This window comes from Cohnella sp. OV330, from assembly GCF_900112065.1.
Lineage (GTDB): Bacteria > Bacillota > Bacilli > Paenibacillales > Paenibacillaceae > Cohnella.
Genome location: NZ_FOKE01000004.1, coordinates 513,926 through 571,596 on the forward strand (window position 1 = coordinate 513,926; position 57,671 = coordinate 571,596).

Below are 57,671 nucleotides of genomic sequence, written 5' to 3' on the forward strand. Positions count from 1 at the left end.
GTGAACGCCTTTCGCGATCATGTTGGCATCCGCGCTTCCGCCCGAAGACACTTCCGAGTAAGCCTCGTCGTAGAGCTTGGTCGCCGCGTTCGTGAATTGGACTTCGAGCTCGGGCGCGTCGCCGGATATGGAAATCTCCGCAGCGCTTGCCGCGATGGTGGCCGGAACGTTCGATTGGAGCAGGACGACGCCGTCTTTCTCCAATCGGACGCCATCCAGCAGCAGGACATTACTCCCGCGAACGACGGCGGCCGTGCCGTCGAATTTGAAATTCGCGTTCACCTCGATGAGCCCGCTGCCCGCCAATCGTACGTACACCATGGTTCCGTCGGAGAACGCAAGACTCTGATAAGTCGTATGGTTCTGCGAAGTTATGGCCACTGGCGGCGAGCCGGTCCGATACGGCTGGTAGGTGGAGATGATCGTCTGCGCCGCAGCCGAAGGAAACGTAAACTTGGCGTGCCGCTGCGAAGGCTTCTGCGGGTTCAGGGCAGGAAAGATCGTCGTGCCGGACGCCGTCTTAAAATCGGAAGTGACCGATGCGCTCGAGACGGTCGGATAAATCATGCGGACGTTCATGGCCGCTTGATTTTTCTCGATCGTCGCCCCTTGCGAATTGCCGTCTACCGTTAAAGTGCCGTCGGCATGGAGCAAGTACTCGAACGGGACGCTGGATGTCCCCTTCGCATCTAGCTTATCGATGACGACGAAGGCGTTCGGCTTGACGTAGATGATCCCTCTTCTGGCCAGGTCCAGGCCGGTCAACGCGGGATCCTGATTGTAGGCGACAGTCGCGTCCCCTACGGTTCCGTCGAACGCTTCGATGGACGCGAATCCCGCGATTCTGCCCGCTGCGCGGATGTCGTTGGTTTTCTGTCCCTTGTTGCCGTCGTACGTAATAGCGTTATGGGCCAAGGTCGTGCGGTAATAATTGTTGTGAAAATCGCTCCCGTAGGCGTCGTAATATCCGGCATCGATCGCCAGCTTTTCGCCGAAGCCATCGATCGTGAAGCTGTTCTGATCGGCGTGGCTGTGATTGTAGCTGCCGTAAACGCTGGACTTGAAGTACAACGAAATTCGGTCCGGGTCGTACAGGCTGGAGTGCATGGCGACCCAGCCGACATCCTTCTGCCAGCGGGCCGAAGGAAGCTCGAACGGCGGCCGCTTCGCGACACTATCGTCGCCGTAAGGGTAGGTGAACAACTTGTAAGGATCCAGCGCGACCGGCGCGGCCGCGGCTGCCCACTGGGCGCTCTCGTTTCCGTATATTTGCGCTTGCCGCCTCAGGAGGTTGACAGTTTCGCCGTTCATCGGCTTTTCGGCGCTGTCGCCGAAATGATTGCTCGGCGACCCGACCGGCAAGAAGTAGGGAACGAGATACTGTTCGTTTAGGGAAAAGGCCTTGTTATACAAATTCACGCCGGTAGCCGCCTGCAAGACGTCCGCCACTCTCTTGTCCGCCAGGTGCGACACTTCCCAATAGCCGGTGCCAGACGCCCAGCCCCCCTGCTCTCCGCCCACCGGCGGATACCAATTGATTCGGACCGGAACCGATTTTCTGAACCACTCCTTGGCATAGTCGTGCATGGAAATGCCGTTCACGGTCCCCGTCTCGTGCATCATCGCCGTCGCGATGATCGCCACGTAGCCGGCGGCCGTTCCGCCATGCGAATCATACGGTTTCTTGTAGAGCGAATGGGCATCGAGAATGTCGTTGTAAAGCGTTTGCGTCCGCGTATGAATGGCGGTCAGCAATTGCTGTCTGTCGGCAAGGGTAAAAGCGCTGTTGTTCGTTACGTTCAGCCAGTCGTAGGCGACGGCGGAGGCCAATACGATCTCGCGGAACGATCGGTCGTCGTTTGCATAGCTCGTCGTCCCGTTCGGGTTCCAGCCGACGATGTTCATCAAGCGCGTTTTCGTGAACGAAAGGTACTTGGATTCCGCCGTAATCAAATACATTAACGCCCCGGACAAGATGGTCGTCGTTTCTCCGGAGGTGATCCCGAACACGTCCGACGTCGACGAGGGCTCGCTCGGCGCGCCGGTTTGAGCCGCGATCATGCCGTCTACTCTCGTTTTAGCAAAATTATAAATAGGCGCGCCTACGTTATCCTTAAGCTGCCTGAACGCGTTTAACCTACTCGCGGTCGTTAAAATTCGGGGCCTGCCTGTCGGTACGCTGTTCAACAAAGCGTTGATATCGGGCACCGTAAAAGAAACGGCGTTCGCTTTAATGCCGAATTGCCGGGTATCGCTCCATGCCGACCAGCCTTGCGGGAGATGATAGCGTACGCGCCAATAATAGCTTTCACCCGCCGTCAGCGTATTCGGAAGGTTAAACACGTTGACGGGGATTCCCGCTTTGGCAAATACGGTCGTATCAAAGGTATCGTTAGAAGCGATCTGAAGCTCATATTGATCCGCTCCCTCGACGTAGCGCCAGGAGAAATCCGGGGGATTCTGCTCGACGGACGACCGGTCGGCGGGTCTGAACGGCATGGGCGGCTCGGTTGGCGCATCGAAGGGCCAGCCGTACCTCAGCTCGGCCGAGTCGAACACGGCAGTATCGGCAGAAGACGAATCGGTGGACAGCGCCACTCTTACCGACGAGGCATAGCCGGGCGGCGACACCGATACTTTTAACGTTTGCCACCCGGATACGCCGGCGGTCGATTGAACGGCGGCTGTTGCCTCGCTTAGCACCGCCCCGCCCCAATTCAGGGATTGGAGCGTCAGCTTCACTTTCCCCGAGGTCACGTTGGCTTTGACCGAAGCGGTATAGGTAGAGCCTGGCTTATGCTTGACGAGCGCGCTCTGCAGCTGCAAAATCGAAGCATCCGAATCCGCGAGCTTGACGGCCTTGCTGCCGTGATCGACCGGGTTAGGGGCGGTTACCCAGCTCGCGCCGCTCACAGGCGAACCCGAAGCGGTCCAGCCCTCGGGCAAGGCGCCCGTCCCGGACTCGAAGCTTGGGTTGTAGAGCAGCTCGCCGCTCGTGACGGACACCTCGTCGATATAAGCGGTCGTGGCGGCGTTCTCGTCGCGCCCGTAAATCATCAGGACGAGGGTGGACGTATAGGGCGCCTGCGGCGTATACGAAAAGGAAACCGTCTGCCATCCTGCGGCCGCGGACCGCGTAACGCCCGGAATCTGGCCGTATTGCGTGCCGCCGCCGTCAAAAGAACGGGCAAGTACCGCAACGGTGCCTGCGTCGACTTTGACTTTGGCCTGAATGTCGTACGTTTCGCCCGGCCGGATCGGAATTGGCGGCGTCTTTAATCCGATCGTGCCGACCGTCCCGCTGTTGTCGACGATTTTGACGCTTCGGGCACCCGCGCTGACGTTAGCCGTCCCCGTCTCCGTCGTCACGGATGAAGGCGCCGCGTTGGCGGCAAAAGGAACCCAACCGACCGGAAAGCCGGTCTGCGTCCCGGGATCGAGCTCGAAACCCCCGTTCGCCGCCAAATTTCCCGTTTGCCGCAGCGTGACTTCATCGATCGTGGCCAAGGCGGACGCCGGCGAGGCAGACTCGTACACGGACACGACCGCCGTTGCGCTGAAAGCCTGGGGCGGCGTGAACGTGACCGACAGCGTTTGCCAGCCGGTTACCGAAGTCGAAGCGGTCATATACGACTCGGGACCCAGGTTGCCGCTTGCATCTTTGGTTTGAACCTTGAGATGAACCGTCCCCGTCGACACGTTCGCCTTTACTTCAGCCGCGTACGTAGCGCCGTAGACGATCGGGACCGGATTCGACACGACGCCGACCTCTCTGCTTCCGCCAGCGGCATCCGTTAATTTTAATCCTTGCAATCCGCTGGATTTGAGCGCAGTGTCCATCGAGATATAGGATGCCGTGTTCGGCGTCTTGAGGGTCCAATCGGTGGGAAAGCCGCTAGCGGTCGTTTCGAAGTTTCCATTGGCGACCCGTTCCTCGCCATAGGGCCAATTCGCGGCTTGCACCGCTCTCCCTTTTAAGCCTTGGGGCAGCAAGCCGACGGCAAGCGCAAGCGTCAAAAACAAAACGGGAAATTTGTGCCTTAATACCGTTTTATCCATCGTAAACCTCTTCCCGGGAACGTTCTCCCTGTTGGTTGATGTGTTGCAAAACGGTCTGGCTGAAGACGAATCCGGCGCCTTGCGACGCCGGACTCGTTTGTTTAAGGTTTTACGGTTACCGTCATTTCTTGGCTAGTCGTGACGCCAGCCGCGTTGATTAATTCCGCCTTGTACACGTAGGTGCCGGCCGCCCTGCCCGAGATGGCCGTGCTCGCCGATTGCGCCTGCGGCGTGCCCGCCGTCAGCGTCTTCGTATCGATCAAGCTGCCGTTTTCGTAAAGCTTGTAGATCGTTCCGTTCGTGCCCCACCACATATTCATCGCGACGGCGTACTTCCCGTCCTGATCCCAGTTGTCGTTGGACAGCATCGGTTTGCCGGGATTCGCGTCTTTGACGACGACAGTCACGGGCTCGCAGGCAGTGACGCCGCGCGCGTTTTTCAGTTCGCAGGTGTACACGTACGTGCCGTTCGGCTTGCCGGTCACGGCCGTCTCCGCATGCTGCGCGCCGGGCGTGCCGTCCGCAAGCCGCTTATCGTCGATCTGCACGCCGTTCTCGTACAGCGTATAGCGCGTGCCGTTCTGTCCCCACCACAGATTCATCGTCACATTGTAATTGCCGTCGTGAAGACCGTTTGCGTAGCCGCTGTCGCTGACGAGCACGGCTTTTCCGGGAACCGCCGCCGCCAGCGGCACCAATGCCTCCTGCGCCGCCTGCAGCTCCGCCGCCGCCGCATCCGCCTGCGCTTGCGTCGACGCCGCGTCCCCGTTCACTTCGTTTGCCAGCGTCAGCGCGGTTTGCAGATTCACCCACGAAGCCGGCGTATACTCTTCCTCGTAGACCGACTGCGCGGCCGAGATCTGGGCGGCCAGCGCCGATTTGTCCGCGCTCTCCGCATCCGCCGATGGAATCAGTCCGAGCCAATCCAGGTTCATCGGGCCCAGCACGTTCCACATCGTGAGCGTCGTCTTGCCCTGCGCCAGCTCAGTGCCGGTCTTGATGCGCAGCGCCTTCCAATATTGCGGCTGCGTGCCCCAGTCGACCGTGCGCGGCGCTTCGGCCGTATACATAGCTTCGCCAAGCTGGACGAGGCGCGACGACTGGACATCGCCGGTCAGGCCCCAGCCGGCCACGTACTTCACGACGACGTCGTATTTTCCGGACTGCGGCACGTCCAGCTGCCACGAGATCGATTGACCTTTCTGATCCCATGCCGCCACGCCGGTGCCGTTGGACAGGAACGGCCGCGACGTATAGACGTCGAACTTCCCGCCGGCCGTGGATTGGAAGTGCTCCGCCTCCTTGAAGGAAGCCAGACTGTCTTTCACCGCGTCATAGTCGTCAGCGGCTTCCGTTTCCGTCAGTTCTCCAGAGCCTGCGGTTCGCAGCCGGAGCGTGCCGCCCGTCCCTTCCATGATGACCATGGGCGAAGCGCTCAGGAACATCGAGGTTTTGGGAGAACCGAACTTTTGGAAGACGAGTCCTTCCGGCGCCTCCAGAACCTCGTACAATCCGTCGGGCACATTCGCCAGTTGACCCCACGCGGCCGTGCCGCCGTCATACGATCCATATGCCTTGAGCGCGATCGGCGTCGCCACGCCGTCGAGTTCGACGTTCAGCGTGACGGGAGCCTGTGGCGACGGCGCGCTCCCTTCCCGGAGATGGAAGCGGTGATCGCCGCGTCCCGCCCGAACGGTCAGCAACTCACCGTTTTTCTCCATATATAGGCCGCGTTCGTTCAACGCTTCCTGCACGTCACCGCCGAGTTGGACCGGGCCATACCTGTCGTCGGTGATCGTCGCGTCGCCCGGGATGGCCACTTGCGCTTGCACTTCCGTGCCGCTCGATACCGTGAGCGTTTCGTCGTCGACGACGATCGTGGCCGGTACGTCGGCTTGGAAGCGCGCGACCCCGTCCTTGACGAGCTTCGTCCCGCCTACCAGCATGAGGCTGTCGTCCTTCGTCGTGACGGCGATGCCCTCGAATTCGATGCCGTCAGTCGTCGTCACCGTGCCGCCGTCGGTCAGGCGCACGTACACTTGGGTCCCATCGGCAAAGGCCAGATACTGATACGTGCCTTCGTTCGTCGATTCTACGATCCCGAGCGGCTGCGAGCCGACGCGGTGCGGCTCGAACGTCGAGACGATCGTCGTGCTCGGCTTCTTGGGGAAAGTGAACGTCGCATGCCGCTGCAGCGGTTTGGACGCCCAGCTGCCCGTCGGCATCACGGCTTCGCCCTGCTCGGTCAAGTACTGATCGGTCGAGTTTGCGTCCTGAACGGCGGGATAATGAAACTTCACGTCCAGCGCAGCGTTGTTCTGCGTGATCGCGGCGCCCTGCTTGTCGTCGTCGAGCTTCAGATTCGTCATGGCATGAAGCTTGAATTCGAACGAGGAACCGGCCGGATCCTTGGCCTTCAGATTGTCGACGACGACGAACGCGCCCGGCTTGACATAGATGATGCTTCGCTGCGCCTGCGCCAAGCCGGGATAATCCGGATTGTTGTACGTGTTGTACGCTTGCGTCGCGTCTCCCACGGTCGCGTCGAAGGAATCGCTCGATACGAACCCGGTGATTCGTCCGGAAGCGGTCATGTCGAGAATTTTCTGGCCTTTATTGCCATCGTAGGTTATTGCATTGTGAGCCAGCGTCGTCCTTGTGAAGCCTTTGTCGTGATTGCTCAGATAGCTGTCGTATTGCCCGGCGTCGATCGCCAGCTGTTCGCCGTAAGCGTTGATGACGAAGCTGTTCTGGTCCGCATGGCTGTGACCGTAGCTGCCGTATGGGCTGGATTTAAAATAGAGCGATACCCGCTCGGGATCGTATAGACTGGAGTGCATCGCCACCCAATCCGTATCCTTCTGCCACTTGGCCGTCGGCATGTCGACCGGCGGTCTCCCCTCGAGCGTCGGATCGCCGTAGGCGAAGCCGAAAAGGTAAGAGAGGTCCCGCGCGTAGCTGCCGGATTCGGCGTACCACTTGGTCACCGGATTCTGGTAGATCTGCGCCTCGCGCTGCGCATGCGTAGCGGTGGCCGCCGACATCGGGTCGTGCGTGCCGTCGCCGAAGACGCCGTTAGGCTGCCCGTTCGGCAGGAAATACAGGCCGAAGGTTTGCGCATTGCGGGAATAAGCCTTGTCGTATAGGCTGAGGCCCGAAGCGGCGAGCAGCACGTCGGCGAACAATTTGTCCGCCAGATGCGAGACCTGCCAATAGTTCGTTCCCGAAGCCCAACCGCCGTCGTCGCCCGCGACCGGCGGAAAAACGTTGATCCGGGCCGGAACGGACTTTTCGAACCATGCCTTGGCCATGACGGATATCGGCGATCCGTTCACGATCGTATCGTCGTGAAGCAGCGCGATGGCGATCGTGCCGACGTAGCCGGACGCCGTCCATCCGTGCGAATTCCAGGGATTTTTATACAGCGAGGCTTCGCCCAGGATATCGTTCGCGAGCGTCTGCGTACGCCTCGCGATCATCGGCAAAATGTTCGGTTTATCTCCGCCTGCGATCAGCGGATAGATCCAGTCGTACGAAATCGCGCCTTTGTAAGCGATCTCGCGGAATGCCTGATCGACTTGCCTATAATTGGTAGAGCCTTCAGGATCCCAGGTCAAGACATTAAGCAGCCGTTCCCTGGCGAAGTTCCCGTAAGCCTCTTCTCCCGATACAAGATAAACGAACGCGGCGTTCAGCATCATATCGGTTTCTTTCCGGACGTATTGCGTCACGGCTGCGGCATCCGCTACGAAGGCTGGATCCTGCAGATTGTAATAATCGCGCGGATAGTTCAATACCGGTTCGGCAGGCAACGGCGCGTTCAAGTCGACATTGTTCCTCGCTTGTTCGAAGATCGGCTTGCCTATACCGTCTTTATACGCGCGGAAGTTTTCCAGATCCTCCGCATTGGTCAGAATTCGGGGGTGGGTCGCCGATACGTTGTCGAACAGATCGTCCAGCTCCGGCACGAGGAAAGGAACGGCATCCGGCGTCAACCGGAATTTGCGGCTGTCGCTCCACTCCGACCAGCCGGCCGCGATATGGAACCGCACCCGCCAGTTGTACGAATTGCCGGGCTCGAGGGCAGTCGGCAAGTTGTGCAGATTGGTCGTCAGATCGTTCCTGGCATAGACAGGCGCGCTGAATGCGGTGTCCGCCGCCGCCGCGATCTGGAATTCGTATTTGTCCGCGCCGACGATGTAAGGCCAAGCGAAATCGGGCGCGTTCTGACTCGTGACGGCCTGATCGGCGGGCTTAAAATGCATGTACTGGCCGGCAACCAGATTCGTCGGCCACTGCAGCGAGCCCTGCGGTTCTTCCGTGGCCGGTCCGCTTGCAGAACGAAGCTCCGCGGAGTCGAACACGATCGTCGACTGATCAGCCGCAGAAGACCCGAGCAGCACGCGCACGAACGCCGTGCCCGCCGGCGTGGCGCCGCTGGCCGTCAGCTTCTGCCAGCCGGCCGCCGCGGCCGCGCTTGCCTCGTGCTGTCCAAGCAATGCTCCGTCTCCGTCGAAATACTGCATGGAAAGGATCGCCGTACCCGATCCCACGTTCGCCCGCACGGAAGCCTTGTATTCCAAATCTCCGGCATGAGGGATCAGACCGCTTCGGATTCCCGGCGCCAGCTGCGCGCTCGTATCCGTCACGCGTACGGCTCTAGAGCCGTGATAGACCGTGTCGGTGACGGAGATCACGCTTCCCCCCGTCGGCTGATACGCGCTCCAGCTCTCGGGCAGCCCGGAGGTTGCCTTCTCGAAGCTGGCGTTGGCGAGGAGTTCGTCGCTGCGCATGCTGACCGCGTCGACATAGGCCGCAGTCGGCGACGTCGCCGAATTTTCGTAAATATAAAGGACTGCATGATGGCTGTAAGCCTCGGCAGGCGTGTATTGCAAGGATAGCGTTTTCCAGCCGGTCGTCGTGCCCAGCTCCTCAAACTTCTGCACGTATTGACCTGCAGCGTCGAAAGCGCGGAACATCGCGAACAGCTTGCCTTGCTCGACCTTCGCCTTGAGATTCACGGTGTAGGTCTCGCCGAAACGAATCGGAATTTCCGGCGTTTTGACGCCGACTTCCCGGCTTCCGCCAATCCCGTCGTCGCGTATTTTCAGGCTTTTCGCCCCTTCGAACACCGTAGCCGTATCCAGGGACAGATTCACGGCTTGCGCCGCGACGGTCGGAATCCATGCGGATGGCAGCGCGCCCTGCGCATCCTCGAAGCCGCCGTTCGCGATCATGTCGGCTGCCGGTTGGGGCGTGACATCCTCATAGCCCGTAATGCGCAGCTCCGCCGAGTCGAAGGCGATGACCGATTGATTCGGCGCATCCGACCCTGCGAGCACCTTCACCGCGGCCGTGGAGGCCGGCGGCGCTCCGTTCAGGACGAGCTGCTGCCAGCCCGCCGCGGCCGCGGACGCGACACTTTCAGTGCCGATCTGCGCGCCCTGCGCATTGAGATAAAGGAGCGACAGGGCAGCGGATCCTGCAGAGACGTTCGCCCAAATGGATGCCCGATACTGAGCGCCTGCCGAGTGGGCGACCGCCGAGCTCTGAAGGCCCAGCGCGTCCTGGACGCTGGCGTCGTTCACTTTTACGGCTCGGCTGCCTTCATAGACCGGAGACGTGACGGCAGATACGCCGGAAGCCTGCGTTCCGTATACGGACCATCCAACAGGCAAGCCTCCGGCTATCGTCTCGAAGCTCGGATTGACGAGCAATTCCTCGCTCCTCATGGAGACTGCGTCCAAGTACGCCGTCGTCGGCGACTCGCCGCTCCGTTCATACACATAGACGATGAGGTGATGACTGTAGTCTGCAGGCGGCGTAACCGAGATTGACAGATTCTGCCAGCCTGCTGCAGCGCTAGCGGATAGGTTTTTCTGTTGATAGCCGCCGGTTGAATTAAAATAGCGTACCAACACATAAATGTTTCCTTGCGTGACGTTCGCTTTCAACTTCACCAGGTAGGTTTCCCCGAAGCGAATCGGAATTTCTCCTGATTTGACGCCGACTTCCCGGCTTCCGCCGATGCCGTCGTCATTCAGCTTTAAGCTCCTGCTTCCTTCGAACACAGTCGTTTCGTCGGACGTGATGTTCGCCTTCTGCGCGGGAACGGTGGGTACCCAGGCAAGCGGAAATTGCGTATTATCCAGATTTTCGAAGCTTCCGTTCGGGACCAATTCAGGTCCCTGCTGCGATTCCGCCGGGGCAGCCGCATAGGACGCCAACGGGAAAACGGCATTTGCGAGCGCTCCCGCCAGCATCGAAACGAGTAACACGAGAGCGATCCTTCGGTTAGCCCGGCGAAGCCTGTTTTTCATTCTCACTTCATTGCTCCCCTTCCTTATAAAACTCGCAAAACAATAAATGTAATCGCTTGCAAGGCGATATTCCAAAATAGGTTAGCATAGAGACTTCACGGTAACTACGCACGTATTGCACAAAAATAGAGGAATCTTCACCCCTATATTTGTGCAATACGCAATATGATCTTAAAATTGTGCCGCTTATCTTTAAAAAAGACCACCTCTTCCGTTCAGCCTGTCTGATGGCGAACCCGCTCTTTCTATCGACGAACGGAAGTCAGCTTCGCTTGCGTGAATAAAAGCATGTAGTCGTAGCCGCCCGCTTTGGAATCGGTCCCCGACATATTAAAGCCGCCGAACGGATGGACGCCGACGAATGCGCCCGTGCACTTCCGATTGATATATAAGTTCCCGCAATGCATCGTCTCAAGCGCGCGGTCGATCCTCCCTTGATCGTTAGAAAAGAAAGAACCGGTCAAGCCGTATTCGGTATCATTGTAAATCTCGATCGCTTCCTGCCAATCCTTCGCTTTCGCCACCGCAAGCACCGGACCGAAAATTTCTTCTTGCATGATTCGCGCCTTCGGAGCAACGTCGGCGAATATCGTTGGTTCGATAAAAAAGCCATTTCCCCCAGCCGGCCGACCGCCTGCCAGCAAACGCCCTTCCTGTTTACCGACTTCGATATAGTCCAAAATTTTATCGTAAGCGTTCTGATCGATCACCGGTCCGATCGCCGCGTTCTGCTCCGGCAAGCCGACGTTTAATCTTCCGGTCCATTCGACCACCTTTTCCAGCACTTGGTCGTAGACGGCGTCCACGACGATCGCCCGCGATCCCGCGGAACACTTTTGCCCCTGAAAACCGAATGCCGATGCGACGATCGCTTGCGCGGCCTTATCCAAATCCGCCGTTTCGTCGACGACGATGCCGTCCTTGCCGCCCATCTCGGCGATGACGCGCTTCATCCAGATTTGACCCTCTTGGGTCTCCGCTGCCAGCCGCTGGATGCGCAGGCCGACCTCCTTTGATCCGGTGAAATTGATAAAGCGAACCTTCGCATGCTGCGTGAGCCTGTCGCCGATGTCGGCGCCGCTGCCGGGAACGAACTGGATCACGCCGGGCGGCACGCCTGCTTCTTCCATCGCCTCGACGAATTTATAGGCAATAACCGCAGTCGCGCTCGCCGGCTTGAGCAGCACGGTATTCCCGCCGACGATGGCAGCCCCCGTCATGCCGGCCAATATCGCGAGCGGGAAATTCCAGGGCGGAATGATCGCTCCGACGCCGAGCGGAATATAGGAGATCCGATTCTGTTCTCCCTCCATCTTCGTCAGCGGCCTTGTTTCATTGATGTTCTCCAAGCGAATCATTTCGCGCGCGTAAAACTCAAGAAAATCGATCGCTTCCGCCGTATCCGCATCCGCTTCTCCCCAGTTTTTTCCCGACTCGAATACGAGCCAAGCAGAGAACTCATGCTTGCGTCTCCGGATCAGTTCCGCTCCTCGCAACAAGCAGTCCGCTCGCTCCGATACGGAGACATATCTCCATGTCTCAAATGCCTCGCTTGCGGATTGTACCGCTGCTTCGATCTGCTCGGCCGATGCCTTGCTCACCTTGCCGACGATCATATCCGTGTCAGCCGGATTGATCGATACGGTCTCCTGTTCGGTCCATACTTTTTCGCCGCCGATCAGCAAAGGGTAGGTTTGTCCCAATTTCCGCTTCACTTCTTGCAGCGCGGCTTCCATCTCCCGCCCATGGCTCTCCTGGCTAAAGTCCGTCAACGGTTCGTTTGTGAAAGGCTGTAGCGCCAACTTCGTTTCCATTCGTCTTTCCCCCTATCCTGTTTTCCGATCCGCTAAGCAGTTACCGTCGGCTGAATATGTTCCTGAATGACGATGCCTCGTTTTTGCAACTCGTCGATGAAAGACAGATAAGGAACGTCTTTGGCGGTGCGCAGCAAACCGCTGCCGCGAATGTCGCCCCGGGCGATCATCTGAGCGACGATGCTTGCCGTGAAACCGACGGTTCGATTCATCGCGAACAAACCTGTTTTCGTATCTCGGTAGTCGATGAGGTCATAGGTAATCCGAATATCCTCGTTATCCTTAACGCCCGTTATCGTATTCCTCATCAGGACGATATCCTTCTCATCGCGCTTGTAGTGGAGCTGCGGCTCCAGGTGCGCTCTCATGAACATGTGCGGCGTAATGGACGAAGGCAGTCCCGGCACCGGCTCGTCGCTTAAAAATTTCAATTGTTTAAGCGCGTGCCACAGCTGCGCATGACCGCTCCATCGGATGTACCGTCTGGAAGAATTGCGAAGCGTCGCGGAAATGCCCAATATATCGGCGAATACGATGGCGTCCCCGTTGACGATCATTTCCAGCTCGCCCTCGATGCCGGGAAACGCCAACGTCTCCACCCACTGCGGGGCATGCTGCTCCTCGGCGGGAATGTCGATCACGACGCCGTCTTTCATGATCTTCCCGGGACGCTTGTGCGAGAGCAAAACGCCGTCCCAAATCCAAGTGAGCTTGTATTTGAGCGGATTGTCGATGGCCGACGGTTCCGGCATTCCGCCGCAGTACGAATGCAGTTCATAGACCTTATCCAGCTGACTGACGCCATACCCGCACAAAACCAAATCGATTCCCGGATCCAGCCCGGCCTCGGGCATGATAATTATGTTTTTAGCGGCAGCCTTCTCATGAATCCCTTCGGGCAAGGCGCTTGCATAAAACGTATTGACCAGGGATACGCCCGCTTCTACCGCCGCTTCGGACACGATCCCGATGAAGGAGATCGGCAGCAAGTCGATGACGACATCCACCTGATCCCGCATCAGCTCCACTAAATCCGCTTTATTTCTCGCATCCAAATTTTTCAGCCGGATCTTGCCCATATCCAAAAACGCGGCAAATTGCAGCAGCTGGTCAGCCTGTACGTCCGCGCATACGATCTCGCGCACCTCCGGGCTGCGGCATAAATCGAAAATGACCGCTCTTCCTTGCATGCCCGCTGCTCCCAAAACCAACAATTTCAAAGCATAACCCCCTACAATTAAATTGTTCAACAATTTTGATGACCTATTTTGATGCTATACTCGATTGCAGTTTTAGTCAAGATAAAATTGATCGGAACAACAAAAAAACTCGATCGCTGGGATCGAGTTTTAAAAAATATTCTCCAGGTTGGAAAACCGCACTTTGTCGAGCTGTAAATTGTTCATCGCATTCGCAATATGCGAACGAACCTTCGTCCCCGCCGATTCGGCGTCCTTCTCCTCAAATAGCCGGATGATCTCCCGGTGTTCCGCAGCGCCAGGAGCGGTTTGGGCCGTCGTACGATAAAACACCATCTCGTATAAAACCAAATAAATATTCGTTTGATCGATCAGCTTCTCGGCGAAGTCGATTAAAAACAGATTGGCGCATTTGCGGATGAAGGTCATATGGAAGGCTTTATTTATCCGCAAATACGCTCGAATATCGGCTTGCCGGATCGTCTCGCCTTCCTCGTCGCACAGCCTTCGCATTTGCTCATAATCGGTCTCGTCCATATGAGGAACGGCCATTCGAGCGGCCAGCTGTTCCAGCTCCATGCGAAGCTCGTAGGCCTGAATGATTTCTTCTTTGGTCGGCTGGATCACGAAAGCGCCGCGATTCGGAACGATGTTGACCAGCCCTTCGTCGGCCAGCTTGCGAATCGCGCCCCGGATCGGCGTCCGGCCTACGTTCATCTTGTCGGAGATGACGCTCTCCACCAATTGATTGCCCGGCGCCAACTGCCGCTGCAAGATCGAATCCCGCAGTTTTTGGTAAATAAACATTTCGATCGTTTCCTTGGCTTTGCTCATTTCGTTGTTTCCCTTCTGCTTAACGGATTCGCCAACGATTTTAAACGTACCATTTCATTGAACAATCCGATTATACCGACATTCGAACGGATTAGAAAGACAAGAGGCGGCCTCAGGTCGCATGATGACCTTTGAGACCGCCTCTTTGTGCATTCCTAAGCTACTTAACCGTCACCGTAATCTCCTGGCTCGCGGTCGTTCCGGCCGCGTTAGTCAGCTCCGCTTTGTACACGTAGGTGCCCGCCGCTCTGCCCGAGACCGACGTGCTCGCCGATTGCGCCTGCGGCGTGCCCGCCGCCAGCGCCTTCGTATCGATCAAGCTGCCGTTTTCGTAAAGCTTGTAGGTCGTTCCGTTCGTGCCCCACCACATATTCATCGCGATGGCGTACGCCCCGTCCTGATCCCAGTTATCGTGGGACAGCACCGGCTTGCCGGGATTCGCGTCCTTGACGACGACCGTCACCGGCTCGCAGGCCGTCGTTCCCCGCGCGTTTTTCAACTCGCAGGTATAGACGTACGTGCCGTTCGGCTTGCCCGTTACGGCCGTCTCCGCATGCTGCGCGCCCGGCGTGCCGTCGGAGAGGCGCTTGTCGTCGATCGGCGCGCCGTTCTCGTACAGCGTATAACGCGTGCCGTTTTGGCCCCACCACAGGTTCATCGTCACCTTGAAGCTGCCGTCGTGCAGCCCGTTCGCGTAGCCGCTGTCGCTCGCCAATACGGCCTTCCCGGGCGCAACCGCGGCAAGCGGCACCAGCGCTTCATGTGCCGCCTGCAGACCTGCAGACGCTTCGTCTACCTGCGCTTGCGTCGCGGCGGCATCCGCGTTCACATCGTTTGCCAGCGTCAGCGCGGTTTGCAGATTCGCCCACGAAGCCGGCGTATATTCTTCCTCATAGACCGACTGCGCCGCCGAAATCTTCGCGGCCAGCGCCGATTTGTCCGCGCTCTCCGCCTCTGCCGAAGGAACCAGTCCGACCCAATCCAGGTTCATCGGACCGAGCACGTTCCACATCGTGAGCGTCGTCTTGCCTGGCTCCAGATGCGTACCGGACTTGATTCGCAGCGCCTTCCAATTTTGCGGCTGCGTGCCCCAGTCGACCGTAGGCGGCGCTTTGGCCGTATACATTTCTCCGCCCATCTGGATCAGCCGGGTCGACTGATCGTCTCCCGAGAGCCCCCAGCCTGCTACGTATTTCACGACAATGTCGTATTTGCCGGCCTGCGGCACGTCCAGCTGCCACGTGATCGACTGGCCCTTCTGGTCCCAGGCCGCGACGCCCGTGCCGTTGGACAGAAACGGCCGGCTCGTGTAAACGTCGAAGTTGCCGCCGGACGTGGACTGGAAGAACTCCGCTTCTTTGAAGGAAGCGAGGCCTTCCTTCACCGCGTCGTAATCGTCCGCGACTTCGGTCTCCGTCAGCGCGCCCATGCCGGCCGTACGCAGCCTGATCGTGCCGCCCGTCCCGTTCACGATGACCGCCGGAGCCGCGTCCAAATACATCGTCGGCTTCGGCGAGCCGAACTTTTGGAATACGATGCCGTCCGTTGCCTCCAGCACTTCGTACAAACCGGCCGTCACGCCGCCCAGTTGTCCCCATCCCGCCGTGCCGCCGGCATCGGTCCCGAACGCCTTCAACGTCACGGGCGCCTGGACGCCGTCGATCTCGACGTTCAGCGCGAACGGCGACTCCGCATGCGGGAGCGAACCCGACTGCAGATGGAAACGGTGATCGCCGCGACCGGTGCGGATCGTGAGCGCGCTTCCTTCCTTCTGCATGTACAGTCCTCTTTCGTTCAGCGCAGTCTGAACGTCCCCGCCGAGCTGCACCGGGTTGTACCGGTCGTCATGAATCGATGCGTCGGCCGGAACGTACACTTGCGCCTGCACATCCCCGACGCTCGAGACCGAGAACTCTTCGCCGTCGATGGAGATCGTGGCCGGCACGTCGGTCTCGAACCGCGTTACGCCTCCCTTGACGAGCTTCGTCCCGCCGACCAGCAGCAGGCTGTCGCCCTTCTCGGTGACGGCGATGCCGTCGAATTCGATATCGCCCGCCGTCACGACGCCGCTGTCTCCGAGACGTACATAGACGTGGGTGCCGTCGGCAAACGTGATGCTTTGGTAGGTGCCGTGATTCGTCGATTCCGTAATGCCGAGCGGCTGCGAGCCGACCCGGTAAGGCTCGAACGTAGAGACGAGCGTCGCGCTTTGCGCCGTCGGAAAAGCGAACGTCGCATGCCGCTGCATCGGCTTCGAGGCGAGCGAGCCCGTCGGATTGACTTCCGTGCCGTCCTCCGTCAAGTACTTGTCGGTGACGGTCGCGTTCGAGACCGCGGGATAGTGGAACTTCACGTCCATCGCCGCGCCCTTCTGCGTGATCGTCGCTCCTTGACTGTCGCCGTCCAGCTTTAGATCGGACATCGCGTGGAGCCGGAATTCGAATTGCGAGCCGGCCGCGACTTTGGACTTCAGGTTGTCGACGACGACGAAGGCGTTCGGCTTGACGTAAATGATGCTGCGCTGCGCCTTCGCCAGACCCGGATGCGCCGGATCGGCATACGTATTATACGATTGCGTCGCGTCCCCGACCGTCGCGTCGAACGACTTGCTCGTAACGAAGCCGGTGATCTTGCCCGAAGCGGTCATATCGAGGATCTTCTGGCCCTTGCCGCCGTCGTACGTGATCGCATTGTGCGCCAGCGTCGTGCGGGTAAACCCGCCGTCATGATCGCTTAGATAGCTGTCGTATTGTCCGGCGTCGATCGCCAGCTGTTCGCCGTAGGCGTTGATGACGAAGCTGTTCTGGTCCGCGTGATTGTGATTGTAGCTGCCATACGAGCTGGACTTGAAGTAGAGAGACACCCGCTCAGGATCGTAGAGGCTGGAATGCATCGCCACCCAATCCGTGTCCTTCTGCCACTTGGCCGTCGGCAGGTCGACCGGCGGTCTGCCCGCCAGGTCCGGATCGCCGTAGGTGAACCCGAACAAGTAGTTCAGATCCCGGTCGAAGCTGAAGGAATCCGCATACCACTGAACCACCGGGTTCTGGTACATCTGCGCCTGCCGCTGCGCGTTCGTCGCGTTGAGCGCCGGATACACGTTCAACGTGTCGTCGCCGAAGACGCCGTTCGGCTGGCCGTTCGGCATGAAGTAGATGCCGAACGTCTGCTCGTTGCGCGTGAACGCTTTATCGTACAGGCTGAGTCCCGACGCCGCGAGCAGCACGTCGGCGAACAATTTGTCCGCGAGATGCGAGTACTGCCAATACCCCGTTCCCGATGCCCATCCGCCGTCGTCGCCGGCGACCGGCGGATAGACGTTGATCCGGGCCGGGACGGATTTTTCGAACCAGTCTTTGGCCTTGACGTGCAGCGGTACGCCGTTCACGACCGCATCGTCGTGCAGCAGCGCGATCGCGATCGTCCCGACGTAGCCCGACGCCGTCCAGCCATGCGAATTCCATGGATTTTTGTACAGCGAATTGGAGCCCAGAATCGAGTCGACGAGCGTCTGCGTGCGCGTCACGATCATCGGCAAGATTTTCGGCTTATCCGTCTCTTCGATGAGCGGGTATATCCAGTCGTACGCAATCGCGCCCTTGTACGCGATCTCCCGGAACGCCTGGTCGACCTGCCGGTAATTCGTCGAGCCGAGCGGATCCCACTTCATGACGTTGATCAGCCGCTGCTTCGCGAAGTTGCCGTAGGCTTCGTCGCCCGAGACGAGATAGACGAAGGCCGCGCTCATCATCATGTCCGTCTCCGCCCTGGTGTAATGCGTGACGCGAACGATGTCCGCGACGAAGGCTTCGTCCTGCAAATTGTAATAGTCGCTCGGATAGTTGAACTCGGGCTCGGCCGGAAGCGGGGCGCTGAAGTTGACGTTCCGCCTCGCCTGCTCGTAAACGGGCTTGCCGAGTCCGTCCTTGTAGGCCCGGAAGTCGTCCAGATCCTCCGCGTTGGTCAAAATCCGGGGATGCGTCGCCGATACGTTGTCGAACAGATCGTCAATCGACGGCACGAGGAACGGAACGGCGTCAGGCGTCAGCCGGAATTTGCGGCTGCCGCTCCACTCGGACCAGCCGGCCGCGATATGGAACCGCACGCGCCAGTTGTAGGATTTGCCCGGCGCAAGAGGTGCGGGCAAGTTAAGCAAGTTCTGCTTCAGATCGTTTTTGGCATAGACGGGCGCGCTGAACGCGCTGTCCGCGGCCGCCGCGATCTGCAGCTCGTACTTGTCCGCGCCGACGATGTAGGGCCAAGCGAAGTCAGGCGCGTTCTGACTCGTGACTGCCTGATCCGCAGGCTTGAAGTGCATGTACGTGCCGGCCACGAGATTCGTCGGCCAGAACAGCGAGCCCTGCGGCTCTTCGACCTCCGGTCCCGCGGACGAACGCAGCTCCGCCGAGTCGAATACGATCGTCGACTGATCGGCTGCGGACGACCCGAGCAGCACGCGCACGAATGCAGTGCCGGCCGGCGTGGCGCCCTCCGCCGTCAGCTTCTGCCAGCCCGCGGCAGCGGCGGCGCTCGCTTCATGCGTGCCGAGCAGATCGCCGTCACCATCGTAATACTGCATAGACAAGAGCGCGCTGCCCGCGATTACGTTGGCCCGAACGGATGCTTTATACGTCACGTCTCCGGCATGCGGGATCAGGCCGCTGCGAATGCCGAAGGGCAGCTGCGCGCTCGTGTCCGTCACTTTTACGGCCTTGGCGCCATGATAGACCGTATCGGTCACCGAGACGACGCTGCCCGCGGACGGCTCATACGCGTTCCAACGATCCGGCAACGCGCCGCCCGACTGCTCGAAGCTCGCATTGGCCAGCAGCTCGTCGCTGCGCATGCTTACGGCATCGACGTAAGCCGTCGTCGGCGCGGTCGCCGTATTGTCGTAAATATAGACGACGGCATGATGGCTGTACGCTTCGGACGGCGCGAACTGTACGGACAGGTTCTGCCAGCCCGTCGTTTTGCCGATCTCGGCCGACTTCTGCTGGAACTGGTTGGCTTCGTTGTAGCTGCGGAATAAGACGGTCAGCTTGCCCTGATCCACCTTTGCCTTCAGCTTGACGGTGTACGTCTCGCCGAAGCGGATCGGGATGTTCGGCGTCTTCACCCCGACCTCACGGCCGGCTACCGTCCCGTCGTCCATAAACTTCAGGCTTTTCGTGCCCTCGAACACCGTCGCGGCGTCCAAGGATAGATTGACGGCTTGCGCGGGTATGGTCGGAATCCAGACGGCGGGCAATCCGTTCTGGCCCGCATTCTCGAAGCCGCCGTTCACGATCCATTCGTCCGGCGCCTGCGGCTCGGGATCGTCGTAGCCGGCGATGCGCAGCTCCGCCGAATCGAACGTCACCGCCGACTGCGCTTCCGCGCTCGACCAGGCGAGCAGCTTAAGCGTCGCCGCGGCGGCAGGCGGCGCGGCCGTCACGACGAGCTGCTGCCAGCCGGGCGCGGCTGCGGCCGTCGCCTCCGCGCTGCCGATCTGCGTGCCGGCGGCATCGAAGTACTGCAGCGAGAGCGCGGCTGAGCCGCTCTGCACGTTCGCCCAAATGGCGGCGCGATACATGGCGCCCGCCGAGTGAGACACGGCCGCGCTCTGAATGCCCAGCGCGTCTTGGGCGCTGCCGTCGGCTACTTTTACGCCGTGGCTGCCTTCAGAGACCGGGCTCGTGACGGAGGTCACGCCGGAGGCCGGCGCCCCGTAGACGCTCCAGGACTCCGGCATCACGCCTACCGTCGTCTCGAAGCTCGGATTGGCGAGCAGTTCGTCGCTCGTCATCGTCACGGCATCGACGTAGGCGGTCGTCGGCGCCACGCCGCTGCCTTCGTAGACGTAGACGACGATATGATGGCTATAATCGGCTGGCGGCGTGACGGTAACCGTCAGGTCTTTCCAGCCGCCGCCGGCGGTTGCCGTGGCAATTTTTTGCTGGAATCCGTTGGACGCGTTGAAATTGCGAACGAGCAGGTTCACGCTGCCCTGCGTCACGTTCGCTTTCATCGTGACTTTGTAAGTCTCGCCGAGGCGCACCGGGATATTCGGCGTCTTCACCCCGACCTCGCGGCTTCCGCCGACGCCGTCGTCGCTTAGCTTCAAGCTTCTGCTTCCTTTGGCGACGGTCGTCGTATCCGACGCGATATGGGATTTCTCCGCGGGCACCGTCGGAATCCAGGTCGCCGGAAACTGATCGCTCCCCAGGCTCTCGAAGCCGCCGTTTGCGATCAGCTCCGGCCCTCTCGGCCATTCCGCGGGCACCGCGGCGCCGGCGGACGAATAAGAGAATACGTTCGCGAACAAGCCTCCCAACATGAATACGATGAGCAAAATCGAAATCTTCTTGTTTGCCGATGGATGGAACAAACCTTGTCACCTCTCCCTTTCATGATGGCTCGCAAGTTTGATAGCGCTTGCATTTCCGGCGTTCCGAATGGCCCCGTTGCCTTGCGTCGCTCTAACCAAGCTGATGCCATCCTGCCCGGTAACGGCCTCCTCATCTCCATCATAAAAAGCGTCCTAGCCTTCCGTAAATCATCGAATCCCCGCGCGATTGCAACTCTTTTCGATTATCCGAAAAAAAGATCAATATATGCGCAAAAGCATACTCGATAGGCCCCGGTCGCGGAGATCGCCTCGAACAACGCGAAAAAGCGCCGGCCTCGGCCGACGCTTTTCCGTTCATAGTTGTTCAACCCGGGCGGTTCAAGCTTGCGAATCCGCCGGATAGACGATGCCGATCTGCCGTCTCGCCTCGTCCATGACGTCGAGCACCGCGATCATCCGCTCATGCGTGTTGATCTCCGATTCCGTCTTGCCCTCCCGCACGAGGTTCACGAATTCCTGCAGCTCGTATACCATCGTATGCTCGGATTGCGGCGCGGACAGCTCCTCTTCGCGGCCGTCCCGGTATCGGATGCGTACGCGCTCCGGCTGGCTGATCTGATCGATCAGGATGCTGCCCTCTTCCCCCTGGATCTCGCTCGGCGCATACGAATTGGCGATCTTGGAGTACATCGCCACCGCTTCCATGTCCGCGTACCGCAGCAGCAGGCTGCCCTCGCCGTCGGCGCCGGATTCGAGCATCACGCCGCTCGCCTTCACCGCCAGCGGCTTGCCGAACCAGTAGATCGCCGGATACAGGCAGTAGATGCCCAGATCCATCAAGGCTCCGTTCGAGAAGGCCGGATTAAACGCGTTCAGCACCGTTCCCGCGCGGTAGGCGTCATAGCGCGAGGAGTATTGCCCGTAGTTGCCGACATATCGCCGCACCTTGCCGATCGAAGGCAGCGCCCGCTCGATGGCCTTGAAGCTCGGCATAAACGTCGGTTTCATCGCCTCCATGAGCAGCACGCCGTTTTTGCGCGCCTCCTCCACCATGCGACGCGCCTCCGCGCCGTTCGAAGCGACCGGCTTTTCGCAGAGCACGTGGATGCCGCGCCGCATGAAGAGCATCGATTGCTCCGCATGATAGACGTTCGGCGTCGCGATGTAGACGGCATCGATCAAGCCGCTTGCCGCCATCGCTTCCATATCGTCGAACGCATGCGAGATGCCGTGCTGCGCGGCGTAGGCCTCCGCGCGCTCCAGCGAGCGCGAGCATACCGCCGAAGCCTCGAAGCCTTCCGCTTCCTTTGCCGCCGAGAGCAGCCTATCCGTGATCCAGTTCGTGCCGACCAGTCCGAATCTTACCGTCATGAGTGTATGGCTCCTTGCGCAGTTGGTATAGGATAACGGGTTACGTCCTAATTAGATCACAAGCCTTCGCGGAAAAACAAGTTCCGGTACGCGTACTTCGAGCCGGCGGGCTTGAAATCGAGCGCGAGATACCCCGGCGAACCCTCGACCGCGCGCAGCTCCAAGGCGCGCACGCGGCTGCGGACAAGCGCCGAGACGGCGCTTCGTTCGCCGCGCGCCATCGCGGCCGCCAGCGCGTAGGCATAGCCGCGATCCGCCGCCAATGCGCCGCAAAAAGGCAGAAGCGCCGCCGCGACCGCGCGGTGCGCGCCCGGCGCGAAGTAAAACTGGACGCTGCCCGGGGGAATCGTAATGCCCGTGGCGTATGCGTCCTGCGTACCCGGCGACGGAAAATCGATAAAATAGCCGATGCCGTTGGTGCCGAGGCCCTGCTCCAGGCGGCCGGCAAGCGGAGAGGCTTCCCGCAGCTGCCGCTTCATATCGTCCAGCCGCAGCTCGACGACGCTGCTCGACCAGCGATTCGCAAACCGGCCGTTCGAGGCGACCGCCCGGTAAAAGGGCAGCATGGCGCGCGCGGACAGCCTCAGCGCGCGGGCTACGCCGCGAATCGCTTCCCTTTGATCGCCGCGCCGACAGGACGCCCCGCTCCGTCCGCCGCAGATCGACCCTCGCAGCATTAACGGGCGGCTCCGTTCGTGCCTTCGCGCTCCGTTTCTCGTATCGTGCCGGCGCCTTATTTCCTTTGCTTTCCTCGTATCGATCATTGCGAAGCTCCTCTCTTCCGAATGCCTATCGCCCTTCTCCCGATAGGATATGAGGAACGCAGCGAACGCGGAAGCGGACGGTCCGAAGGTATTTCCGAAAATGTCGAAACTTCGCTTGTCAAATCGGAATGAACTGTATAGAATCGACAAAGGATTTATACATATTCGTTGAATAATGGAGGTTAGCAACAAGTGACGAGGCAAGAAATCGGCATCCACGAACGGCCTCCGCTGGGCCAGAGCCTCATGCTCAGCCTGCAGCATTTATTCGCCATGTTCGGCTCCACCGTACTCGTGCCGAACCTGCTCGGCGTCGACCCCGCCATCTGCTTATTGATGAACGGGATCGGCACGCTGCTGTACATTTTCATCTGCCAGGGCAAGATTCCCGCTTACCTCGGCTCCAGCTTTGCCTTTATCGCGCCGGCGGGCGCGGTCATCGGCACCTACGCCGATCACGGCGACGGCTATGCGGCGGCGCTCGGCGGATTCCTGGCGGCAGGCGTCGTCTTCGTCATCGTCGCCTTGATCGTCCAGTTCGCCGGCACGAGCTGGATCGACGTCGTATTCCCGCCGGCCGCCATGGGCGCGATCGTCGCGGTCATCGGCCTCGAGCTGATCCCGGTCGCGGCCGGCATGGCCGGCTGGATCCCGAAGCCGGGCAGCGCGGACTGGTCGCCGGACGGCACCGTCATCGCCGTGAGCGCGTTCACGCTGCTCGTCACCGTCTTCGGCTCCGTGCTGTTCCGCGGCTTCATGAAAATCATCCCGATCCTGTTCGGCATCGTCTCCGGCTACGTGCTATCCTGGCTGCTCGGACTGACGAACTTTGCCGGCGTGAAGAGCGCAGGCTGGCTGGCTTCGCCGACCTTTACGGCGCCTTCGTTCGAATGGTCGGCCATGCTCACGATCGTGCCGGCCGCCCTGGTCGTCGTCGTCGAGCATATCGGGCACCTGATCGTCACGGGCAATATCGTCGGCAAGGACCTGTCCAAGGACCCGGGCCTGCACCGCTCGATGCTGAGCAACGGCATCTCGACGATTCTGTCCGCCTTCGCCGGCTCGACGCCCAATACGACCTACGGGGAAAATATTGGCGTACTCGCCATCACGCGCGTCTACTCCACCTTCGTCATCGGCGGCGCGGCCGTCATCGCGATCGTGCTCTCCTTTTTCGGCAAGCTGTCCGCGCTGATCGCGGCGATACCCGAAGCGGTCATGGGCGGCGTATCGCTCCTGCTGTTCGGCGTCATCGCCGCCTCGGGCCTGCGGATGCTCGTCGAATCGAAGGTCGATTACGGCAAGCCGGTCAACCTGTTCCTCACGACGATCGTGCTCGTCACCGGACTTTCCGGCGTCAAGATCAAGGCCGGCGACTTCTCGCTCTCGGGCATGGCGCTCGCCACCGTCGTCGCGATCGCGATGAGCCTGCTGTTCAAGCTGTTCGAGAAGCTCGGCTGGTCGAACGAAAAGGAAGGCTCGCATTAAGAAAGGCATTCAGCCGCACGCCAAAAACCGCCGGAATCTTCGATTCCGGCGGTTTTTTCATTTTTATGCCATCCCGAAGCGAGCCAGCTGCTCCCACTGTCCCTCCAGCCGCAAAATCTCGGACTGCTTGTCGCCGATCAGGTCGAAGTGCGGGAAAGGCCTGCGCGCATGAATGTACGCCGGGTTCAAGCCGTGCCGTTCGCACCAGTCGGCCAGCTTGAGCAGGTCCGCGCAGCCCACCTTCGTGATCGTCTTGACGCCGGGGAACCGGGGCTCGAACCAATAATGCGTTAAATAAGCGATCTCGCCTTCGGCCACCTTCCGCTTCCAGGCTTCGAGCTCTTCGCGTTTGACCCCGAACGCCATGCCCCTTTTCCTCCTTCTTTTATCCGCGACGCGAGCGTCTCGCCCGAATGTCCTCCGACCATTTGACCAGCAGCTCTTGAATCTCCGCAGGGCGGGTCGGCTTGCTCAAGAAATCGTTCATGCCCGCGGCCAGGCAAGCCGCCCGGTCTTCCTGACGCGCGAACGCCGTCAGCGCGACGATGATCGGGCGACGGTGCTCCGGCAGCAGCTCCTTGATCTTCGCCGCCGCCTGCAATCCGTCCATCGCAGGCATCTGCACGTCCATCAGCACCAGGTCGAACGGCTGCGCGATCGCCGCGTTGACCGCGGCTTGCCCGTCCGCGGCGATCGTCGGCTCATAGCCCAGCTTGTTCAGCATGGCCCGGATGATCTGCTGGTTCACCGCGTGGTCCTCCGCCACCAGAATCCGCATCGGACCGAAGCGCGGTTCGAATGGCTCGTCCGCCCGGCTCGCCGTACGGGACGCTCCGACGTCCGCTTCGACCGCGGCCGCATGTTCGGGCTGCGCATGCGAGGACAGCGTGAACCGGAACGTAGAGCCTTGTCCTTCGATCGTATCGAACCCGATCGTGCCGCCCATGAGCTCGACCAGCTTTTTGCAGATGGACAGCCCGAGCCCGGTTCCTCCGTATTTGCGATTGGTGCCCGAGTGCAATTGGGAAAACGCTTGGAACAGCAAGCTCTGCTTGTCCTTCGGAATGCCGATCCCGGTGTCCTGCACCGCGAATTCGACCAGCATCGCTTCCTTGTTCCTCGTCGGCATCGCCCGGACGTACAGGAACACCGACCCCTTCTCCGTGAACTTGACGGCGTTGCTCATCAGGTTGACTAGCACCTGCCGCAGCCGGACGGGATCGCCGAACATCAGCTCCGGCACGTCTCCTTCGAACCGGATACCGAGCTCGATTTTTTTGTCCGCCGCCTGGGCCTTGAACAGCTCTAGCGCTTCGCCGGCCGTATTCCGCACCGAGATCGGCTCATAGTGCAGCACGAGCTTGCCGGCTTCGATCTTGCTGAAGTCCAGAATTTCGTTCAGGATATGCATCAGCGATTCGCCGCTCCGGCCGATGACCTCCGCATAGCTGCGCTGTTCGTCCGAAAGCTCGGTATCGAGCAGCAGCCCCGTCATGCCGATGACGCCGTTCATCGGCGTCCGCAGCTCGTGGCTCATGACCGACAGGAATTCGGACTTGGCCTTGTCCGCGCTCTCCGCCCTTTCCTTCGCCTCGATGATTTCCTTCTCGCCGGTCACGTCCCGGAAAACGACGACGGCGCCTTTGGCTACGCCGTCCTCGTAAGTCGGCGAGATTCGATAGTCCGCCAAGAAGCTCGTGCCGTTGCTTTTCCAGAATACCGCGTCCTTGTCATGGTAAGCGCGCCCTTCCCGAAGCGCCAGGATCAAAGGGGACTCGTCGTCCCAGTAACTTTGCCCGTCCATGCCGGTCTGAAGCAGATAGCGCAGCGCGGATACGTCGGGCAGACGATCCTCCCGCAAGCCGAGCATCAGGGCGCCCGACTGGTTGATGAAGGTAAAATTCCCTTCCTCGTCCAGGCCGAAGATTCCCTCGGTGACCGAGTTCAAGATACGGGTATGCTCCTCATTGAGTTTATGAACGCGCTCGGTATGCTGCTTCGCCGCCGTAATGTCGGTCGCGATGCCGTATATGCCGACCGTCTCGCCGTTCACGACGATCGGCACGTTCGTGATGCTCAGCGTGAGGACATCCCCGCCTTTGCGGATCAGGCGCGCCTCGTACGTCTGCGGCGTTCCTCGAAACGCAAGATTGACGTGCTCCGTCAGCTTTTCCAAATCGTCCGGATGGGTGAGCGGCGCGAACGTGAGCTCGCGAAGCTCCTCCCGGCCGTACCCGGTCAGCTGCTCCATCGCGGGATTGATCTTCGTGAATCGGCCATCCAGATCGAAGGAACAAATCGGGGAGTTGTTGAGGTCGAACAGACATTTGTACCGGCTTTCGCTTTCCATGAGTTTCTCTTCGGCCCGCTTGCGGGCGGTAATATCGATCGAGATGCCGTAAACGCCGACGACCTCGCCGTCCACGACGATCGGGATGTTCGACACGTTCGTCTCGATCTCGCGGCCGTCCTTGCGGATAATCGCAATGTCGTAATTCTGCGCCTCGCCGCGCGCCGCCAGCGCGAAGTGATACGCCGTTTTAGCCTCGCAGCGAGGCGGTACGAGCGGACCGTAATACATCCCGATGAGCTCCTCGAGCGTATATCCCGTCAGCTTTTCCAGATTCGGATTGGCAGTCAGGTACTCCCCCTTCAGATTCATCGAGTATACGGCGGACTGATTGTATTCGAAAAGCGACTTGTAGCGCTGCTCGCTCTCCTGCAGCCGCTGCTCGAACTGCCTGCGTTCGGTAATATCCTGAACCGTGCCGAGCAGGCGGGTCGGCTGCCTGGCATCGGCATCGAGCACCTCCCAGGTTCCTTCGAGAATGCGCGACGAGCCGTCCGGATGGATGAGCCGGTAAACGACCGAATCCTTGAGCGTATCGGCGGACACTTGGTCCAGATGACGATGGATTCGCTCGCGGTCCTCGGGCGGAATGTTGACCATGGCGGAATCGATGGGACCCTGCTCGAAACTCTCCGGCAAGCCGAGGACGCGCTTCGCCCCCTTCGACAGCGTAATGACGTCGCGGGCCAGATCGATCTCGTAGGTGCCCATCTTGGCGATCCGCTGCGCTTCGTCCAGCTTGTCCTCGTATTGCTTGCGATCGCTCACGTCCCGGGCGACGGACAGCACCCTGTCCGCCTGCTCCGTCTCGTCCCAGATGACTTGGGACCATACCTCGAACCACAGATACCGGCCATCCTTGCGGCGGACGCGGCGAAGAAAAAAGCGGTCGTTCGAGAAGAGCTTGCCTGGCCGGCTCATCTCGTCGGCATCCTCCGGATGGTAATATTCCTGCCGCAAGTTGAGGGTCATTTCCTCCGGCGTGAACCCGAGCACGTCCAAGCAGGACGGGGAGATGTAGAGCAGCTTGCCTTCCAGCGTGCTTACCGATACGAGGTCGTGCGAGTTGCGGGTGAGTAGCATGTACAAATGACGGTTGTCCAACACGGGTATCCGTTCCGTCTTCAAGCTCGTGATGTCCAGCATCTCCGCGCACAAATACAACGCTTCGCCGGTCTGGGCGTCCCTGACGGACGACAAACGCATGCGTACCCAGATGGCGCGTCCTTTTTTATGCAGAAGACGCTTCTCGATCTCCTCCATATGGCCGCTCTGCGCCTTGCACCTGTCCGCCGCCGCCCTGTAGAACGAAGGCCGATTCGGATCGCGGTCGGTAATATCGGGAAAAGGCACCCCGATCAGCTCCTCTTCCCGGTAACCCAGCATGTCGCACAAAGCCGGATTGAGCTTGAGAAGCGTATCGTCCGATGCCGAGATGACGGCAAAGCCGTTTAACGAAAAATTGCTGGCTTGCTGGAAGATGATGCCGTAGTCCAAGGGAGAAGTCATCCGCGAGCCTCCAAATTCTAAGTGAATCGCCTGTCTATTCGAGCCGGATGGCGAAATTTCGATAAGATTATACCATGCCCGCATGTCGAAAACGTATCGCGATCAATCGCCTGCGGCTTCGTACCTTCTCCAATAATAAACCGAACCGCTTCGCGCGAATCACGCGGGCGAGCTCGCGAACAGTTCCCGCGCGAGCGCGATCCAAGCCTTCGCGGCAAGCGGCAGGTAGCCTTCCCGCCGCCATGCCATGACCAGCTGCCATGGCAGTCCGGGCGGCGCCAGCTCTAGGGTCCGCACAAGCTCGGGGCGAAGCTGCGCGCAGATCGTCGCGGGCAGCAGGGCGATGCCGAGCCCTTCGCCCACCATCTGTCCGATGAAGTCCCACTGCGAGCTCTCCGCGACGATATTCGGCCTGAAGCCCGCCGCCGCGCACGCGGCCGTGATCCGTCCATGCAGCGTGAAGTCCGCGCGGAACAGCACGAACGGCTCCTCCGCGAGCTCCGCCAGCGCGAGCGAAGGTCTGTCCGCCAAGCGGTGCCCGGCGGGAAGCACGACCTTCATGCGATCGTCGATGACGATAAACGAATCGTAAAACGCGTCGTCGGTCGGCGTCAGCAGGACGCCGACGTCCAGCAAGCCGGCCCGCAGGTCTTCGTCCAGCCGGTTGGCGCCCGCTTCGGACAGACGGACCGCGACGCCCGGGTACTGCCTTCGATATTCGCCGATGACGCCCGGAAAAAAGTTGGAGCCGGCCATAGGCGGCAGACCGAGCCGAAGCGTACCCTGGCGCAGCTCGGCCAGGTCCGTCAGCTCCCGGTGCAGCGCGTCCATCTGCGCGAGGATCGGTCCCCCGTAGCGAAGCACAGCCTCTCCCGCTTCGGTCAGCCGAGGCCGCTTGCCCTCCCGGCTGAACAGCAGGACGCCGAGCTCCTCCTCCAATTGAATGACCGCCTTGCTGAGCGTCGGCTGCGCGACGTGAAGCGCGTCCGCCGCCCGCGTGAAGCTTCCCCGCTTCGCGATCTCCGCCACGGCCTCCAGATGCCGGATATCCATTGTGCAGCCTCTTTCATATCGTTTTGGAATGATCTCTATTCTATATATTCATTTTACCTATGACAGGGCTATTCGTATACTTTATTTACGGTTATCAAAAGGAGCCTGACAAAATGAAAACAAACACGATCGTTAAAATCGCGCTTCAAGTCGGCTTTTTGATCGCAGGTACCCGAGCGTCGGAAATGGCGGCAGAAGCGCTCCGTTTGCCGATTCCCGGCAGCATTCTGGGGCTGCTCGCGTTGTTCGCGCTGCTCGAACTGAAAATCGTGAAGCTCGCCTGGATCGAGCTTGGCGCGGAATGGCTCGTCGCGCAAATGCTGCTCTTTTTCGTTCCCGCCACGGTCGGCATCGTTCGCTACAAGCCGCTGATCGTGGAGAGCGGCGTAGCGATCCTTGCCACGATCCTGCTGAGCACGGCCATCGTCATGGCGATCGCGGGGTTGACCGGCGAGCGTTCGGGCAGGGCCCGCGGCGGGGAGGCGGCATCGTGATGCCGTTCGTTTGGCCCGCGGTTACCGTCCTCGTCTACGTTTGTTCCAAACGGCTGTATGCGCGGACGCGCAAGCTGTATCTGACGCCGCTCGTCGTCACCCCCGCCGTCGTCATCTCCTTGCTGCTGCTGAGCGGCTCCTCGTACGACGCTTTCGACCGGGGCGCCCATTGGATCGGAGACATGATCGGTCCGGCGACGATCTCGCTCGCCGTCACGCTGCACAAGCATTTGCACGTGCTGAAAAAGCATGTGCGCGCCATCGCCGCGGGCGCGACCGCAGGCGGGCTCGCGGCCGTCGCCGTCTCCGCGGTGCTCGCCCGCCTGTTCGGATTGGCGGCGCCGTTCATGGACAGTCTGGCGCCCAAGTCGGCGACGACGCCGGTCGCCCTGTCCGTCTCCGGCGCGCTCGGCGGCGTGCCTACGATCACCGCGGTCGCCACGCTGGCGACGGGGCTAACGGGCATGATCGTCGGCCCCTTGCTCGTGCGCTGGATGCGCATCCGCAGCTCCGCCGGGCGGGGCATCCTGCTCGGAACCGCCGCGCATGCGGCGGGCATCGCGAAGGCGTTCGAATACGGCGCCGACGCGGGCGCCTGCGCGGGCATCGCCATGATATGCACCGCGTTCGTGACGCTGTGCGCCGCGGCGCCCATTATGTCCCTGTTCCAGTGACGATTAAACGGACGGCTGAGAGCCGGCCTTCGACGCCCGGGCGGCCGCGACGAACCGCATCGCGATATACAGAACGAGAAATCCCGCCATGATCAGCGCGGAATAACCGTACATGCGAGCGTATCCCGTGTGGGCGGCTACCGCGCCGAGCAGGACGGCTCCGATCGCGACGCCGAGGTCGGTCGAGTTGTAGTACATGCTGTTGGCGAAGCCGTGGCGCTCCCGCGGCGTGCTTCGCAGCATCCAAGCCTGGAGCGTCGGCTGGATCGCCCCGAAGCCGAGCCCGTACAGCAGCGCCGAGGCGATGAGCTGCGGCATGCCCGTCGCGCCCGACAGTACGAGCATGCTGGCCAGCACGCATGCGGCGGCCGGAATCAAGACGGCCGCATGCCCCCTGCGGTCGAAGATACGACCCGCGATCGGCCGGACGAGGATGACGGTGATCGCGTTGAACAGGAAAAACAAGCCGACTTGCGCGATATGGACGCTCTCGCCGAACAGAGCGATGAAGCTGAGCAAGCCGCTGTACGTCACGGAGAGCAGCATATTCAATAATGCCGGGAAGAGAAGCGGAACGATCGTGTTTGGCGTTGGGTCAGACTTTGCAGCGCTTGCTTTAGAAGTTTCCTTGATCGCGGCTTCGGACTTCGGAGCCGCGGCGCCGGGTACCGCCTTCCGGCTGTCCCGCTTTCCGCCGCGAACCGCTCCGGACAGCAGCAGCACGCCCGCCGACAACGCCGCGGCGGCGGCGCTGGACAGCGTCAATGCCGGGAAGCCGAGCCCGGTCATGAGATTCATGCCGATCATCGGGCCGAGCGACATCGCGAGACTCGTGGACAGTCCGAAGTAGCCGATGCCCTCGCCGATCCGGTCCTGCGGGATGATCCGCGCCACGAGCGTCGGCACGATCGTGCTCGCCGTGCCGAAGCCGACGCCGTACAGCACGCGAATGACGATCAGCGACCCGATCGCGTCGGCATAGGCGCAGAGGAAAGTCGTCAGCACGGCGACCGCGAGCCCCGCGTACAGCAGCGCCGTGCGGCCGAGCTTCGGCATGAGCGCCGCAGTCGCGAAGCGGCTCGCGATGGCGGCGAGCGCGAACGTCGCCGTCACGAGGCTGACGGTCAGGTCTCCGCCGCCAAGCTCCCCTTTCACGTAAACCGGCAGAGACGACAATAGCATTTGCAAATTAAGAAACAATAAAAAGAAGCCCAGCGTCAGGCCGATAAAAGCCTTCGTCCATAGCGGGGCGGTTCGTTCAGTCTCGTTCATGCTGCATGAGCTCCTTCGTAGGATGGATTGACTTGGATGATCGCACAATGACAGCCGCCCGATTGCAAGCGTTCGCTAACCCTTCAGCTGGTCCACGTGCTTGCCTACGCGGTGCAGCAGATCGAGCAGCGTCTCGTGCTCCTCGGCCGTGAGGCAAGAAGTCGCTTCCGCAAGCACGGCCGCCTCGATCGGCGTCGTCTCGGCGATAAGCCGGCGTCCCTCCGCTGTAGCTTCGATATAAATGGCGCGCCTGTCTATATGGTCCGGGCGCCTTAGGATCCAGCCTTTGCGGACGAGATGGTCCACGATCCGCGTCGTCGTCGGCTTATCCTTGCCCGCCCGCTCGCCGAGCTCTCTCTGAATCAAGCCTTCGGAATGCGAAGCGTAGTAAAGCACGGACCATTGCTCAGGCGTAATATCGTAAGGTCTTAGCCGCTGCATCAGTCGATTGGACATGCGCCGGTAGACAAGACCCGTCGTAAAGCCGAGCGAGCCTTCCAAACCTTCCCTGGCCATACAAGATCACCTCAATTTAGTTGTCATGACAACTATATAACTTTAATCTTGTTTCGTCAACCGGATTATCTATCGCGCAAAAGTACACGATCGAGATCGGCACACCTTCTCGTCGATTTGCCTATCGCGCAAAAATGCAGCATTTTCACCCGAAACACGCTGGATCTCGCTATAAAGAGGCTAGTTACCGTGCACTTTTGCGCGATAGATCGCAAAACCCACTATACGGGCCTTGGATCATGGACTTTTGCAGGATAGCACTAGCAAACAAGCCGTCCTCCCTCCATACGGCGAGAGAACGGCTTGATAATTACCCTGCGATAATATGGAAGCCCGCATCGACGTGCAGCACTTCGCCCGTGATGCCGCGGGACAGCCCGCTGATCAGGAACATCGTGGCGTCTCCCACTTCCGACTGGTCGACGTTGCGGCGCAGCGGCGCCTTTTCTTCGACCGTGTTCATGATGTCGTTGAAGCCCGAGACGCCCTTCGCCGCCAGCGTGCGAATCGGACCCGCGGATACCGCGTTGACGCGAATGCCGTATTTGCCCAGATCCTCGGCCAAATAGCGGACGCTCGCCTCGAGCGCTGCCTTGGCGACGCCCATCACGTTGTAATTGCGCATGACGCGCTCGGCGCCCAGATACGTCTGGGTGACGATGCTGCCGCCAGCCGACATCAACGGCTTCGCGGCCTTCGCGACGGCGACCAGGGAGAAGGCGCTCGATTCCTGCGCGAGCAGGTAGCCTTCGCGCGACGTGTCGACGTACTCGCCGCCGAGCTCGTCCTTGTCCGCAAAGGCAAGCGAGTGCACGACGCCGTGCACGACGCCCGCTTCGGCGCCGATCCTGCCGAACGCCGCTTCGATCGACGCGTCGTCGGACACGTCGCACTGCACCGTCAGCAGCGGCTCGATGCCGCTCTCCGCGAGCAGCTTGGCGAGCTTTTCGTACGATCTCTCCTTGCGGTACGTGAAAATCAGGCGCGCGCCCTGCGCGTGCAGCGATTTGGCGATCCCCCAGCCGATGCTCCGTTCGTTGGCGATTCCCATGATGATGACATTTTGACCGTTAAGCAATCCAGACACTTCCATCTACCTCCGCTTGCGCTATTCATTTATGGATGATTCATTATAGCCCAATGCGGCGGCGAAGGACAGGCCGGCACGCGACGCCCGATATGCGCCGCCCGGGTTAACCGACGCTCGCGGCCGATTCGGCCGCATCGTCGGGATCGACGCCGCGCGTTTCCCTGCCCCATGCGAGCAGCACGACGACCCCGACGACGATCGCGGCGCAGAAGATCAAGAAGACGCCCGTAATGCCCGTCCCGCGTTCCAGCAAATAACCGACCAGATAAGGACCGATCACGCCGCCGATTCGGCCGAACGAAGCGGCCATGCCCGCGCCGGTCGAGCGGATGCGCGTCGGATACAGCTCGGGCGTATAGGCATACATCGCGCCCCAGGCGCCTAGATTAAAGAATGACAGGCAAGCGCCGGCCGTCATGAGCATGGCGTCGCTCGTCGCCCAGCCGAACCACCACGCGCAGATCGCCGTTCCGATCAGATAGATCGTCAGCACGCGCTTGCGCCCTAATTTCTCGATGAGCCACGCCGCGCTGAAGTAGCCGGGCAGCTGGGCGAGCGTCATGAACAGGACGTATTCGAAGCTTTTGACCAGGCTGAAGCCCTTGAGCACCATGACCTGCGGCAGCCACAGGAACATCCCGTAATAGGAAAAGACGACCGTGAACCACAGCACCCAGAGCGCGACGGTCGAAGTCCGATAACGCGGGGCCCACAGCTGCGCGAACCGATCTCGGAGCTTGACGCGTTCGCGGGATCGCTGCTGTTCCCGGAACCTCGGGGCGTCCTGCACCGCGCGGCGCAAATAAATCGCGTACAGGCAGGGGAGCGCGCCGATGACGAAGGCGGCACGCCAGCCGTAGTCCGGGATGACGAAGTACCCGATGAGCGCGGCGGCGATCCATCCGACCGCCCAGAAGCTCTCGAGCAGCACGACGGCGCGCCCTCGGTCCTCGGCCCGAACCGACTCGGACACGAGCGTCGAAGCTACCGGCAGTTCTCCGCCGAGCCCGAAGCCCGCCGCGAACCGGAGCAGGCATAGCATGGCAAAGCTCGCTGCGAGCGCCGACAGTCCGCTGGCGACGCTGAATACGAGCAGCGTGGCGAGGAGCACGGTGCGTCTGCCGTAGCGGTCCGCCATCGAGCCGGCTACGGCGGCGCCGGCCGCCATCCCGACCGAGCCGATCGCGGCCAGCAATCCTAGCTGCTGCTTGCCTAGATCCCAATCGGCCGCCAGCGCCGCCGCGACGAACGAGATCAGCCCGACGTCCATCGCGTCGAACAGCCAGCTGAGGCCCGCGCTGACCATGAGCTTGCGCTGTCCCGTCCGTCCGGCCGGTCCGGACGATCCGGTTGGTCCGAACGATCCGGACCGCTGCCCTGTCCTTCCATTCGCGATCGCCTTGCCCATGCGGCATCGCCTCCCTTTTCCTTCGAATCGCGTTATGCTTAGTCTTACCCGATTTCGGCCGTTTTTTTGTTTGACGGTCCTTTTTTTGATACATTTAGAAAATGGGAGAAGGAGGAAGCGTCTTGGCGAACACGGAATGGCTCTGGTTAATCGGCGCAGCGGCTGCGCTATTCGCCTTCTTCTTGGCAGGCGGCATCTACGTTTTTTTCGTCGAGCCGGCGAGGCTCGCCGTGACCCGGCGCGAGATCGAATCCCCGTGGTTGCCCGCGGGCTTCGACGGCGTCAAGATCGTACAATTCAGCGATACGCATATCGGACCCAACTATTCGGTAAAGAGACTCGAAGGCCTCATCTCGACGATTGCCGCTGAAAAGCCCGATATCGTCGCGTTCACGGGCGACCTGTTCGATGCCAGGAAGCATAATCCCGACCGGGAGAAGGACCTGTCGCCGCTGCTGTCCCGCATCGAGGCCCCCCTTGGCAAATTCGCCGTTTACGGCAATCACGACTTCGGATACGAGCGGACCAGGCGCAGCACGAACCCGACGCTCGAGAAGGCGGGCTTTGAACTGCTGCTGAACGAAACTAAAAAAATACGTTTGGAAAACGGCGAGCATCTGACGGTAGCGGGTCTGGACGACTACGTACTCGGCAGGCCGGACCCGTCGCGCGCGCTCGCGAAGCTCCGTCCGGACGGCTTCAACCTGCTGCTCGTGCACGAGCCAGACGTTGCGGCCTTTCTCGTCCGCTATCCGGTCGACCTGCAGCTTTCCGGCCACAGCCACGGCGGACAAGTCAAGCTTCCGATCGTCGGCGCGCTCGTTCGCACGCAGCTCGGCAGACGATATTTGTCCGGTCTGCACGTCGTCTCCGACCGGCGCCGGCCGCGTAGGCCGTACCTGCTTTACGTCAACCGGGGCATCGGCACGACGCGCTTTCGCGTCAGGCTCGGCAGCGTGCCGGAGCTTTGCGTATTTACGCTGCGGCGGCTAGAGGCTCCGGACGTCTAGTTCCTGAAAATACGTCTCGCGCATAGACAAACGACCCCGGCAGCATGTGCTCCCGGGGTCGTTTGTTATTGTCGTCTGGCAGAGGCGATAGGCGGTCTTATTCGGCAGCCGGCGGCGTGAAGGTACGCTTCGCGAACTCGGCGTCCATCATGAAGAACGCGTTGCTGTCGTCGGCGATGCGCTTCAGCTTGGCGATGATGCTGTCGAACAGCGCCTCTTCTTCCACCTGCTCGTCGATGAACCACTTCAGAAATTGAATGGTCGCATGCTCGCGATCGTTCAGCGCGAGGTCGGACAGATGGTAGATGCGGCGGGTGACTTCTTGCTCGTGCTCGTAAGCATGCTCGAATACTTCAAGGATGGAGCCGTAGTCGTTTTGCGGATCGGGAATGCCCTTCAGCTTGACCTTTTTGCCGCGGTCGTTCAAATACTTATAAATCTTGGACGCGTGAAAGCGCTCCTCTTCGGCCTGGATGACGAAAAAATTCGCGAAGCCGTCCAAGCTCTCGGCGGAGCAGTAGCCGGCCATCGCGATGTAGACGTGCGCGGAATGCAGTTCAAAGTTAAGCTGCTCGTTCAGCGCGTCGTGCAGCGTGTCGTTCATCATCTGAAGCGCACCTCCATCGATTGTTTTTCGAACGCTAATCAGTTTACCACATTTTGTCTCGCTCGCCCATGGCGGCGAACGACAAAATCCGCGGTGGTCGCGGATCGGGTAAGAAATCGTGGACCCGGCGCCGCGGCCATGGCATAATCGAGGCAGGCCTTGGGTATCTATGCCAATCCGTGAAAGCGAGGTGAATCGATGGAAACGGAATCTCTTCGCATGGTCGAAAAGCTGGCAGAAAAAAAGATGAAAATATTCAAGCAGAGTAAGCTCCGCTATCTCGCCCGTTCGGCGCTCGCCAGCATGTTCATCGGCTTCGGCGTCATCGTCGCCTTCAAAACCGGCAACTACTTTTACCTCGAGCACTCTCCGCTGACGTATCCGATGGCGGCGATCACGTTCGGCGCGGCGATCATCCTGATCGTATACGGCGGCGGCGACCTGTTTACCGGCAACACTTTTTACTACTCCTACACGGCGCTTCGCCGGAAAATCCGCTGGACCGACACCATTAAACTGTGGTGCTGGAGCTATGCCGGCAACATCATCGGCGCCTGCTTGTTCGCGTTCATGATTTTCGCCACCGCCCTGTTCAAGGACGAGAGCGTCAACGGCTTCCTGCTCAGCGTCGTGGACAAGAAGATGAACACGCCGGTCGTCGAGCTGTTTTTCCGGGGCATCCTGTGCAATTGGCTTGTCTGTCTCGCCTTTTTCGTCCCGATGTCGATGAAGGAGAACGGCGCGAAAATGTTCGCGATGATGCTGTTCGTCTTCTGCTTTTTCATCTCGGGTTACGAACACAGCATCGCCAACATGTGCACGTTCGCCATCGCGCTCGTGCTGCACCATCCGGGCACGATCTCGCTCGGCGGCGTCCTCCACAACTTGATCCCGGTCACGCTGGGCAATCTGATCGGAGGCGGCGTGCTCATGGCCTACATGTATTATTATGTCAATAAGCCTTTTATGGAAGAATCGCAGCAAGACGAACACTAGATTCGATGCAAGGAGAGGAATTGGATGAAAAAATCGAGAATTGTCATCGTCGGCGCGGGAGCCGTCGGTTCGACGACCGCCTACACGCTCATGCTGCGCAACCGGGTGGACGAGCTGGTGCTCATCGATGCCAATCACAAAAAAGCCGTCGGCGACGCGCTCGACATGAATCACGGCATGCCGTTTCTCGGCGGCGGGGATCTATGGGCGGGCAGCTATGAGGACTGCAAGGATGCGGATATCATCGTCATCACGGCCGGGGCGGCCCAACGCGAAGGCGAATCCCGGGTCGATCTGCTGAAGCGCAACGCCGTCATCATCGACAGCATCGTCGAACAGGTGCTGAAGTACAATACGACGGGCATCCTGCTCATCGCCTCGAATCCGGTCGACATCATGAGCTATATCACTTGGAAAAAATCGGGCTGGCCGGTCGAACGGATCATCGGCTCGGGGACGCTGCTCGACAGCGCGCGCTTCCGTTACCTGATCGGCGAGAAGCTGAAGATCGACCCGCGCAGCGTGCACGGCCATATCGTCGGCGAGCACGGCGACTCCGAGCTGCCGCTCTGGAGCCTGGCCAACGTGGCCGGCGCCGAGCTGTCCTTAAGCGACGCCGACAAAGAAGAAGTATTCGCGAATACGCGCGATGCCGCGTATCAGATCATTAGCGCCAAGGGCGCGACCTACTACGCCATCGCCCTCGCGCTCGACCGGATCTGTACCGCGATCCTGCGTGACGAAGGCGCCGTACTCAATGTCTCCACCCTGCTGCACGATTACCACGGCGTTTCGGACGTTTTCCTCGGCGTACCGTGCGTCGTCGACCGCCAGGGCGTGCGCGAGATCATCGATATCAAGATCTCGGACTTCGAGCGCGAGCTGCTGCATCGATCGGCCGACAAGCTGCGCAATCTCATCGCGAGCATCGGCGTATAATACGCCGGCGATCTCCAGGCCGCAAGCAAACAGACCCCCTGCCGTCTTCATGGACGGTCAGGGGGTCTGCTGCGTGCAGGCGCGCACGGCGCGCTTACTCGTGGGCGATCAGGCCGAGCCGGTTGCGCCACGCGACCGGAACGTCCGTCTCGGAGGACCTGCGCTCGCCGGCAGCCGTCTGAAGGCTAGCCAGCTCGCTCGTCAGTTCGCCGAACCACGTCGTATCGCGAATCGCCAGCGACACGTCGATCAGGTTGCGAAGCTGCTCTTCATTGTACTTCGTCGTCTGCGGCAGCGACCGCAGCGAGCCGACAGGCACCGCGATCTCCGTGCCGATCGCTTCGACGCGATCCGAGGCGGTGACGTATATGCCTGCGGCGCCTTGCATCGACAGAATCGAATTGACGAAGCCTTGTATCAGTTCACCTTGACTGGTCCTGCCGGCCACCCATTCTCCCATTTCAAATCGCATGCAAATCACCGCCTGTTCTTAGGTATAAGCCTGAATGCCGGTATCTGTATCGCCTTCTTCTGTATCGGCTTCGGCTATACTGTTATTATAATGGTTACAGTTAATTTCGTCAAGCGTTCCCACTTTCCTCCGTCCGAACCACCTCCGTGAGCATTCGGCCGAGATCCGCGTATACGCTGCCGATCAGCTTAAGCCGCTCGGGATCCGCGCCCGCCATGCTCTGTCCAAGGCTCTCAAGCTGTACGTTTCTTGCCCGTTCGGTCGCTTCCCGCAGCTTGTCCAGCGCCTCCGGCGACGGGTCCGTGACCGTGTCCGCGAAGCGGTCGACGCAGTCCGCCGCCGCCGCAAACGCCGGGACGAGCTCCGGGACCTGCAGTCCGGCTTCGTCCAGCTCGATCAAGCTTCTAGCGATGCCCCGCGCCTGCACCGACAGATGCTCCAGCCGCTCCATCGCGGCCGAGACGCGCTCGACCCGTTCGCGGCGCATGCGTCCGAGCGGCACGAACTTCAAGCTCTGCCGCGCGAGCGCGGTCGCTTCGTTGCCTCTTTGGATGAGCAGCAGCAGTCCCCGCGCCTCCTCGAGCACCTGCGACGGGCGCCGCTTCCCGCGTACCGCTTCGTCATAATCCCGCAGCACCGCCGCGATCCTTTTGCCGAGACCCGACGCCGCGTTCAGCGCTTCGCGCGTCGTATCGCGCGGCACGAGCGCGAGATTGACGGCGACGGCGACGCCCGAGCCGAGCAGCGTCTCCAGGATCCGGTAGGCCGCATAGCCGTTCGCATTGCCGAAGGCCAGCACGAGCAGCGCCGAGACGCCGATCTGCGCGCCGATCTGCGCGTTGAGTCGCATCGCGTTCGACACCGCCAGGCCGGCCAGCACGACCAAGGCTACCGTCCATGCGTTCACGCTCAGCCATTGGCCGGCCAGCAGGCTGATCCCGATGCCGACGACGATGCCGACGATCCGGTACAATCCCTTCTGGATGGAGTCGGCCACCGTCACCTGAAGCGTGAGGATGGCGGCGATCGGCGCGAAGTACGGATAGGAATGCGGCATGACCGCTTCCGCCAGCACCCACGACAAGCCGCACGCCAACGCCGTTTTGACCGATTGCAAATCGAGGCCCAGCTTGCGCAGCCACAGGAGCGCGTCCCGTATCATCCCGTTCACTTCCCTTACCTTCTATACCCTTATTATAACAACCATGCCGCATCGATCGGAAATATCTATGGGCGGCTCCGTTGACATGGTAGCGGCATCGACCTATACTCAAAATATAACCTATTATTCCAACTATATTACTTTGTTTTAAAAACGTCTACCGGATCGCCGGGGACCGGAAATCTCTGCGATGCGTTTAGCGCTCGCCGGGCCGCCGGTCCCTTTTTAATAGGCAAAGGAGGAATGTCGGATGATTCAGATCCAAACGCCGGCGCAATACTGGAACCGGCCCGGCGCGCTTCGGGATGCGGCTCCATGGGCGCCTTATGCCGGGAAAAAGGCAGTCGTCATCGCCGGCCATACGGCCTGGCGCAGCGTGTCCGAAGGGCTGCTCGGACGATTTTACGACGACGGCATCGCGTTCGCCCATTATCCGTTCGAAGGGTACTGCACCGCCCCGAAAATCGATATTTATGCGGAGAAAGCCGCAGCGTTCGGCGCCGAGCTTGTCGTCGGCGCCGGCGGCGGCAGCGCGCTTGACCTGAGCAAGGCCGTCGGAGAGCGGCTCGGCCTGCCGGTCGTCACGATCCCGACCGTCCCCGCCACGTGCGCGGCCTGGTCGGCTTTGACCGTGCTGTACGACGACGCAGGCAGAGTCGCAGGCCTCCGGCCGCTGAGCGGTTCGCCTGCGCTCGTGCTGGCGGACGCCGACTTGCTCGCCGCGGCGCCTCTTCGGTATTTGTCGGCGGGCATCGCCGACACCGTGGTGCTGTGGTACGAAACGCGCATCAATGTCTCGTATGGAACATACGGCCGGCTCGACGGACGAATCGGCTGGCATACGTCCCTTCTTGCGCTCGAAGTGCTGAAGCGCGAAGCGGTCGCCGTCTACCGGGATGCCGAAAAGGATAAGCGGCATCCGGCCTTTCCCGACGTCGTCGACGCGATCTTCCTGCTGGCCGGTCTCGTCGGGAGCATCTCCGGAGACGGCAGGCGCGCGGCGTTCGCCCATGCGATCCACGACGCGTTGACGTGGTTTCCCGAGACAAGGGGCACGCTGCACGGCGAAAAGGTGGCCTTCGGCCTGCTTGCGCAGCTGGCGCTGGAAGGTCAGTACGAGGAAGCCGCCTACTGGGCGGGCTTCTATCTCCAGCTCGAGCTGCCGATCACGCTCGCGGAGCTCGGTTTCGCCGGCGCCGCCTCCGATAACGCCGCCCGAATCGCCGCATACGTGCCCTTCGACGCCGACACTGCCGAAGGGCTGGCGTTCCCGGTCAGCGAGCGGCTGCTGGCGGAAGCGATCGTCCAGGCCGACATCATCGGCCGGCGAGCCGCCCGGCTCGCGTCCGCGGTGCCGCCCGCGATTTGACGGCATTGGCGTCTCCGTCAGCGTCTCTTTGCACCAACAGTCGGTCTAATCATGCAAAGTAGTCTTCGTCAGCGTCTCTTTGCACTAACTGTCGGCCTAATCATGCAAAGTAGTCTCCGTCAGCGTCTCTTTGCACCAACAGTCGGTCTAATCATGCAAAGTAGTCTTCGTCAGCGTCTCTTCGCACCAACTGTCGGCTTAATCACACAAAGTAGTCTCCGTCAGAATCTCTTCGCACCAACTGTCGACCTAATCACACAAAGTAGTCTCCATCAGCGTTTCCTTGCTCCGCAACCTCCCCAGTGGCGGCTTTTGCGGTTCAACCCGATGTCGGTATCGTCCCATAGTACCAGCGTCTCGACCCGTTAAACGCACGCAAAAAAACGGAACGAAGCAGTGCGATCGCGCTGCTTCGTTCCGTTTTTCTCGATCTATCGAGCTTTACACCTCAACCGACGCCTTAGCCAACGTATAACGGTTGGCCGGGATCGGTACGCCGAGATTGCCGCGAAGCGTGTCTGCTTCGTATTCCGTGCGGTAGATGCCGCGCTCTTGCAGGATCGGCACCACATGCGCGACGAAGTCGTTCAGGCCGCTCGGGAACGTCGAGTGGATGATGAAACCGTCGGCGGCCTCTTCCTCGTGCCACTGCTGGATCTGGTCCGCGATCCGCTCCGGCGTGCCGATGAATTGGCCGCGGGGCGTGGCCGCGCGAAGCGCCACTTGGCGGAGCGTGAGCCCCTGCTCGCGCGCGTCCTTCTTGATCTTGTCCGTGCCGCTGCGGAAGCTGTTGCTGCCGAGGTCGCCGATATCCGGGAACGGCTCGTCAAGCGGGTATTGGGAGAAATCGTGATGCTCGAAAAACCGGCCGAGGTAATCCAGCGCTTTTTCGATCGATACGAGATTGGCGATCTCCTCGTACTTGCGCTCCGCCTCCTCCTGCGTGCGGCCGATGATCGGCCCGATGCCCGGCAGGATAACGATGTCGTCGCGCGAACGGCCGAAGGCGACCGCGCGGTCTTTGACGTCTTTGTAAAACGCCTTCGCCTCCTGCAGATTTTCTTGCCCGGTGAAGACGGCGTCGGCTTCCTTGGCCGCCAGGTTTTTGCCGCTCTCCGAGGATCCTGCCTGGAAGATGACCGGCTGACCCTGTTTCGAACGGGCGACGTTGAGCGGTCCCTCGACGGAAAAATACTTGCCCTTATGATTCAGCCTGTGCAGCTTGGAAGGATCGAAGAACACGCCGGATGCCTTGTCGCGCACGAACGCGTCGTCTTCCCACGAATCCCAGAGCCCCTTCGTCACCGCCAAATATTCTTCCGCGATCTGGTAGCGCTCGTCATGAGTCGGATGCTCCGTTTTCCCGTAGTTGCGCGCGGAGCCTTCGAGCGGAGAGGTCACCACGTTCCAGCCTGCGCGGCCGCCGCTAATCTGGTCGAGCGAGCCGAACTGGCGCGCTACCGTGAACGGCTCGCTGTAGGACGAGGACAGCGTGCCGACGAGCCCGATCTTCTTCGTGACGGCCGCGAGCGCGGATAGAATCGTAATCGGCTCGAAACGGTTCAGGAAGTGAGGGATGGACTTTTCGTTGATATAAAGGCCGTCGGCGATAAAGACGAGGTCGAACAGGCCTTCCTCCGCCTTCTGTGCGGCCTGGACGTAGAATGGGAGACTGACGCTCGCGTCTGACGGAATTTCAGGGTGTCTCCAGGCCGAGATGTTGCCGCCGACGCCGTGGATGATGGCGCCGAATTTCAGCTTTTTGCGTGCGCTCATAGTATTGCCTCCTTTAATATGGGGGATCGGGATTATATCTTCAGCAGCGCGGCGTCGTTCAGATGGAGCCGGTAGCTCTTGACGAGGATGTCGCCGTTGTAAATGTCTTTGTCGAAGGCGCGTTCGAAGCCAAGGCGTTCGTAGAGGCGGACGGCGGAAGCCATGAGGTCGGAGGTGTGAAGGTGCAGCGTATCGCCGCCGTGCGCCTTGGCGCGAATCGCGGACTCGCGGAGCAGCGCGGTGGCGACGCCTTGGCCGCGGGCTTCGGGGCTCACGGCGATCAGGCGGATGATCGGGGATTCGATGCCAAGGTCGCGTCCGTATGCGACGATCGAGGAGTCGAACAACACCGCGCTGCCGACGAGCCTGCCTTCCCATTCGGCCACCAGTCGGGCGAACGGTCCGGGTGCGTCGACGGAAGCCGCGATATTGTTTTTGTATTCGATCCAGCGTTCCTCGGGCATCGTGCCCTCGTATTCGCCGTAAGCCGCGAGCAGCACTTCCCGGATGGCTTCGCGGTCGCGGTCTTCGGCGTCGCGGACTTGAACGTGAGCTTGCGCCATGCGTTAAGCCCCCTCTCGCGCGGCAGCCGACGTCTCTCGCCCGCTAGCGGCGGCCTCGGCGGCCTTGATCCTGTCGATCTGGCCGAGATGATGCTTCGCATGCGCCGCGAACCCCCGCACGACGTCGGCGAGCGTCACCCGGTCGCCCTTGGCGTTGATCGCCTCTTTTTCCCAATCCGCGGGAGACAGCCGATGCAGCAGGCGCGCGTTGTAAGCGACCAGCGAGCGGAAGCCCTCGAGTACGTCGGATGCTTCCGCCTCGTTGCCGTATTGGCCTTCGACCCAAGGGTCTTGGCTAAATGCGGGCAGGCGAACCTGAGAGCCGGACAAAATCTCGCGAATGCGGAAGGACACGACGATCAGATGGTCCGCCAGATGGACGAGCACTTCGGTGGCGCTCCATTTGCCGGGGCCGGGCTTCCAGGTCAGCGCGGATACGTCCAATCCGCGGACGGCGTCCGTCAGCCAATCGTAAGTATTCGAAAACGCGTCGATATCGGCGTTATGATTGCTCATTCAATACGACCTCCTTATGGGGTTGAAACGGCGGTTGCCGACGGGAAACGGGAGAGCGAGAACGGCAGAAGGTCTTGCGGGGGAATGCCGGATTCGGTCCACTCGGCCAAAGCCTCGCCGTTCGCGCTCGCGAACTTGAAGCCGTGGCCCGAGAAGCCGCCGGCAAGAAGTACGCCGGGAAGCTCCGGATGAGCGTCGATGATGAACTGGTCGTCCGGGGACAGCTCGTATTTGCATGCCGCGCCGTGGATCAGGCGGCCTTCGGCGCCGGGGAGAAATTCCCGGAGCGCCGTCCGCAGGTCGGCTTCGTCCTCCGGATACGCGCCGAAGGGCTCGAAGCGTTCGCCGGGCTGCCAGGGACGGCCGCCGTCGTGGCGGCCGATCTTGACGCCGGCGCCGCCGATGCTCGGGAAGCCGTAGTAGCCGCCCGAAGGTCCGCCGAACGTGAAGCCGGGCAGATGACCTGCTCCGTAGAACCGCTCGTCGGCTTCGAACCAGCCGACGACCTTGCGGACCGCCCGGACCGGCAGCTTCACGCTCGGTTCCAGCGATTTGAACCATGCGCCTGCGGTGACGATCGCCTTGCCGGCCGCGAATTCGCCGCGGCTCGTTTTAACCGTAAGACCGCCGCCGCGTCGCGCTTCGATGCCAAGGACGGCCGTTTCCGTCAGCAGCTCCGCGCCCGCCGTCAACGCTTCGCGCCGATACGCGGCAACGCAGCGCTCGCTGTACAAATAGCCGGCGTCCGGCTCGTACAGCCCGCGGTAGTGCGCCGGCACGTTCCATCCCGGCCATCTCCGCGTTATCTCCGGCGCGTCCAGCGACTCATAGCGAACGCCCTCGCGATCGGCGTCGGCGAAACGGCCGTCGTATGCGTAGGCGTCCGGATCGCTCACGTTCAGGACGCCCGACCGTTCGAGCAGCCGTTCGCCCGTCCGGTCCTCCAGCTCCCGCCAGAGCGCGTCGGAACGAAGCGCAAGCCTGACATAATGCGGGCCTCCGTGATACACATGACGGATCAGCCGGGGTTCGCCATGATGGCTTCCGCCCGTGTGGGGCGGATCGAACGCGTCGATGAGGAGCGTCTTCAGGCCGCGAGCGGCTAGATGATAGCCGGCGCTCATTCCCATCGAGCCGGCGCCGACGACGATGACGTCGTATACGCGAACGCCGCTCATGCCCGCGTCACCGCTTCGGCATGCGCCTCATCCGGCTCGGATCCGGCAGACTTTTCGCCGGACAGTTCCGCCAGCGCTTGAAGCGCCACGGACGCGAGATAGGCGGCGGCGTGCGGAAGCGCGGACTCGTCGACGTCGAAGGCGGGATGATGCCATTCGCGCGGACCGTTCGTGCCCAGAAAGACGAAAGCGCCCGGCGCTTCCTTCAGGTAAAGCGCGAAGTCCTCGCCCGCCGGCGAAGGCTTCGGCTCCACGACCGCGAGTCCCGCCCGCTTGGCGGCTATCGCCGCCGAATGCGCCCAGCGCGGGTCGTTGACGACCGGCGGCGGCCCGCCGGTCCAGCGCGTGCGCGCCGTCGTGCCGAAGGCGGCCGCCACGCCGTCCACCACCTGCTCGAAGCGGCGGCGCACCTCGGCGCGGACGCCTTCGTCGAAGGTGCGGATCGTCCCGTCGAAGATCGCCTTTTCGGGTATGACGTTCCAGGACGTACCGGCGCTGAGCCGGGTGACGCTGACGACGGCGCTGTCGAGCGAGCTGACGTTGCGGCTGACGATGCTCTGCAGCGCCGTCAGCATGTGCGCGGCCGTAATGAGCGGATCAAGCCCCGCCTCCGGCACCGCGGCATGCGTCCCCTTCCCGTCGACTTCGACCGCGAAGCCGTCCGCGGCGGCCATGATCGGGCCGGACCGGATGCCGATCGTCCCGACCGGCAGATCCGGTTTGTTGTGCAGGCCGAACACCGCGGCCACGCCAGACAGCGCGCCGCTCTCGATCACTTGCGCGGCGCCCTTCGCCTTTTCCTCCGCCGGCTGGAACAGCAGGCGCACCGTGCCGGGCAGCTCCGCTTCCCGGCGCTTCAGCAGCACGGCCGCGCCGATGAGCGCCGCCGTATGAAAATCGTGTCCGCACGCATGCATCGCGCCCGGCCGCCGCGAGGCGAACGGGAGTCCTGTCTCCTCCTGGATCGGCAGCGCGTCGATATCCGCGCGCAGCGCGACGATCGGGCCTTCCCGCAAGCCGCCGATCTCGGCGACGAGACCGGTCTTCAGCGGATAATCCGCGATTCGGATGCCTTCCTGCCCGAGCCACTCGCGAATCGCCGCGGTCGTCTCGAACTCTTCGCCGGACAGCTCCGGATTGGCGTGCAGCCGGCGCCGGATTTCGATCAGCCGCCGAACGAGCGGCTCCTCTGCCTGTAGACTCATCTCGTGTCCCTCCTTCGCTCCTGCGGTCGCGCATTCGTGCGACTGGCGTCAGCGCCTTTCGCTCCCGCGCTCAGTCGACGCCGACTGGCAGCTCCTCGAACGCTTCCTTGATCAATCGGATCGAGCGCTCGCGCTTCTCGAAGTCCGCCAAAATCGTCGTGAACAGCAGCTCGCTCACGCCGTACGTCTCCGCCAGCTCCAGCAGGCGCTCGCGAACCTGCTCCTTTGTGCCGCGGGTAATGTCCGCGTCGCGCACCTCCGCCGTGAACGTCTCGCCGGCTTGCCGGGCGAACTCCTCGGCCTGCTCGAGCGTGCCGACGTTGACGGTTTTGCCGCTCGCCAGCGTGACGCGCACGTTTTTGAACTCGCCGGCGAGCTCCGCCGCCTCAGATTCGGTGTCCGAGGCGATGACCGACAAGGCGAGGATCGCCCTGGGCTGTCGGCCCGTACTGTAATCGAAATTCGTACGGTACGTTTCGAAGGCGCGCGCGGCCGTGGCCGGGTCGTTGTTGATGAACAGCGCGAACGCGTAAGGATACCCGCGCTTCGCCGCCAGCTCGGCGCTCGACACGCTCGTGCCGAGCAGATGGATGGCCGCCGGAGCTGCGGGCAGCGGGTTCGCCTGGACGCCTGCGAGCGGATGCGCTTCGCCCGCCGGACCGCTCAGGAACTGCTCGAGCTCGCCGAGCTTGCTCTCCAGGTCCGCGGACTGGCCGGCTTCGCCTTGCAGCGCGCGCGTCGACCGCGGAAGACCGCCCGGGGCGCGCCCGATGCCCAGCTCTACCCGGCCCGGCGAGAGCGTCGCGAGCACGTTGAAGTTCTCTGCGACCTTGTACGGGCTGTAATGCTGCAACATGACGCCTCCGGAACCGACGCGGATCTTCGAGGTGCGGGCGAGCAAATGGGAGATCAACACTTCGGGCGACGAGCCGGCCACCGTGGGCGAATCGTGATGCTCGGCGACCCAAAACCGGTCGTAGCCGAGTTCCTCGGCAAGCTGCGCCAGCCGGATCGTGCCATGCAGCGCCTCGGACGGCGTGCGTCCGGGGAAAACAATGCTTTGGTCCAAGATGCCAAGGGATAAGGCCATAGGTCCCAGCTCCGTTCGAATTAGATGTTATAGACGGCCTCGGGGGTCATGCGGCGCAGAAACTGCCTTGTGCGCTCCTCCCGCGGCGATCGGAAAAATTCGGACGCCGCGCCTTCCTCGATGACGGCGCCGTCGTCCATGAACACGATGCGGCTCGCCACTTCCTGCGCGAACGCCATCTCGTGCGTGACGATGATCATCGTGATGCCCTCGCGGGCGATCTTGCGGATGACGGCGAGCACCTCGCCGACCAGCTCGGGATCGAGCGCCGACGTCGGCTCGTCGAACAAAATGACGTCCGGATTGAGCGCCAGCGCCCTGGCGATGCCGACCCGCTGCTGCTGTCCGCCGGACAGCTGGCTCGGATAAGCGTCGAGCTTAGCGCCGAGGCCGACCTTTTCGAGCAGCTCTACGCTGCGCTTCCGCGCCTCCTCCTTCGGCACGTTTTGCACGACGATGAGCCCTTCCATGACGTTCTGCAGCGCCGTCTTGTGGCGGAACAGATGATATTGTTGAAACACCATGGCGGAGCGTCCGCGAAGGCGATGAATTTCCTTTTTGGACGGGTGGCCGCAATCGACCGCGACGTCGCCGATTTGAATGCGCCCGCTGCCCGGACGCTCCAAGTAGTTGATGCAGCGCAGCAGCGTCGTCTTGCCGGAGCCGCTCGGTCCCAAGATAGCGACGACCTCGCCTTTTTCGACCTCGAGATCGATGCCCTTCAGCACTTCGTGACGGCCGAACGACTTGCGAATCTCCTTCAAGGCAATCATGCGACCCCTCCTCTGTCATAGCGGGCGACCCGCTTCTCGAGCAGCGCCGTCAACCGTTCGATGACGATCGTTAGCCCCCAGAAGATCAGCGCGGCCGCGATATACGATTCGAAAAACTTCCAGTTGGTCGATGCGACGATCTGCGCCTTCGCGTTGATCTCGACGACCGAAGCGGTGAAGGCGAGCGTCGAGCCGTGCAGCATCCCGATCAATGAATTGGACAGATTGGGCAGCGCGGACGCGAAAGCCTGCGGGAACACGATCCGCCGAAGCGCCTGCCAGGTCGTCATGCCGACCGCGTATGCGGCTTCGATCTGGCCGCGGTTCACGGCGAGCAGGCCCGAACGGACGACCTCCGACATATAAGCGCCGGCCGTGAGCGAGAACGCGACGTACGCGAAGCCGATCATCGGAATTTGAACGGAGCTGAAGGAAAGTCCGAGCGCGCCGGACAGCGCGTCGATGGCGATCGGCAGGCCGAACATGACCATGAGCAGGTGGGTCAGCATCGGCGTGCCGCGAATGAACGTGACGTAAGCGGATGAGATCTCCCGAAGGACGGGCACCCGGTAAATGCGGGCCAGCGCGGTGACGATGCCGATGACGAAGCCGCATCCGACAGATACGGCGGTAATCTCGAGCGTCGTCGGGATCGCGGCGAGCAGCTTGATAAAGGCTTCCCAGATGAATGCCGGATCTAGCTTCATCGCAGCGCCCCCTCTTCGGTCAGATTGAGCCTGCCGCTTGCATCGCCGTCTTTGACGCGGCGGCGGCGCACCCTGGATGGAGCAGCGCCGTCCGTCGCCTCATGGCGGAGCAGTCGCCTTTCCAGCCGGTAGAGCAGCTTTTCAAGCACGAAGCTCAGGATGAAGTACAGAAGCGCAAGCGCCAGATACGATTCGAAAAAGCGTTGGGACATCGTCGGCAGCGTCTGCGCCTTCCCCGTCAGCTCCATGATGCCGAGGGAAAACGCCAGCGACGTGTCCTTCAAATTGGCGATGATGAGATTGCCGAGCACCGGCATCGCTACGGCGATCGCCTGCGGCAGCACGACGCGGCGGAACGCTTGAAAGCCGGTCATGCCGATCGCGTAGCCGGCCTCGACTTGACCGCGGTCCACGGCGCCCACGGCCGCACGGATCGCCTCCGAGATGAAGGCGCCGCTATGCAGGGCGTAGGCCGTGACGACGAAGACGAGCACCGGCGTCCGGGACACGTCCACCGCCACCAGCTTCAGCAGCTCGGGCAGGCCGTAATAGATCAGGAACAGCTGGATAAGCAGCGGCGTGCCCCGAAAAAAAGACACGTACACCTGAGACAGCCGCTGCAGCACGGGGATCCGGTAAAGACGGGGAAGGGCGACGAGCATGCCGACCGCCGAACCGATCAGGAGCGAGAAAACCACGATCTTCAGCGTGATCCCCACGGAAGGCAGCAGCCGGACAAAATACTCGAATACGTAGGAGACATCGACGGATGTTCCCATCGGCTTTCACCCTTTCATACGCTACTTGGAGAGGTTGGCCGTGAAGTCCTGACCCAGCCATTCTTTGCTGAGACTGCCGAGCGTGCCGTCTGCCTTGAGTTCCTTGATCGCGCCGTCGATGTCGTCGGCGAGCTGCTGCGATTCCGGTTCGTTCTTGCGGAAGACGAACAGGATGTCGGCTTCGCTGAGATCGTCTCCGACCGTCTTCAGCTTGCTCTCGGGATCGATGAGGGAGAGCGTGAAGTCGGCGCCGATGATCGCGTCCACGCGACCCGTGGCGACTTGGCTGACGGTATCGTTCGCCGCGCCGCTTTGATAGACGATATTGATCTTCTTGTCATGGTCCTTGTTGTAGTTCTCGAGAATTTGCGCTTCGGCGCTCGTCGCGCCCGTGAGCACCTTTTTGCCTACGAGATCGTTGAGCGATTTGATCGTATCGTTGTCCTTGGCAACGATGATCTTGTTGCGCCAATGCGCGTACGCCTCTTTGTTGAACAGGTATTTTTGTTCGCGCTCCGGATTTTTTTCCATTTCGTGAGCGACGAAGTCGATTTTTTTCGTTTCCAGGCTCAGCAGCAGGTTGCTGAAGTCCATCGTCTGAAGCTCGAATTCATAGCCGGGCAAACGCTCGTCGATCTTCTTCACGAGCTCGACGTCGAATCCCGTCAGCTTCCCTTTGTCGTCCAGGAACGCGACCTTCGGGAACTGCGTGCCTGTGCCGACGACGATCTTCTTGACTTCGCCGTCCGGAGCCGTACTGGCCGATGCGGAGGCCGGAGCCGACGCCGATGCCTTCGAAGTTGCCGATGCGGCGCTCGTCGCTGCCGCGGCGCCGTTGTCGTTTTTGTTGCCGCAGCCCGCCGTCACCGCTACCGTTGCCGTTAATACCAAGCTTGCCGCGCCCGTCCATAATCTGTTTTTCATATTAATCCTCCACCCTTTTCTCGTGTTCTGCTGCATGTCACGACGATCTCCGGATGTCGGGTCGATTCGTCCGTTAATTAATAGTTTATAATTCTTACCCGTTTAGTAAGGATTATATGTTCAATAATCTACACGCTTGCTTGAAGCGCGTCAATACGGTTTTTAATAGATAAGTTCTATATGCGAATCACACAATCCGATAAGCGGGGTCCGAGCCCGACAAAACCTGGTTTGCGATCTCTTTCAGCGAGCGCGCGAACGCCTCGTTTTCCCCTTGTCCGTTGATGAGGCTGGTCATAAGACCGATCCCCGCGGTCTCCGGGAAGCCGATCGGGACGAGCGTCCCTTCGCGTTCTTCGCGGCGGACGCTCATGCCCGGCAGGAAGCAGATGCCTTCCTGTTGAAGCAGCAGGCGCTTGGCCGTCTCGGCGTTGTCCGTCTGCAAGATGAGATTCGGCAGCAGCCCCTGGCTCTCGAACACGCGGTGAATGCGAAGCCAATCGAGCGCGCCGCATTCGAAGAAGAGGAGCGGCTCGAGGGACAGATCTTCGATTCGAGGCTGCGGGTTGGACGCCAGCGCGTGCTCGCGGTGGACGTAAAGCCGGATCGGATCCTCGTACAGGACGGCGGAATTCAGGCCGGGATGATTGAATTTACGGACGAAGCCGATGTCGAGCTCCTTGGCCAGCACGCGTGCGCCGATCTCCTCGGACGTCGCCGTCGTCAGCTTCAGCCGCAGCGAAGGGTGACGTCTCCTGAACGCGGGGAGGATCAGCGGGAGCAAATATTGGGCGGCGGAGACGGTACACCCGATCCGCACCTCTTCCTTGGCGGCTTGCGTCTGCCTGACCTGCTGCTTGCCTTTGCGGTACGTATCGAGCAGCTGTTCAGCGTAGGGCCTGAACAGCTTGCCTTTGTTCGTCAGCAGCACCTGCTTGCCGACGCGGTCGAACAGCTGGCAGTCCAGCTCGCGCTCAAGCGATTGGATGCGCGCCGTAACGGATGGCTGCGACAGAAAAAGCGCTTCCGCCGCCTTGTTAAAGCTGCCGTAATGGAGGACATGCACGAAGGCTTCGATATTTTCGATATTCAATTCATTTCCCTCCTTATTATTCCGTGTTTGCAGGTAATATTAGTTTGATATGCAGCTCGCTGTCAAGCTTAAATCATCGAAAATAGACGTTCGGCACGCTGCTTATCCCCAGTCGGCCTGTCCGCCGCCGTCATATCCTATCGGGAGGGAAGGAGGTGGAATCGCCGATGCGCGCAACGATCTCTCAGCTCTACCCGAGACTCTGGCTCTACAGCAAGAAAAACTACTGCGGGTGCCGTTACGTATGGCGGGGCAACCGGGCGCTTCGCAATTTGGACCGCCTGTACAGTCACCTTGGCAGCCTTCGCTTCTACGCTCCGAGTAAAGAAGCGACGCTCGTGCTTTTCAGCCGGGCGAACTTCCAGGGGCACTTCCGCATTTACCGCGGCACGACGAACATCCCGGATCTGAAGTCCTTATTCGGCGGACGAGGTCCCGGTTCTCTGATCATCTCGAGCTATTGTTTGAAGGCCGAGCAAGTCAGAATGATACGCCGTACGGGCTGCTTGCCGCCGGGATTTTTGGTCGTCTGACAAGCTCTTCCGCGCAAAAAAGAAGAAGCGGTCCTTTCCCCTGTTAAAGGGGCGGACCGCTTCATTTATGAGGACGAAGCCGATAAAAAATCAGACGCGAATCGCTTGGTCCTGCGCGACCAGGCAGAGCTCCGCCGCCTTGAAGGCATGCGCCTGCGTCATCGCCCGCTCGGTCCGATGGATGCAATCCAGGATCAGCTCGCCGAAAAACGGAAAGCCGACCTTGCCGCCTACCGCTTCGTGGAATTCCCCGTCCCGGTTGACCAAGTACACATGGTCGCCGGACCTGTCGCGCGCGATATCGACGTATTTACGGAGCTCGATGTAGCCCTCGGTGCCGAGAATCGTCGTGCGGCCGTCCCCCCACGTGCCGAGGCCGTCCGGCGTCAGCCAGTCGACGCGGAAGTACTGCGTGGCCCCGTTTTCTCCGACGAGCGTCGCATCTCCGAAATCCTCCAGCTCCGGATATGCCGGATTCGCGTAATTCGACACCTTGCTGTGCAGCACCTTCGCGTCGGCGCAGCCGGCGTAATAAAGAAATTGCTCGATCTGATGGCTGCCGATGTCGCACAGGATGCCGCCGTACTTTTCTTTTTGAAAAAACCACTCCGGCCGCGAAGCCGCGTTCAGCCGATGCGGACCGAGCCCGATCACCTGGAGCACGCGTCCGATCGCGCCGTCCCGAACGAGCTGTCCCGCGTAGACGCCCGCTTCCGAATGGATGCGCTCGCTGTAATAAACCATGTACTTGCGGCCCGTCTCCGCCGCTTTCCGCCGCGCGGACGCAAGCTGCGCCAGCGTCGTGAACGGCGACTTGTCCGTGAAGTAGTCCTTGCCGGCGTCCATGACGCGCAAGCCCAGCGCGCACCGCTCGGAAGGCACCGCCGCCGCCGCGACGAGCCGGATCTCCGGATCGTCTAAGATTTCGGATTCGTTATCCGCGATCCTGACCCCCGGGAAAGACTTTGCGAAGCGCTCGGCCTTCTCCCGGTCGCGGTCGTACGCCCACTTCAGCGTCGCGCCGGCCTCCGTCAATCCGTTCGCCATGCCGTAAATATGGCCATGGTCGAGCGACATCGCCGCGAACGCGAACTCGCCCGGCGAGACGACAGGACTCGGTTTTCCCTTCGGCGCATAATTCATGCCGTCGCTTTTTTGCGTATCGCTCACGATCCGTAGCTCCCTTCCGTACTGAAGACTGCGCCGGTCCCCGTCTTATGCCGCGATGCGGCTGCGCGCTTGTTCAGCTCCGCGAGGAACAAGTCCTCGTCCGGCGGCATGTCGACCGTTCGCTCGAGCCAGCTGGACAGATGCATCGCGTTGGACAGCTCGAGGCTGCGAATTCCCTCCGCGCCGTCCGCCGTAAGCGGCGTGCCGTTCAGGATGCGTCCCGCGAAGGCGGCGATGACGCCGAGATGCTGCGGATTTTCTCCCTCGGCGGCAATCTCGCTCGCCGTCCAGGACGGGCGCTCGAAGCCGCCGACGTTTTTGTCGAAGCAGAATTCGCGCTCGTTGCGGTCGAGCTTGTAAAGCGTCAGCTTGTCATGCTCGCAGACGAGCTTGCCCCACTCGAGCGTGATCTCGAGCCGGTTCGTGCCCGGGCAATCCGCCGTGCTCGTCACGAAAACGCCGGTCGCGCCGTTCTCGAACTCGAGATACGCGGTGACGTCGTCCTCGACCTCGATATCGTGCCATTTCCCGTTATGGCAAAAGGCGCGCACGCGGCTCGGCATGCCGCAAATCCATTGGAGCAGGTCGAGGTTGTGCGGACATTGGTTGAGCAGCACCCCGCCGCCTTCGCCGGCCCAGGTCGCCCGCCAACTGCCCGAATCATAGTAAACCTGCGTCCGGTACCAATCCGTAATGATCCAGTTGACGCGCTTGACGGCGCCAAGCTCGCCGCCGTTCACCAGCTCGTGCATTTTGCGATATACGGGGTTCGTCCGCTGGTTGAACATCATCGCGAACACGACGCCGCTCGCCGCAGCCCGTTCGTTCATCTCCCGCACCTGCTTGGCGTAGACGCCCGCAGGCTTCTCGCACAGCACGTGCAGGCCGCGCTCGAACGCCTTGATCGCAAGTTCCGGATGCTCGTAGTGCGGCGTCGCGATCAACACGGCGTCGCACAGCCCGCTGTCCATCAGCGCCTCCGGAGAATCGAACAGCGCGGTCTGCGCAGGCAGGTACGCTTTGGCCTGCTCGAGCCGATCCGGTTCGCGCTCGGCCACCGCGGCCAGCAACACGTCCCGAACGGCGCCCGCCGCTATATTTTTCGCATGCGAGGATCCCATGTTCCCCATGCCGATGATGCCAAGCTTCAGCTGCTTCATCTAAAAACGCTCCCTTGTCCGGTATTGGCTGTCAGCGATATCCGAGCGCTGCGAGATTGCGATAGCTGGTCTCCAGGCAATCGAACGGACTGCCCTCGCACGTATCCTGTTCGACCAGCAGATATTCGGTCGTGCCCGCCCGCTTGATCGCTTCCAGAATCGCGGGGAAGTTCATGTTGCCCGCCATGACGGGCGCCATGACCTGCTCCATGCCCCGAACGTCCATATCCTTGAGATGGACGCAGTGAATGCGGTCGGCGAGCTTCGCGATCCACTCGCAGACGTCCGCGCCTGCGGCTTGTACCCAGTACGTGTCGAGCGTGATGCCCATCTCCTGCGGCGAGAAGTCTTCGATCAGCCGCTCGATCAGCCGCTTGCCGCCGATTTTCTGCCATTCGAAGTTGTGGTTGTGATACATGAACAGCTTGCCGGAATCGGCGATCGCGGCCGCGGCCTTGCGGAAGTCCCGGGCGAAATATTCGTACCATTCCGTCGTCCGGTACTTTTCGGCGAGCGCGCCGAGACCGATATATTTGCAACCCAGAATTTCGTGCTCCCGGATGAGCGCCTCGGTATCGTTCAGCAGGCGGTCAGCGCTTACATGCGTCAGCGCGATCGTCAGGCCCAGCTCGTCGCATACGCGCCTCAGCGTCTCCGGGGGGATGCTGCCCATCGCCGACACCTGGATCGACGTATACCCGATTTTTGCAATCCTCTCAAGCGATCTGCGAATGTCCGTCTCCGTCTGGAGATAGGATCTTACGGTGTACAGCTGAGCGCCCAACTTCATCGGTTACGACTTCCTCCTCGTCATTCGTGCCGGATTTGTGATACCTTTAAGTATAGTGATTCGGAAGCGCGCATCCATTGTGAAAAGCACGACTGACATTGCGAATATAGCGGTGTTGAATGGACGCTTAGCGAGGACGGGGTGAAAAAATGGGTAACATTTCGCAGCTGTACACCGAATCCGTTTACTTTCACCATGGCCTGGACCGACGCAGAACCGATGCTTACGCGCTGCATTGCCACCCCTTTTACGAGCTCTTCTACTTCGTAGAAGGCGAAGCGAGCTATCTTGTCGAAGGCGTCGATTACGTGCCGCAGCCGCACAGCCTGCTGTTGATTTCCCCTAACGTGTTTCACGGCGTGAAGGTCGAGAGCGACCGCCCTTACGAACGGTACGCGGTCCACTTCGAGCCGGCCATCCTGTCTCTGGAGGAACGCGCCTTGCTGCTTTCGCCGTTTCGCGAAGCCGCCGGACCGGATGACATTTATTTGACCCATGCCGACCGGTTCGGCATGCGCGACTTTTTCGAGCAGCTCATGGCTTGCGCGGGGATGAGCGACGAGATCCGGGACCTGTCGCTGCGGATTCGCCTCGGCGCGCTGCTGTCTCAGCTGCTCCATATGAGCCGTACGATCCATCGCGCCGAAGGCGAGGAGCGTCCGAGGCAGACCGTCGAGCGCATCATCGCCTACCTGAACGCCCATATCGCCGAAGACATCTCCCTGGACGAGCTGTCCGCCCGCTTTTTCGTCAGCAAGCATCATTTGAACAAAATATTCCGCAAAGCGACCGGTACGACCGTCGGCAACTACGTCATCCATAAACGCGTCGCGCTCGCCAGGCAGCTCATGATGCAGGGCGAGACCGCGAGCGCCGCGTCCCTGAACGCAGGCTTCGGCCATTATTCCTCCTTCTTTCGCGCCTACCGCAATATTTACGGGCACGCGCCCACCGAACGCGGAACCATGCAGATGGGCGGCGACGAGCAAGCCGCCGGCGCGGCCGCGGACGACATCGCGATTGCGCGCGTTTGAACGGTATCCCTTTCGGTCAGGAACGAGATGCAGCGCTTGCGATAGCGCCCCGCCGCGACGAGCGGTTTAGGTTGCTCGGAGGCGCTCCTGCGCGAAGGGGATATCGTTAAAACGACTGCGGAATGCCAATTTCCTATTGGAAGGGGATATCGTTAAAACGACTGAGGAATGCCTGTTGCCTGCTGGAAGGGGATATCGTTAAAACGGCGAAAAGCTGCCGTTCTGCCGGCAAGCTTGTCGCCGAAGCCGGCTTCGCGCAAGCGAAAAGCGGACCCGCGAATTCATGCGGGTCCGCTTTTACATGCTTCGCTGCGCATCAGGTACGGATCGCTTCGACGAATCTGCGCGTAATCTCGTTGGGCCGTGTGATGGCTCCGCCGACGACGGTCGAATAGGCGCCGAGCTCGAGGCAGCGCTGCAGCATCTCCGGCGTCAGCACGTTGCCTTCGGCGATGACGGGTGCCGTGACCGCCTGAACGACTTCCCGCAGGAAACGAAAGTCGTCCGCGTAGAGCTTGCCGCCTGCCGTATGGAGCGTATAACCGTGCAAAGTGGTGCCGACGCAATCGAAGCCCAGCGATTGCGCGCGCAATGCCTCGGCTACCGTCCCTAGCGGATAAGATGCTTGCGATGACGATGGCGAGGCGGTCGTCTTTCACCTATGCTTCTACGGATCGGCGCGGCCATTCGCCGACGAATTCTTGAACGTCGTAAGCGTAAAAACGGCCCAGCGTCTCGTCGCGGTCGTCAAGGAACAGCTGGTCGGCCAGCGCGGAGACGAGTCTCGGAATACCGTACTTCATGCCGGACAGCGCCGAAGCGGAGATGCCGCAGCTGATAAGCGCGGAATAGTTAAAGGTAAAAAGTCCGTGCAGCGTCGCCTTGCCGGCTTCGTCGCGGCTCGTGAAGGCGAATCCAGGCGTCAGGTAGGGGTGCGCGTCCAGCAGCGGGCTCGCAAGTTCGGCCGGCGCCGCGTACAGGTCGCTCCAGCGGGCGATATGCCGCTCGACGCGCGCGAGCTCGGGGCGCAGCGCCGGATCGGTGAGCAGGCCGGTGCTGACGATGAGGAAGTCGAAGCGATGCTCGCCCTGCGGCGTCGTCACGATCGCGCCGTCCCCTTCGGGCCGCACCGCGAGCCACGGCGCGCCGAGATGCAGCGCGAAGCCGGGCCAGGCGCTCGCGCGCTCGAACGTATCGTTGGTCGGCGGCTGGTTAAACTTGAAAAAGTGCGAGATGACCGCATATTTGTCCGCGTCCGGCAGCGCCGGGAAGCGCTCGA

General features: G+C 61.1%; 42 protein-coding genes and 1 pseudogene (2 of these 43 running past the window's edge). 9 read left to right on the plus strand and 34 right to left on the minus strand.

All coding sequences use genetic code 11. From position 1 onward, the window contains the following. The 8 genes from BM235_RS12340 to BM235_RS12375 form a co-directional block, all read right to left on the minus strand. On the minus strand, positions 1-4,059 hold the 5' portion of the coding sequence (locus BM235_RS12340; protein ID WP_090113249.1) for a DUF4962 domain-containing protein. 345 nt of this gene lie to the left of the window's left edge; the window shows 4,059 of its 4,404 coding nt (coding positions 1-4,059); it begins with the start codon at positions 4,057-4,059; its stop codon lies beyond the left edge, outside the window. A 101-nt stretch (positions 4,060-4,160) separates the two neighbouring features. Further along, a complete protein-coding gene (locus BM235_RS12345) occupies positions 4,161-10,337 on the minus strand; it encodes a DUF4962 domain-containing protein (RefSeq protein WP_158543729.1) in 6,177 nt (2,058 codons plus the stop codon). 287 nt (positions 10,338-10,624) lie between these two features. Next, positions 10,625-12,193 (minus strand): L-glutamate gamma-semialdehyde dehydrogenase, encoded by a 1,569-nt coding sequence (pruA, locus tag BM235_RS12350; RefSeq protein WP_090113253.1) that lies wholly within the window; start codon positions 12,191-12,193, stop codon positions 10,625-10,627. Between the two features lie 32 nt (positions 12,194-12,225). Then, positions 12,226-13,413 carry a saccharopine dehydrogenase family protein gene (locus tag BM235_RS12355; protein ID WP_143106672.1) on the minus strand — a complete coding sequence of 396 codons (1,188 nt, stop codon included), beginning with the start codon at positions 13,411-13,413 and terminating at the stop codon, positions 12,226-12,228. Between the two features lie 129 nt (positions 13,414-13,542). Beyond that, positions 13,543-14,226: a GntR family transcriptional regulator gene (locus BM235_RS12360; RefSeq protein WP_090113257.1), complete on the minus strand. Its 684-nt coding sequence runs from the start codon at positions 14,224-14,226 to the stop codon at positions 13,543-13,545. 160 nt (positions 14,227-14,386) lie between these two features. Next, a complete protein-coding gene (locus BM235_RS12365; RefSeq protein WP_143106673.1) occupies positions 14,387-20,560 on the minus strand; it encodes a DUF4962 domain-containing protein in 6,174 nt (2,057 codons plus the stop codon). A gap of 375 nt (positions 20,561-20,935) precedes the next feature. Continuing rightward, the gene (locus BM235_RS12370) at positions 20,936-21,928 is read right to left on the minus strand and encodes a Gfo/Idh/MocA family protein (protein ID WP_090113262.1); all 993 of its coding nucleotides are present in this window, start codon (positions 21,926-21,928) and stop codon (positions 20,936-20,938) included. Positions 21,929-21,984: 56 nt separating this feature from the next. Continuing rightward, complete coding sequence (locus BM235_RS12375) at positions 21,985-22,605, minus strand: hypothetical protein (protein WP_090113264.1); 621 nt, start codon at positions 22,603-22,605, stop codon at positions 21,985-21,987. Between the two features lie 279 nt (positions 22,606-22,884). Between BM235_RS12375 and uraA the strand changes: the two genes are divergently transcribed. Then, positions 22,885-24,180 (plus strand): uracil permease, encoded by a 1,296-nt coding sequence (gene uraA, locus BM235_RS12380; protein ID WP_090113267.1) that lies wholly within the window; start codon positions 22,885-22,887, stop codon positions 24,178-24,180. Positions 24,181-24,243: 63 nt separating this feature from the next. On the opposite strand, the gene BM235_RS12385 is transcribed toward uraA, so the two are convergent. From BM235_RS12385 to BM235_RS12395, 3 genes are all read right to left on the minus strand, one after another. Next, complete coding sequence (locus BM235_RS12385; protein WP_090113269.1) at positions 24,244-24,546, minus strand: hypothetical protein; 303 nt, start codon at positions 24,544-24,546, stop codon at positions 24,244-24,246. A gap of 19 nt (positions 24,547-24,565) precedes the next feature. Next, positions 24,566-28,039, minus strand: coding sequence for a PAS domain-containing hybrid sensor histidine kinase/response regulator (locus tag BM235_RS12390; RefSeq protein ID WP_158543728.1), 3,474 nt, complete (start codon positions 28,037-28,039; stop codon positions 24,566-24,568). Between the two features lie 159 nt (positions 28,040-28,198). Then, positions 28,199-29,092 (minus strand): LysR family transcriptional regulator, encoded by an 894-nt coding sequence (locus tag BM235_RS12395; RefSeq protein WP_090113273.1) that lies wholly within the window; start codon positions 29,090-29,092, stop codon positions 28,199-28,201. Positions 29,093-29,205: 113 nt separating this feature from the next. Between BM235_RS12395 and BM235_RS12400 the strand changes: the two genes are divergently transcribed. After that, complete coding sequence (locus BM235_RS12400; RefSeq protein ID WP_090113275.1) at positions 29,206-29,586, plus strand: CidA/LrgA family holin-like protein; 381 nt, start codon at positions 29,206-29,208, stop codon at positions 29,584-29,586. Beyond that, entirely contained in the window at positions 29,586-30,260 is a 675-nt protein-coding gene (locus BM235_RS12405; RefSeq protein WP_090113277.1) for an LrgB family protein, read from the plus strand. Before BM235_RS12400 ends, BM235_RS12405 begins: the two co-directional genes overlap by 1 nt. A 3-nt stretch (positions 30,261-30,263) precedes the next feature. Here the strand turns inward: BM235_RS12405 and BM235_RS12410 are convergent, their stop codons facing one another. From BM235_RS12410 to BM235_RS12425, 4 genes are all read right to left on the minus strand, one after another. Then, positions 30,264-31,532: an MFS transporter gene (locus tag BM235_RS12410; protein WP_090113279.1), complete on the minus strand. Its 1,269-nt coding sequence runs from the start codon at positions 31,530-31,532 to the stop codon at positions 30,264-30,266. A gap of 75 nt (positions 31,533-31,607) precedes the next feature. After that, complete coding sequence (locus tag BM235_RS12415; protein ID WP_090113281.1) at positions 31,608-32,048, minus strand: MarR family winged helix-turn-helix transcriptional regulator; 441 nt, start codon at positions 32,046-32,048, stop codon at positions 31,608-31,610. A gap of 310 nt (positions 32,049-32,358) precedes the next feature. Further along, a complete protein-coding gene (gene fabI / locus BM235_RS12420; RefSeq protein WP_177244224.1) occupies positions 32,359-33,141 on the minus strand; it encodes an enoyl-ACP reductase FabI in 783 nt (260 codons plus the stop codon). A gap of 100 nt (positions 33,142-33,241) precedes the next feature. Beyond that, on the minus strand, positions 33,242-34,444 hold the full coding sequence (locus BM235_RS12425; protein WP_255374356.1) for an MFS transporter: 1,203 nt from the start codon (positions 34,442-34,444) through the stop codon (positions 33,242-33,244). A gap of 224 nt (positions 34,445-34,668) precedes the next feature. Here BM235_RS12425 and BM235_RS12430 point away from each other — a divergent pair, with 224 nt between their 5' ends. Continuing rightward, entirely contained in the window at positions 34,669-35,556 is an 888-nt protein-coding gene (locus BM235_RS12430) for a metallophosphoesterase (protein ID WP_158543727.1), read from the plus strand. A 97-nt stretch (positions 35,557-35,653) separates the two neighbouring features. Here BM235_RS12430 and BM235_RS12435 read toward each other — a convergent pair whose 3' ends face one another. Further along, a complete protein-coding gene (locus tag BM235_RS12435; RefSeq protein ID WP_090113605.1) occupies positions 35,654-36,160 on the minus strand; it encodes a ferritin in 507 nt (168 codons plus the stop codon). A 201-nt stretch (positions 36,161-36,361) separates the two neighbouring features. Here BM235_RS12435 and BM235_RS12440 point away from each other — a divergent pair, with 201 nt between their 5' ends. Further along, on the plus strand, positions 36,362-37,159 hold the full coding sequence (locus BM235_RS12440) for a formate/nitrite transporter family protein (protein ID WP_090113296.1): 798 nt from the start codon (positions 36,362-36,364) through the stop codon (positions 37,157-37,159). 24 nt (positions 37,160-37,183) lie between these two features. Further along, positions 37,184-38,098: an L-lactate dehydrogenase gene (locus BM235_RS12445; protein WP_090113298.1), complete on the plus strand. Its 915-nt coding sequence runs from the start codon at positions 37,184-37,186 to the stop codon at positions 38,096-38,098. Positions 38,099-38,192: 94 nt separating this feature from the next. Here the strand turns inward: BM235_RS12445 and BM235_RS12450 are convergent, their stop codons facing one another. Both BM235_RS12450 and BM235_RS12455 read right to left on the minus strand, forming a co-directional pair. Continuing rightward, entirely contained in the window at positions 38,193-38,570 is a 378-nt protein-coding gene (locus BM235_RS12450) for a hypothetical protein (RefSeq protein ID WP_090113300.1), read from the minus strand. A 109-nt stretch (positions 38,571-38,679) separates the two neighbouring features. Continuing rightward, positions 38,680-39,732, minus strand: a complete 1,053-nt coding sequence (locus BM235_RS12455) for an FUSC family protein (protein ID WP_255374357.1) — start codon at positions 39,730-39,732, stop codon at positions 38,680-38,682. Positions 39,733-39,982: 250 nt separating this feature from the next. Here BM235_RS12455 and BM235_RS12460 point away from each other — a divergent pair, with 250 nt between their 5' ends. Continuing rightward, positions 39,983-41,101 carry an iron-containing alcohol dehydrogenase family protein gene (locus tag BM235_RS12460; RefSeq protein WP_090113304.1) on the plus strand — a complete coding sequence of 373 codons (1,119 nt, stop codon included), beginning with the start codon at positions 39,983-39,985 and terminating at the stop codon, positions 41,099-41,101. A gap of 441 nt (positions 41,102-41,542) precedes the next feature. On the opposite strand, the gene BM235_RS12465 is transcribed toward BM235_RS12460, so the two are convergent. The 11 genes from BM235_RS12465 to BM235_RS12515 form a co-directional block, all read right to left on the minus strand. Further along, complete coding sequence (locus tag BM235_RS12465; protein ID WP_090113305.1) at positions 41,543-42,877, minus strand: LLM class flavin-dependent oxidoreductase; 1,335 nt, start codon at positions 42,875-42,877, stop codon at positions 41,543-41,545. 32 nt (positions 42,878-42,909) lie between these two features. Then, complete coding sequence (locus BM235_RS12470; RefSeq protein ID WP_090113307.1) at positions 42,910-43,440, minus strand: GNAT family N-acetyltransferase; 531 nt, start codon at positions 43,438-43,440, stop codon at positions 42,910-42,912. A 3-nt stretch (positions 43,441-43,443) separates the two neighbouring features. Continuing rightward, entirely contained in the window at positions 43,444-43,956 is a 513-nt protein-coding gene (locus BM235_RS12475) for a DinB family protein (RefSeq protein WP_090113309.1), read from the minus strand. A gap of 14 nt (positions 43,957-43,970) precedes the next feature. Beyond that, the gene (gene solA / locus BM235_RS12480) at positions 43,971-45,134 is read right to left on the minus strand and encodes an N-methyl-L-tryptophan oxidase (RefSeq protein WP_090113310.1); all 1,164 of its coding nucleotides are present in this window, start codon (positions 45,132-45,134) and stop codon (positions 43,971-43,973) included. Next, a complete protein-coding gene (locus BM235_RS12485) occupies positions 45,131-46,339 on the minus strand; it encodes an amidohydrolase (RefSeq protein WP_090113312.1) in 1,209 nt (402 codons plus the stop codon). Before BM235_RS12485 ends, solA begins: the two co-directional genes overlap by 4 nt. Positions 46,340-46,409: 70 nt before the next feature. Then, a complete protein-coding gene (locus tag BM235_RS12490) occupies positions 46,410-47,429 on the minus strand; it encodes an LLM class flavin-dependent oxidoreductase (RefSeq protein WP_090113314.1) in 1,020 nt (339 codons plus the stop codon). Positions 47,430-47,449: 20 nt separating this feature from the next. Beyond that, positions 47,450-48,202, minus strand: a complete 753-nt coding sequence (locus BM235_RS12495; RefSeq protein ID WP_090113316.1) for an amino acid ABC transporter ATP-binding protein — start codon at positions 48,200-48,202, stop codon at positions 47,450-47,452. Further along, complete coding sequence (locus BM235_RS12500) at positions 48,199-48,909, minus strand: amino acid ABC transporter permease (protein ID WP_090113319.1); 711 nt, start codon at positions 48,907-48,909, stop codon at positions 48,199-48,201. Before BM235_RS12500 ends, BM235_RS12495 begins: the two co-directional genes overlap by 4 nt. Then, positions 48,906-49,688, minus strand: a complete 783-nt coding sequence (locus tag BM235_RS12505) for an amino acid ABC transporter permease (RefSeq protein ID WP_090113321.1) — start codon at positions 49,686-49,688, stop codon at positions 48,906-48,908. Before BM235_RS12505 ends, BM235_RS12500 begins: the two co-directional genes overlap by 4 nt. A gap of 21 nt (positions 49,689-49,709) precedes the next feature. Then, the gene (locus tag BM235_RS12510) at positions 49,710-50,612 is read right to left on the minus strand and encodes a transporter substrate-binding domain-containing protein (RefSeq protein ID WP_090113323.1); all 903 of its coding nucleotides are present in this window, start codon (positions 50,610-50,612) and stop codon (positions 49,710-49,712) included. A 187-nt stretch (positions 50,613-50,799) separates the two neighbouring features. Further along, positions 50,800-51,705: a LysR family transcriptional regulator gene (locus BM235_RS12515; RefSeq protein WP_090113325.1), complete on the minus strand. Its 906-nt coding sequence runs from the start codon at positions 51,703-51,705 to the stop codon at positions 50,800-50,802. 167 nt (positions 51,706-51,872) lie between these two features. On the opposite strand from BM235_RS12515, the gene BM235_RS12520 reads away from it, so the two are divergent. Beyond that, positions 51,873-52,238 (plus strand): hypothetical protein, encoded by a 366-nt coding sequence (locus BM235_RS12520; protein ID WP_090113326.1) that lies wholly within the window; start codon positions 51,873-51,875, stop codon positions 52,236-52,238. Between the two features lie 90 nt (positions 52,239-52,328). Here the strand turns inward: BM235_RS12520 and BM235_RS12525 are convergent, their stop codons facing one another. From BM235_RS12525 to BM235_RS12535, 3 genes are read right to left on the minus strand one after another with little or no spacing between them, the layout of a single operon-like run. After that, complete coding sequence (locus tag BM235_RS12525) at positions 52,329-53,381, minus strand: Gfo/Idh/MocA family protein (protein WP_090113608.1); 1,053 nt, start codon at positions 53,379-53,381, stop codon at positions 52,329-52,331. A gap of 23 nt (positions 53,382-53,404) precedes the next feature. Continuing rightward, positions 53,405-54,568: a Gfo/Idh/MocA family protein gene (locus BM235_RS12530; RefSeq protein ID WP_090113328.1), complete on the minus strand. Its 1,164-nt coding sequence runs from the start codon at positions 54,566-54,568 to the stop codon at positions 53,405-53,407. 31 nt (positions 54,569-54,599) lie between these two features. Further along, the gene (locus tag BM235_RS12535; RefSeq protein WP_090113330.1) at positions 54,600-55,358 is read right to left on the minus strand and encodes a sugar phosphate isomerase/epimerase family protein; all 759 of its coding nucleotides are present in this window, start codon (positions 55,356-55,358) and stop codon (positions 54,600-54,602) included. A 149-nt stretch (positions 55,359-55,507) separates the two neighbouring features. On the opposite strand from BM235_RS12535, the gene BM235_RS12540 reads away from it, so the two are divergent. Then, entirely contained in the window at positions 55,508-56,392 is an 885-nt protein-coding gene (locus BM235_RS12540) for an AraC family transcriptional regulator (RefSeq protein WP_090113332.1), read from the plus strand. A 316-nt stretch (positions 56,393-56,708) separates the two neighbouring features. On the opposite strand, the pseudogene BM235_RS12545 reads toward BM235_RS12540, so the two are convergent. Then, positions 56,709-57,005: pseudogene (locus tag BM235_RS12545) on the minus strand (tRNA-dihydrouridine synthase); the annotation flags it as partial. Positions 57,006-57,051: 46 nt separating this feature from the next. Further along, on the minus strand, positions 57,052-57,671 hold the final stretch of the coding sequence (locus tag BM235_RS12550; RefSeq protein WP_090113336.1) for an FAD/NAD(P)-binding protein. The gene runs 808 nt beyond the window's last position; the window shows 620 of its 1,428 coding nt (coding positions 809-1,428); the start codon falls outside the window, past its right edge; the stop codon is at positions 57,052-57,054.

Coding starts and splice junctions, on each gene's coding strand:
- BM235_RS12370 (WP_090113262.1), bottom strand. CDS start 21,928: ATGACGGTAAGATTCGGACTGGTCGGCACGAACTGGATCACGGATAGG.
- BM235_RS12500 (WP_090113319.1), bottom strand. CDS start 48,909: ATGAAGCTAGATCCGGCATTCATCTGGGAAGCCTTTATCAAGCTGCTC.
- BM235_RS12470 (WP_090113307.1), bottom strand. CDS start 43,440: ATGGCGCAAGCTCACGTTCAAGTCCGCGACGCCGAAGACCGCGACCGC.
- BM235_RS12410 (WP_090113279.1), bottom strand. CDS start 31,532: ATGAACGAGACTGAACGAACCGCCCCGCTATGGACGAAGGCTTTTATC.
- pruA (WP_090113253.1), bottom strand. CDS start 12,193: ATGGAAACGAAGTTGGCGCTACAGCCTTTCACAAACGAACCGTTGACG.
- BM235_RS12540 (WP_090113332.1), top strand. CDS start 55,508: ATGGGTAACATTTCGCAGCTGTACACCGAATCCGTTTACTTTCACCAT.
- BM235_RS12490 (WP_090113314.1), bottom strand. CDS start 47,429: ATGGCCTTATCCCTTGGCATCTTGGACCAAAGCATTGTTTTCCCCGGA.
- BM235_RS12505 (WP_090113321.1), bottom strand. CDS start 49,688: ATGGGAACATCCGTCGATGTCTCCTACGTATTCGAGTATTTTGTCCGG.
- BM235_RS12395 (WP_090113273.1), bottom strand. CDS start 29,092: ATGGATATCCGGCATCTGGAGGCCGTGGCGGAGATCGCGAAGCGGGGA.
- fabI (WP_177244224.1), bottom strand. CDS start 33,141: ATGGAAGTGTCTGGATTGCTTAACGGTCAAAATGTCATCATCATGGGA.
- BM235_RS12535 (WP_090113330.1), bottom strand. CDS start 55,358: ATGAAGTTGGGCGCTCAGCTGTACACCGTAAGATCCTATCTCCAGACG.
- BM235_RS12510 (WP_090113323.1), bottom strand. CDS start 50,612: ATGAAAAACAGATTATGGACGGGCGCGGCAAGCTTGGTATTAACGGCA.
- BM235_RS12455 (WP_255374357.1), bottom strand. CDS start 39,732: ATGATACGGGACGCGCTCCTGTGGCTGCGCAAGCTGGGCCTCGATTTG.
- BM235_RS12530 (WP_090113328.1), bottom strand. CDS start 54,568: ATGAAGCAGCTGAAGCTTGGCATCATCGGCATGGGGAACATGGGATCC.
- BM235_RS12465 (WP_090113305.1), bottom strand. CDS start 42,877: ATGAGCGCACGCAAAAAGCTGAAATTCGGCGCCATCATCCACGGCGTC.
- BM235_RS12460 (WP_090113304.1), top strand. CDS start 39,983: ATGATTCAGATCCAAACGCCGGCGCAATACTGGAACCGGCCCGGCGCG.
- BM235_RS12495 (WP_090113316.1), bottom strand. CDS start 48,202: ATGATTGCCTTGAAGGAGATTCGCAAGTCGTTCGGCCGTCACGAAGTG.
- BM235_RS12520 (WP_090113326.1), top strand. CDS start 51,873: ATGCGCGCAACGATCTCTCAGCTCTACCCGAGACTCTGGCTCTACAGC.
- BM235_RS12450 (WP_090113300.1), bottom strand. CDS start 38,570: ATGCGATTTGAAATGGGAGAATGGGTGGCCGGCAGGACCAGTCAAGGT.
- BM235_RS12440 (WP_090113296.1), top strand. CDS start 36,362: ATGGAAACGGAATCTCTTCGCATGGTCGAAAAGCTGGCAGAAAAAAAG.
- BM235_RS12360 (WP_090113257.1), bottom strand. CDS start 14,226: ATGAGCAAAGCCAAGGAAACGATCGAAATGTTTATTTACCAAAAACTG.
- BM235_RS12375 (WP_090113264.1), bottom strand. CDS start 22,605: ATGCTGCGAGGGTCGATCTGCGGCGGACGGAGCGGGGCGTCCTGTCGG.
- BM235_RS12525 (WP_090113608.1), bottom strand. CDS start 53,381: ATGAATTATGCGCCGAAGGGAAAACCGAGTCCTGTCGTCTCGCCGGGC.
- BM235_RS12425 (WP_255374356.1), bottom strand. CDS start 34,444: ATGGTCAGCGCGGGCCTCAGCTGGCTGTTCGACGCGATGGACGTCGGG.
- BM235_RS12390 (WP_158543728.1), bottom strand. CDS start 28,039: ATGACTTCTCCCTTGGACTACGGCATCATCTTCCAGCAAGCCAGCAAT.
- BM235_RS12475 (WP_090113309.1), bottom strand. CDS start 43,956: ATGAGCAATCATAACGCCGATATCGACGCGTTTTCGAATACTTACGAT.
- BM235_RS12405 (WP_090113277.1), top strand. CDS start 29,586: ATGCCGTTCGTTTGGCCCGCGGTTACCGTCCTCGTCTACGTTTGTTCC.
- BM235_RS12445 (WP_090113298.1), top strand. CDS start 37,184: ATGAAAAAATCGAGAATTGTCATCGTCGGCGCGGGAGCCGTCGGTTCG.
- BM235_RS12385 (WP_090113269.1), bottom strand. CDS start 24,546: ATGGCGTTCGGGGTCAAACGCGAAGAGCTCGAAGCCTGGAAGCGGAAG.
- solA (WP_090113310.1), bottom strand. CDS start 45,134: ATGAGCGGCGTTCGCGTATACGACGTCATCGTCGTCGGCGCCGGCTCG.
- BM235_RS12415 (WP_090113281.1), bottom strand. CDS start 32,048: ATGGCCAGGGAAGGTTTGGAAGGCTCGCTCGGCTTTACGACGGGTCTT.
- BM235_RS12400 (WP_090113275.1), top strand. CDS start 29,206: ATGAAAACAAACACGATCGTTAAAATCGCGCTTCAAGTCGGCTTTTTG.
- BM235_RS12435 (WP_090113605.1), bottom strand. CDS start 36,160: ATGAACGACACGCTGCACGACGCGCTGAACGAGCAGCTTAACTTTGAA.
- BM235_RS12485 (WP_090113312.1), bottom strand. CDS start 46,339: ATGAGTCTACAGGCAGAGGAGCCGCTCGTTCGGCGGCTGATCGAAATC.